The sequence below is a fragment of the Tannerella sp. genome (genome assembly GCF_030528505.1).
In the GTDB taxonomy this organism is placed as follows: domain Bacteria; phylum Bacteroidota; class Bacteroidia; order Bacteroidales; family Tannerellaceae; genus Tannerella.
The window spans coordinates 1-57,671 of record NZ_JAUMYS010000003.1; the positions used below are offsets into that span (position 1 = coordinate 1).

At 48.6% G+C, this 57,671-nt stretch carries 39 protein-coding genes and 1 riboswitch (1 of these 40 running past the window's edge); of the genes, 18 read left to right on the forward strand and 21 right to left on the reverse strand.

Annotated features, from left to right (window positions below):
- Positions 1–1,577 precede the first annotated feature (1,577 nt).
- From porU to rpmH, 8 genes are all read right to left on the reverse strand, one after another.
- Entirely contained in the window at positions 1,578–4,994 is a 3,417-nt protein-coding gene (gene porU / locus Q4A89_RS00890) for a type IX secretion system sortase PorU (RefSeq protein ID WP_303183011.1), read from the reverse strand.
- Between the two features lie 22 nt (positions 4,995–5,016).
- The gene (locus Q4A89_RS00895; protein WP_303183013.1) at positions 5,017–5,628 is read right to left on the reverse strand and encodes a fumarylacetoacetate hydrolase family protein; all 612 of its coding nucleotides are present in this window, start codon (positions 5,626–5,628) and stop codon (positions 5,017–5,019) included.
- A gap of 4 nt (positions 5,629–5,632) precedes the next feature.
- Positions 5,633–6,283, reverse strand: coding sequence for a redox-sensing transcriptional repressor Rex (locus Q4A89_RS00900; RefSeq protein ID WP_303183081.1), 651 nt, complete (start codon positions 6,281–6,283; stop codon positions 5,633–5,635).
- Complete coding sequence (locus Q4A89_RS00905) at positions 6,280–7,446, reverse strand: 1-acyl-sn-glycerol-3-phosphate acyltransferase (RefSeq protein WP_303183014.1); 1,167 nt, start codon at positions 7,444–7,446, stop codon at positions 6,280–6,282. The genes Q4A89_RS00900 and Q4A89_RS00905 overlap by 4 nt, the downstream gene beginning before the upstream one ends.
- Before the next feature lie 62 nt (positions 7,447–7,508).
- Positions 7,509–8,501: a D-alanine--D-alanine ligase gene (locus Q4A89_RS00910; protein WP_303183016.1), complete on the reverse strand. Its 993-nt coding sequence runs from the start codon at positions 8,499–8,501 to the stop codon at positions 7,509–7,511.
- Positions 8,502–8,518: 17 nt separating this feature from the next.
- Positions 8,519–9,589, reverse strand: a complete 1,071-nt coding sequence (locus Q4A89_RS00915) for an RluA family pseudouridine synthase (RefSeq protein ID WP_303183017.1) — start codon at positions 9,587–9,589, stop codon at positions 8,519–8,521.
- Position 9,590: 1 nt separating this feature from the next.
- Positions 9,591–10,247 carry a PASTA domain-containing protein gene (locus Q4A89_RS00920; protein ID WP_303183019.1) on the reverse strand — a complete coding sequence of 219 codons (657 nt, stop codon included), beginning with the start codon at positions 10,245–10,247 and terminating at the stop codon, positions 9,591–9,593.
- A 111-nt stretch (positions 10,248–10,358) separates the two neighbouring features.
- Positions 10,359–10,514 carry a 50S ribosomal protein L34 gene (gene rpmH, locus Q4A89_RS00925; protein ID WP_014226357.1) on the reverse strand — a complete coding sequence of 52 codons (156 nt, stop codon included), beginning with the start codon at positions 10,512–10,514 and terminating at the stop codon, positions 10,359–10,361.
- A gap of 311 nt (positions 10,515–10,825) precedes the next feature.
- Here rpmH and Q4A89_RS00930 point away from each other — a divergent pair, with 311 nt between their 5' ends.
- Positions 10,826–13,663, forward strand: a complete 2,838-nt coding sequence (locus Q4A89_RS00930) for a T9SS type A sorting domain-containing protein (RefSeq protein ID WP_303183022.1) — start codon at positions 10,826–10,828, stop codon at positions 13,661–13,663.
- Between the two features lie 2 nt (positions 13,664–13,665).
- Here the strand turns inward: Q4A89_RS00930 and Q4A89_RS00935 are convergent, their stop codons facing one another.
- Genes Q4A89_RS00935 through Q4A89_RS00950 form a run of 4 tightly spaced genes read right to left on the reverse strand, consistent with a single transcriptional unit; the run spans position 13,666 to position 19,093 of the window.
- Positions 13,666–14,805, reverse strand: a complete 1,140-nt coding sequence (locus tag Q4A89_RS00935) for an ABC transporter substrate-binding protein (protein WP_303183023.1) — start codon at positions 14,803–14,805, stop codon at positions 13,666–13,668.
- Between the two features lie 40 nt (positions 14,806–14,845).
- The gene (locus Q4A89_RS00940) at positions 14,846–15,910 is read right to left on the reverse strand and encodes a hypothetical protein (RefSeq protein WP_303183025.1); all 1,065 of its coding nucleotides are present in this window, start codon (positions 15,908–15,910) and stop codon (positions 14,846–14,848) included.
- A 30-nt stretch (positions 15,911–15,940) separates the two neighbouring features.
- Positions 15,941–17,041, reverse strand: coding sequence for a YncE family protein (locus tag Q4A89_RS00945; RefSeq protein ID WP_303183026.1), 1,101 nt, complete (start codon positions 17,039–17,041; stop codon positions 15,941–15,943).
- A gap of 39 nt (positions 17,042–17,080) precedes the next feature.
- Complete coding sequence (locus Q4A89_RS00950) at positions 17,081–19,093, reverse strand: TonB-dependent receptor plug domain-containing protein (RefSeq protein WP_303183027.1); 2,013 nt, start codon at positions 19,091–19,093, stop codon at positions 17,081–17,083.
- 38 nt (positions 19,094–19,131) lie between these two features.
- Positions 19,132–19,337: riboswitch (cobalamin riboswitch) on the reverse strand.
- A 360-nt stretch (positions 19,338–19,697) separates the two neighbouring features.
- Between Q4A89_RS00950 and Q4A89_RS00955 the strand changes: the two genes are divergently transcribed.
- The 13 genes from Q4A89_RS00955 (at position 19,698) to Q4A89_RS01015 (ending at position 37,680) form a co-directional block, all read left to right on the forward strand.
- Positions 19,698–20,912, forward strand: a complete 1,215-nt coding sequence (locus Q4A89_RS00955) for a glycoside hydrolase family 88 protein (RefSeq protein ID WP_303183028.1) — start codon at positions 19,698–19,700, stop codon at positions 20,910–20,912.
- Between the two features lie 105 nt (positions 20,913–21,017).
- Positions 21,018–24,095 carry a TonB-dependent receptor gene (locus tag Q4A89_RS00960; RefSeq protein WP_303183083.1) on the forward strand — a complete coding sequence of 1,026 codons (3,078 nt, stop codon included), beginning with the start codon at positions 21,018–21,020 and terminating at the stop codon, positions 24,093–24,095.
- Positions 24,096–24,106: 11 nt separating this feature from the next.
- Positions 24,107–25,813 (forward strand): RagB/SusD family nutrient uptake outer membrane protein, encoded by a 1,707-nt coding sequence (locus Q4A89_RS00965; protein WP_303183029.1) that lies wholly within the window; start codon positions 24,107–24,109, stop codon positions 25,811–25,813.
- A gap of 199 nt (positions 25,814–26,012) precedes the next feature.
- The gene (kduI, locus tag Q4A89_RS00970) at positions 26,013–26,855 is read left to right on the forward strand and encodes a 5-dehydro-4-deoxy-D-glucuronate isomerase (RefSeq protein ID WP_303183030.1); all 843 of its coding nucleotides are present in this window, start codon (positions 26,013–26,015) and stop codon (positions 26,853–26,855) included.
- Between the two features lie 13 nt (positions 26,856–26,868).
- Positions 26,869–28,011, forward strand: coding sequence for a DUF4861 family protein (locus Q4A89_RS00975; RefSeq protein WP_303183032.1), 1,143 nt, complete (start codon positions 26,869–26,871; stop codon positions 28,009–28,011).
- Between the two features lie 29 nt (positions 28,012–28,040).
- Positions 28,041–29,558: a sulfatase gene (locus tag Q4A89_RS00980; RefSeq protein ID WP_303183085.1), complete on the forward strand. Its 1,518-nt coding sequence runs from the start codon at positions 28,041–28,043 to the stop codon at positions 29,556–29,558.
- Between the two features lie 36 nt (positions 29,559–29,594).
- Positions 29,595–31,523: a heparinase II/III family protein gene (locus tag Q4A89_RS00985; protein ID WP_303183034.1), complete on the forward strand. Its 1,929-nt coding sequence runs from the start codon at positions 29,595–29,597 to the stop codon at positions 31,521–31,523.
- Positions 31,524–31,564: 41 nt separating this feature from the next.
- Positions 31,565–32,605 carry a sugar kinase gene (locus Q4A89_RS00990; protein ID WP_303183035.1) on the forward strand — a complete coding sequence of 347 codons (1,041 nt, stop codon included), beginning with the start codon at positions 31,565–31,567 and terminating at the stop codon, positions 32,603–32,605.
- Between the two features lie 26 nt (positions 32,606–32,631).
- On the forward strand, positions 32,632–33,423 hold the full coding sequence (locus Q4A89_RS00995; RefSeq protein ID WP_303183037.1) for a gluconate 5-dehydrogenase: 792 nt from the start codon (positions 32,632–32,634) through the stop codon (positions 33,421–33,423).
- A gap of 34 nt (positions 33,424–33,457) precedes the next feature.
- Entirely contained in the window at positions 33,458–34,129 is a 672-nt protein-coding gene (locus Q4A89_RS01000; protein WP_303183039.1) for a bifunctional 4-hydroxy-2-oxoglutarate aldolase/2-dehydro-3-deoxy-phosphogluconate aldolase, read from the forward strand.
- A gap of 44 nt (positions 34,130–34,173) precedes the next feature.
- Positions 34,174–35,601 (forward strand): MFS transporter, encoded by a 1,428-nt coding sequence (locus Q4A89_RS01005; RefSeq protein ID WP_303183041.1) that lies wholly within the window; start codon positions 34,174–34,176, stop codon positions 35,599–35,601.
- A 172-nt stretch (positions 35,602–35,773) separates the two neighbouring features.
- Entirely contained in the window at positions 35,774–36,415 is a 642-nt protein-coding gene (locus tag Q4A89_RS01010) for a hypothetical protein (protein WP_303183042.1), read from the forward strand.
- A 32-nt stretch (positions 36,416–36,447) separates the two neighbouring features.
- Positions 36,448–37,680, forward strand: coding sequence for a Cof-type HAD-IIB family hydrolase (locus Q4A89_RS01015; RefSeq protein WP_303183044.1), 1,233 nt, complete (start codon positions 36,448–36,450; stop codon positions 37,678–37,680).
- Here the strand turns inward: Q4A89_RS01015 and murQ are convergent.
- The 9 genes from murQ to Q4A89_RS01060 are packed head-to-tail and all read right to left on the reverse strand — an operon-like array spanning position 37,664 to position 49,893.
- Positions 37,664–38,497, reverse strand: a complete 834-nt coding sequence (gene murQ, locus Q4A89_RS01020; RefSeq protein ID WP_303183046.1) for an N-acetylmuramic acid 6-phosphate etherase — start codon at positions 38,495–38,497, stop codon at positions 37,664–37,666. The two genes, Q4A89_RS01015 and murQ, sit on opposite strands and share 17 nt — an antisense overlap.
- A complete protein-coding gene (locus Q4A89_RS01025) occupies positions 38,494–39,345 on the reverse strand; it encodes an ATPase (protein WP_303183047.1) in 852 nt (283 codons plus the stop codon). The genes murQ and Q4A89_RS01025 overlap by 4 nt, the downstream gene beginning before the upstream one ends.
- Positions 39,342–40,511 (reverse strand): acyltransferase family protein, encoded by a 1,170-nt coding sequence (locus Q4A89_RS01030; RefSeq protein ID WP_303183049.1) that lies wholly within the window; start codon positions 40,509–40,511, stop codon positions 39,342–39,344. The genes Q4A89_RS01025 and Q4A89_RS01030 overlap by 4 nt, the downstream gene beginning before the upstream one ends.
- Positions 40,512–40,521: 10 nt before the next feature.
- A complete protein-coding gene (locus tag Q4A89_RS01035) occupies positions 40,522–41,760 on the reverse strand; it encodes a DUF1343 domain-containing protein (protein WP_303183051.1) in 1,239 nt (412 codons plus the stop codon).
- Positions 41,761–41,767: 7 nt separating this feature from the next.
- Entirely contained in the window at positions 41,768–43,069 is a 1,302-nt protein-coding gene (locus Q4A89_RS01040) for an MFS transporter (RefSeq protein WP_303183052.1), read from the reverse strand.
- A gap of 16 nt (positions 43,070–43,085) precedes the next feature.
- Positions 43,086–44,402 (reverse strand): SpoIID/LytB domain-containing protein, encoded by a 1,317-nt coding sequence (locus Q4A89_RS01045; RefSeq protein WP_303183054.1) that lies wholly within the window; start codon positions 44,400–44,402, stop codon positions 43,086–43,088.
- 9 nt (positions 44,403–44,411) lie between these two features.
- Positions 44,412–45,347: a DUF4922 domain-containing protein gene (locus tag Q4A89_RS01050; RefSeq protein WP_303183056.1), complete on the reverse strand. Its 936-nt coding sequence runs from the start codon at positions 45,345–45,347 to the stop codon at positions 44,412–44,414.
- On the reverse strand, positions 45,344–46,810 hold the full coding sequence (locus Q4A89_RS01055) for a glycosyltransferase family A protein (RefSeq protein WP_303183058.1): 1,467 nt from the start codon (positions 46,808–46,810) through the stop codon (positions 45,344–45,346). The genes Q4A89_RS01050 and Q4A89_RS01055 overlap by 4 nt, the downstream gene beginning before the upstream one ends.
- A 23-nt stretch (positions 46,811–46,833) precedes the next feature.
- Positions 46,834–49,893 (reverse strand): xanthan lyase, encoded by a 3,060-nt coding sequence (locus Q4A89_RS01060; protein WP_303183060.1) that lies wholly within the window; start codon positions 49,891–49,893, stop codon positions 46,834–46,836.
- Positions 49,894–50,365: 472 nt separating this feature from the next.
- On the opposite strand from Q4A89_RS01060, the gene Q4A89_RS01065 reads away from it, so the two are divergent.
- The 4 genes from Q4A89_RS01065 to Q4A89_RS01080 all read left to right on the forward strand — a co-directional run.
- The gene (locus Q4A89_RS01065; protein WP_303183062.1) at positions 50,366–51,220 is read left to right on the forward strand and encodes a hypothetical protein; all 855 of its coding nucleotides are present in this window, start codon (positions 50,366–50,368) and stop codon (positions 51,218–51,220) included.
- A gap of 395 nt (positions 51,221–51,615) precedes the next feature.
- A complete protein-coding gene (locus Q4A89_RS01070) occupies positions 51,616–55,092 on the forward strand; it encodes a TonB-dependent receptor (RefSeq protein ID WP_303183064.1) in 3,477 nt (1,158 codons plus the stop codon).
- A 12-nt stretch (positions 55,093–55,104) separates the two neighbouring features.
- On the forward strand, positions 55,105–56,985 hold the full coding sequence (locus Q4A89_RS01075) for a RagB/SusD family nutrient uptake outer membrane protein (RefSeq protein ID WP_303183066.1): 1,881 nt from the start codon (positions 55,105–55,107) through the stop codon (positions 56,983–56,985).
- 188 nt (positions 56,986–57,173) lie between these two features.
- A protein-coding gene (locus tag Q4A89_RS01080) for a SusC/RagA family TonB-linked outer membrane protein (protein WP_303183068.1) crosses the window boundary here: on the forward strand, positions 57,174–57,671 show its start. The gene runs 2,592 nt beyond the window's last position; the window shows 498 of its 3,090 coding nt (coding positions 1–498); it begins with the start codon at positions 57,174–57,176; the stop codon falls past the right edge of the window.

The window sequence follows — 57,671 nt, forward strand, 5'->3', positions numbered from 1 at the left end:
ACCCGCGACCCCCTGCGTGACAGGCAGGTATTCTAACCAGCTGAACTACCACACCAATATGTTGCATTGAGTTCTCAATTGCGATGCAAAGGTAATACTTTTTTTTAAACACACAAATACTTTCAAAAAAAATATGGGTAATATTTTTCTAATAGAGGAGACATTTTTTTGTGCGGTACCCCAAATTGTTTCTTTATACTGATGTAATATGATGTTTATTGGTTTGTAAATTAGATTTTTTCCTTGATTGTTCATCTTCAACTTCACTTTGCCGATGGAAGATGACTTTTCCATACGAATGTCCGGTCGATTCGATTGTTCATACAGAAGGTAACATAAAAAGAACGGAATACACAGGATAAAGTAAGACACATCGATGGATGATTCTTGAATCAGAGAGGTATAGACCGATGTGCTGAGGGCGTGATACATAAAATGAAGCATAATCGTTATAAACAAAATGACTCCGCTGTAGAAAAAGACATCCGCATTTTGCTTGCAAAACAGAAACATAAAACAGGAACAAATAATTGCAGTCACTACCCATCCGAACGGCATCAAAAAAGACGATTGAATGATGAATGGATTCATCTGCAGAAAATCATCCCGGAATCCCATCACAAAAGGTAAAAATGTAGAGATAAAAACGAGGACTGATATCGCTCCGATCTTTATTGCCGATTGAAGGGACAGCTGCCCTGTTCTGATGGTATGCAGAAAAAAGATGATATAGCAGAGTGCAAATACGTTTCGGGTAGACAAAAGCAAACCGATTATTCCTCCGATAAATAATTGATTTTTCAGAGACGTATAATTCTTAATTCTGAAAAATAAGATTAGCGAACATGCTATAAGGACGGCATTCAGAAAGATATTGCTTCTTACCAGTACTTCCCAAAGATAAAAAGGAGAAGTGGTTATTAACAGTTTGAATAAGAAAGGATAAGGAGACACTATTTTCATGTATTTGGTTAATCCGTAAAAAACAACGATTCCTGCAAGCGAAAGAAATCCCAATTCTCCGACGAGATAAAAAGGAAGAGCCAAGATAAAATAAAAAGGCATTGGGCCCGGATAATTCCCCAGATGAGACTGGGCATAATATACGTACTGATCGCTGAAATAATTATTCCAAAAAGAGGTGATTACGCTCCATCGATCTACATTCAATGACTCTACAGGTATTTTGTCCCAGACAAGGATACATCCGACACAAAAGAAAACGAGCCATAAAATACCGATAAACGTATTTTTCCGACGGATAAACCGGAGGAGTTCTTTCCCTTTATAGAACAGAAGTGTATGGAATATACATAGAATGGCAACCATCCATACATAGTAGCTCGTATATCTCGAAAAATACTTAACTGCAAAAAGTATGTTGATCAAGGAAAAAATCACGAAGCTGATATGCTTTTTGGTTGAGTAATTTTTAATTGGATGTATCATGTTTTCAATCTATGCGCTAAACAAGGATTATCTTCCATTTTGTCCTCTTCTGTCAAAACTGAATTTTTGTAATACTACCCCAATGGTAACGTCCCATCATTAACATTTCGCCTGATGGATACGATTCCTTACTTTGCCAAAATAATCATTTTCTTTGCCAATGTGGCTTCGGTCGAGTTGCCCGAACGGATCACGGCGCGATAGAGATAGATTCCCGGACGGAGGCGTGTACCGTTGCTGCTCGTTAAATCCCACGTTACGGTGTAGGCTTTGGACAAGTCGGACGAACCGATCTCCTCATGTTTCCAGTATAGGCGTCCGCTCAAATCGTACACGTAGATGGTTGCGTCGATCTTCGATTCGGGGCGATTATGGTAGAGGTAGAACGTTACCTTTTCGCGTGCGGGCACGGGGCCGGCCGTCAGTCCGGAAAGGAACGGTTTCAGGCCTTTAACGACGTTGAACGTAAAAGTTTTCGTCGTCGAGTTGTTGAAGATGTCCCAGACTTTGAATTCGGCCGTATGCTTTCCTTCGGGCAGCGCGGGAATCGGAAATTTGATAATCCCTTCGCCCTCGCTGCCGGCCACATTCGTATAGTAGCTATTGAGGTTATAGCTGAGCAACGGATTGTTGTCGATTGTTAGCATGATATCGTGCCCGATACTGCTTCCGGTGATGTTGATTCCGCTCTTGTCCCATACCTTGGCCACAAACAGAGGCGTTTCGTTCGTGTCGTGTCCGTCTGTCCAGGTGCTGTCGTTCAGGTACAACATGCGGATTTCCGGCTTGACGGTATCTTTTTCGATTTGACCGGCCGTACCGCCCACCGTGTATTTGAGGAAGGCTCCGTTGGCTTCGAGGCCGTTCGTTTCGTCGTAGGCGTAAAGGCTCATTTTTCCGGGGCCATTCGTGTAGGAGATATCGGCAGGAACGATAAAGGAAAACGTGAACTTACCGTTTTCAACGATCGCGTTGCCTTTATAGATCGTATTCGGATAATCCTTATAAGTGAATTTGTTGCCTTTTCGGTTGTTATCGAGGGTCGTAATTTCTTGTTGGCTGTCGAGTACCACGGCTGTCATTTGGCCGTTGAAGTTCGTTAGGATGGCGCCGTCCGCACCAATCACTTCTCCGGTCACGGTTACCCGGTCTAACGCTTTAAAGTTGACGGATGTTTCGGAAACGGCTTTTCCATTGATTTCGGTCACATGCATTCCGTATTCCGGATAGGCGAGCGCAAGGGCCGGGTCGCCAATCAGGACGAAGCAGCGGTTGTAAAACACCGGATGTCCGTTTTTTGTTATTTTCATTATATCGCCTAATGTCATCCGGCGTCCCTTATTCTTCTTGAACAAGTTCGATACTAATAATTTATTAATTGTAAAATTAGGCTTATCGTATGCTACGCGAGAAGTGGTGATTAGTGCAATCCCACCGCTTTTTTCGGTCAGGAAGACATCTTCGCCGGCCGAGGTCGTCGTATGATCGAACGGTGTAAAATCGCACGAAGCGGTAATCCACAAGGGCAGATGCGGATAGGTGTATTGCCGGATCATGCTTTGCGTAATCACGTGCTCGTCGCTTAACGCCTCGGCATTGCCGTGCCCCGTATAGTTGATCAGCATCACCCCTTGGCGTTGCAGTTTTTGAATGTTCTTTTCCACATCGGGATATGACCCGCTGCTGCCCAGACTCGATTTTTTGAACGCATCGAAAAAGAGTTTATTCGTAATATATTCCGGATGATTGTCTTCTATCTTCTTTGCTAAATCATTGGAATCATCCATATGCTCTGTTTTATATTTATCAGTCGGATTTCCATCGTCGGCAATAAAGCAGAGCTGGTTTTTCCAACTGCCGTAAGCAGGGGTTTCGATATAACGAATCACTTTGTCTACGACGGCTTTTGCCTGATTGACGGTGCGTACCGGAAAACGCCCGATACCTAACTCGACATAACTTCCACCAATATCGCTTCCGCTGCCATCGCGTAAAAAACCGAAATAGTCGTCGGTAACATACGTTTCTTGGTGAGGCTTACCATAATCTCCTCCCAACGAATATTGTGTCTGGAATGTAAGCAGAAAGTTGCTCATATCGATCGATTTCCATGCCAAGGAGAGCTGGCGGTTATCGTGTGCTCCGTCGCCGAAAAGCAGCAGGTATTTCGGTGCATCGTCTTCCGACGTGCGTCGATCGTAAAACATTTTCATAAAACGGCGGATCGCCGTGGCATCGGGTGTGCCGCTTGAAAATTCGTTGTATACCTGCTCCGGAGTGACGACGGTTACACTGATGCTGTCGCGCTTACGGCGGTGGGCTGCGGCCAGTCGTTCGGCTTCGGCAACGAATGCCGGCGGCGCGAGAATCACCATATCCGTTTGCGGAAGGGCGTGCAGGTTTTGTGTTGTGACTTCACCGACCGTTTCGGGTTTGGGGAATGGTTTGGAGAGGTCGACAAGCACGAACTCGCGCAATGTCGTACGACTTGCCGGAATGGAAAACGACAGCTCGGATCCGTTGAGCGAGGCTTCCATTCGCGTCACCTTCACGCCGTCTGTCACGTCGAATACGGCCATATCTGACGTAGCGTTCCGAATGATGAACTGCGATGCTTCCTGCATCGACTGCACATCGCGAAAGAACGTATAAGCGCCGTAGGGCTGGAGTGTTCGCCGGGCTTGCAGGCGGATATAATCCAGAAAGCTCGGAGCGGAAGGTTTATTGTATGTTACGGTCACTTTCGGGTTTTCACTTTTGGTACCTTTCCATACGGCTATGTTCATAAAATCAAGAGCTTTCGTATATATCTTATTATTGTGAGGAATGATTCCGGTGAGCAATTGCTGCCCGTCGATGGAGAGCGTGACGGTTCCTTCTCCGGTAACCCCTGTATAGGCTACAAAACGGAGGGTGACCTTGCCGTCGTCGCCGGTGATACCCGGCATGGAGAAGGGGAAGTTTTGAGACAGTACGCTGGTGAAACTCTCGCCGAACAGTTCTCGGCCGGAGCCGGTTTGCCCTTCTTTTTGCAAGAATTCCCGATCAACTTCGTGGAGCAAGCGTTCGTCGAAAGTCGTTACGTTGCGTGAAGGACTGCCTTGAGATGGGGTTGTGCCCATGTTGTACGTTTCCGTTGCGTCGGTCACGAAATAGTATCCGTGCATCGCATACGGATTATTTTCGTGAACGAACACAGATTGGCGGCTGTCGTAGCTCCATTTCACCGGCCCGCGTCCGTAGAAGAGGATATAATCCGCTCCGCGATAAATGGCTGTTGCGGGGACATCATCTATATAGGGTTTAGAAAAATCTTCGTCAAGCATCCAGCCTCCGTAGCCATGTACCGATACTTTCGAGGGGTCGGAAAACCCCATGGCTCTCAGGTCTGAATGGGTCAGTTTATAGATGCCGTCGTCGTTGACGCGGATTTTCACCCATCTTCCTTTCGACAGGACGGAACTTGTTGCATACAGGCTTCGGTCTGCCCGTACAAGATTGCAAGCTAATAAAACGGCGCATAAAACAGCTATCGTTCGCCTCATATTTTTTTCTTCCTCTTTGTTTTTAACGTACATAAAAGTCGAGTACCTTCCGGTTCCCGAGGAAGCCTTCCAGATGGTCGCCGATCCGTACCGGTCCCACCCCGGCGGGGGTGCCCGTGTAGATCAGATCGCCCATGCGCAGGGTAAAAAAACGGCTCACATACGCTACGATCCGGTCGACCGGAAAAAGCATGCTGCATGTGTTGGCTTGCTGAACCGTCAGTCCGTTCTTGTCGAGTCGGAAAGCCAGTTGTTGAATGTCGCCCAGTGTGTTGAGAGGGACGAATTCACCGACTGCCGCCGAATGGTCGAAGGCTTTGCTAAGCTCCCACGGCAGCCCTTGGTCGCGCAATTCCCGTTGCCGGTCGCGTGCGGTAAAGTCGATACCTACCGTCACCTCGTCGTAATAGCGCGGAGCAAACCGTTCGTCGATGTTTTTACCCAGCCGGCAGATTTTTATGACGATTTCCGTCTCATAATGGATTTCGTCCGAAAAGTCGGGGATGAAGAACGGTTTCCCGTCTTTCAGCACCGAGTCGGCTTTCATAAAAATCACAGGCTCCGATAAATCTAACGAATGATGCAGCTCTTTATTGTGGGCGGCATAATTCATCCCGACGGCAAAAACTTTCATCTGTTCAAGGGTTAAGTGAGTTCAGGCGGTTGAACATCACCGCCAAATGAGCGTAAATCGAGGTGTTTTGTACGACGACGTTTTCCGGCACGCGGATTCGGAACGGCGTAAAATTCCACAAAGCGCGAATGCCTCCAGTCAGGATTCGGTCGGTCACTTGCTGTGCCACTTCGACGGGCACCGTGATGATGGCGATCGTCGCGTCGTATTCTTTCTGCTTGGTTTCAAAATCATCGATATGGAACACGGGAATACCGTCGATAGACGTACCGATTACATTAGGACGCACGTCGAAGCCCGCCACGATATCCATCCCGTATTGATTGAGTCCCGAGTCGCGCATCAGGGCAGCCCCTAACCGTCCGACTCCGAAGAGGAAGGCCTTATGTTGACGGGTAAAGCCGAGGAAGTTTTCGAGAATATCGATAAGCGCATCGATTTCGTAGCCGACACGGGTCTTTCCCGAAATGTTCACAAACGAGAGGTCTTTCGCTACCTGACTGGGATCGACGCCGATCTCCTTGCCGATCTGGGTCGATGATACGGATACTTCGCCACACCCTCTCAGCAGTTTAAGGAATGCGAGATACCACGGTAGTCTGCGTAAGGTCGGTTCCGGCACTCTTCCGGCATGTTTTTGTTCGTCGCCTGTCATCCCTGTTTGTACTCCCAATGGTTTTTAAGCGGGTTGGAGTACATTTCCAGCATCTTGGTACGCAGAAACGTTTCGTCCTTATCCGGAATATCGATTTTGTTCAGTTGCTGTTGAAGGTAGGCCTCGAAGCGCACTGGATCGCGCCTGTCGTAATGGTCGCGAAAGCGCATCGTTCGGTAGAGCATATCGTAAGCCACGTAGTTGCAGGGGTAAAAGCGGTAGTGGGCATAGATGTCGCGGTCGATGGCATGTGCGACCGCTGCAATCAGTTCATTGCGCCCCATGTTGCGGTCGAAATTTTTCAGTGTGCCGTTCAGCGGAGTACCGATGGTGAAATGTACGCGTCCTTTGTCTCCCAGAATGCCGGTTTCCATGTTCAGTAAGTCATCGCGTTTGCTTTTTACATAATCCGGATGATCCCGCTTTAATTGAAACTCCTGCGCTTTAAGGTAATCGCATGGGTCGTACTCGTACGAAATGGCGATGGGTACGATGTTCAGCGTCATGAGATTCGTCAGTAAATCATTGCTTTCGCCAGCCATGCAAAGCATCTTCAGGACACTACTCTGGGTGCGGTCGTCCGAGTCTTTGGCCCGTCCTTCACGTTGGGCGATCCAGATGGATTCTTTTGTGACTTCAAGGGTATGGCGGATATAGGCGGATAATTTCCGGCTGTCTTCGAGTACCTGACGCACCGGAACATTCCGTTTGACGATAAAGCTGTTGTTCAGACGTACGACGGTGTCGATCCACGGATGAATAAGCAAGTTGTCACCGATGGCGATTTGCGTCATGTCGTATCCGATTTCGTAGAGCAATCCGTTGAGGAAGGCCGCGTCGAGTACGATGTCGCGGTGATTGGAGATAAAGGTACACGGGATTTGTTGAGCCAGCCGGCTCCGTCCGGAGATGGTCAATGAAAAAGTGCTGAGTCGGGCTACATCCATCACGGCCTTATAGCCAATCGTAGACTTGAATTGCGCTTTCGTTTTGCACGATCGCATGGTGGCCACGAATGCCTCCCAGTCCAACTCCGGTTTGATGAAACGTAACGCACGCTGTAATCCTTCGGACGATGCCAGTTCTTCGATGGCTTGCTCTACCTCGTTGTCATTCAGCGGGCGTATGTCGTCAAAATTATACGAGTGTTCTTTTTTGTCCATGTTTTTTTTCCGAGATTCACCTAAGTAAACTTACAACTAAAATGCTACAACTATTGTTCAGATCACCTTTTTGTCATTTGCTTTAATTCGTTCTCGATGATTTCGGTCATCACGTCGGTCATGTTTAGTCCGGCAGCGCGTACTTGCTGCGGAATAAAGCTGGTAGACGTCATTCCGGGAGTCGTATTGATTTCGAGCACAACGGGTTTTCCGTCCGAGGGAATGATAAAATCCGCACGGATAATGCCTTTTGCTCCGACAAGGTCGTAGATTCGCAGGGTTTCCTTCTGGATCGAGTCTGTGATTTCGTCGGGGATGCGTGCGGGCGTGATCTCCTGCACTTCACCGTTGTATTTGGCTCCGTAATCGAAAAATTCGTTGTCTGTAACGACTTCGGTCAGCGGGAAAACGACTTCTTTTTCGGCTGTTTTATAGCATCCGCACGTCACCTCGATGCCCGGTACGAATCGTTCGATAATGACTTCGTCTCCTTCGCCGAAGGCCTCGCGAATAGCATCCTGCATCCGTCCGGGTTCTTTGACTTTCGTTGTGCCGAGGCTGCTTCCCCCGTCGTTCGGTTTTACAAAGACCGGCAGTCCGAGCTGTTCTACTATGGTTTCTGTCGGCAAGGTTTGTCCGCGGCGGATTCGAAGAGCTTGGGGCACCCTCACGCCTTGTCCTTTCAGAAATTGCGTACACGTATATTTGTTGAATGTCAATGCGCTGGCTAATGCTCCACACGAAGAGTAGGGGATTTGCAGCATGTCGAAATAGCCTTGCAGCCGTCCGTCTTCGCCGGGTGTGCCGTGTACCGTGATATAGGCAAAGTCGAAGTTCACGGTTTTACCGTTATGATTAAAACTAAAGTCGTTGCGGTCGATCGGCTGCATAGAGCCGTCGGGGAGTCTGACGCTCCATTCGTTGCGTGTCAAGAGTACGTGATATACGTCGTACGTTGTTTGATCGATGAATTGGTCCAGCCCTTGGGCGCTTCTGAGCGAAACGTCGTATTCACGGGAATAGCCTCCGGCCACGATGGCAATAATCTTCTTCATGTTCTACGATTCTTTCTTTATCCGTAAGTTGCGCTGTAAACTCTCCATTTCTCCGTCAATTGCCGCATATCGTCCGGAAGCTCAGCTTCGAAAAACATCTCTTTCCCTGTCGAAGGATGTATGAATCCGAGTGTTTGGGCATGCAGCGCCTGACGCGGGCAAACGGTGAAACAGTTTTGAATAAACTGCTTGTATCGCGAGAAGTGTTGTCCTTTCAATATCTGATCTCCGCCATAACGCGCGTCGTTGAAGACGGGATAACCGAGATGCTTCATGTGCACACGAATCTGGTGGGTGCGTCCTGTCTCGAGTCGACATTCGACTAAGCTGACGTAGCCCAGTCGTTCAAGCACGCGATAGTGCGTGACAGCGGGCTTGCCTTGCTCGCCATCGGGGAAGACGCACATCTTCAGCCGGTCGCGCACATCACGACCGATGTTCCCTTCGATGCGTCCTTCGTCCTCTTTCAGAATGCCCCATGTGAGAGCGACATATTTACGTTGGGTGGTCTTGTTGAAAAACTGTCGTCCGAGGTCGGTTTTGGCTTCCGGCTTTTTGGCGATGACCAACAGTCCGGAAGTATCTTTGTCGATCCGATGTACAAGTCCCAGTCGCGGATCGGAGGGGTCGTAGTGCGGATGATCTTTGAGATGAAAAGCCAGCGCATTTACAAGGGTGCCTGTATAGTTCCCGTGTCCGGGATGTACTACCAGCCCGGCGGGTTTATTAACGATGAGCAAGTCTTCGTCTTCGTAGACGATATCGAGCGGAATATTTTCCGGCACGATTTCCGTCTCATGGCGTGGATACGACATGACGATAGAGATGACATCCGAAGGTTTGACACGGTAGTTGCTTTTGACGGCTTGTCCGTCGATAAGGATACATCCGGCCTCGGCAGCTTGCTGGATGCGGTTACGGCTCGTATGCGGCAGACGGTCAGTCAGAAACTTGTCGATGCGGATCGGCGTCTGCTTTTTATCGGCCACAAAACGAAAATGTTCGTATGCCTGTGGTCCTTCGAACTCATCTTCGGGTTCAAAAAACGCATCTGCTTGTTCTTCGTCCGGTATTCCCCAATTGTCCATCTTAAAACCATTTTTCGTTTTCCGACGATGTTGTTGCCTCTTCCGTACGGGGACGCGGAGGCGTATCAATTGAATCGCCCGATGCGGCATCGGGAGCGGAGCCTCCATCACTGACTTTCAGTACGAGTTGAGCGGCCACGGGTATTCGTTCGCCGGGTTTCAGCGGATTACCTCGCAGTTCGACGCCGAGTGCCAAGTCGCGGTAACGTCCGGGCACGTACAAGATATCGATGGACGTAAATCCTTTCGATTGTAACAAGGCATAAGCTTGACGGAAAGAGAGATCGGTTATATCGGGTACGGGAGCTGTTTGAACTGTCCGGGCATTCAACGTCACGAAGATGATGCGTCCTTCTTTCACTTTCGAACCCGCACCGGGCACCATTTCGTAAATGGCTCCGGGTGGAACGTCCTTCGTATAGACAGAGTCAATTACGGTATAGCGCAAATCGTTGTTGTCGAAAAACGTGGCTGCCTCTTCAAGTTGCAATCCTTTTACATCCGGTACAACGATGGCTTGATTGTGAAGTGTATATCCCTTCAAGCTTTGCAGCGTGATGGCCGATAGAAGGCAAAGCACTCCCACAATTAAAAGCACATGCAAAACGATCGGCATGCGCATGAACTGTTCGCGTATGTTCTTGAAGCTTATCTGCATCTTGGCAGGCAAAAGTAGGCAAAAACGAGGATATGCACAAAAAAAGAAAGTAAAAGTTTCGTCTCGGAAACTTTTACCTTCTCTGGTCAATGCGTTTAAACGAATCGTTTATCAAAACTTCGGATATTCGTCCGAAACGGTCAGTCTTTTCCGTCCTTTAGCCCTACGCGAAGCCAATACACGGCGTCCGTTGGCTGTCGACATTCTCAGACGAAATCCATGCTTATTCTTTCTCTTACGGTTCGAAGGTTGAAATGTTCTTTTCATCTTATTATCTTGTTTTTAGTTATTATTGTCGTGAATCGGGCTGCAAAGATAAACGATTTTTTTTATCGAAGCAAATAGCCCAACGCTTTTTTTAAACAAGAGAATAGCGACGCACAGAGGTCATCTGGCTTTTAATGCCGCAGTTAGCCCATCTTTTATCTAGTTGTCTGCTGTTCTTTGTCCGATAGTCAAAGTCTGTCCGGATGTCTTGCAAAAATTTGAACATTCCGGAAAATCGCCTACCTTTGTGCGCTTGGAACAAAGAATATAACCATTTACTTTTCAGTTGAAAATAGATGATAAGAAGCATCATGATAAGAAGACCAAACAGACTGAGACAAGTCATGGCTACGATAGGCATAGGAATGTGTATCGCAACAAACGCAATCGCACAGATAAGCGAAGGAGGAACACCGCCGAGTTTTCGCTATCAGGCAACGTTGCGCAGTAAGGCCGCCGTGATGGAGATTCCCGTCACATTTAATGTGGAGGATATGAAGCAGGTCGATCGTTGGCAGGAGCGCGAAGGATTAGCGCCTTTATGTGTTTCAACACTGATTGAGGTCGCTCTGAATCCCGGAAACTCCGGGAAGTGGAGCCTTTTGCCCGATGGTCAGGAAATCTGGCAGTTGGAATTAAGGGCTAACGACGCAATTGCACTGATGCTCTATTATTCCGACTTTTACATTCCGGAAGGAGGGAAGCTCTTTCTCTATAACGCGGAAAAAAGCCAGGTGCTTGGCGCTTACACGTATGCGACGCATCCGTCGGGTGGGCGCTTTGCGACCGAATTTGTGGCGGGTGACGCCGTGACGCTGGAGTATGTCAAAGGGCCCGATGGTCAGATGCCTCGTATCGAGATTGAAGCGATCGGTTACGGTTATAATCATTTGTCCGTAACGGAGCAAGGAGGCGTGCAGCTACGGCGCGGACCGAAATCTTCCGGTCCCTGCGAAGTCAATATCAATTGCGAAGAGGGAGATGCATGGCAAAACCAAAAGAAAGGCGTCTGCCACACGGTGCAACGCATCGGTACGAAAAGCTATATCTGTACCGGCTCGTTGGTCAATAATACGGCACAAGACTTGAAGCCTTATGTCTTGACGGCCATGCACTGCTCTACCGAAAAAAACACGGTGGCCTCCGATGAAGATTTGGAACAGTGGGTCTTTTATTTTCATATGGAGCAGAGCGGTTGCAGCACGAGTTCGCCTGCTGTCGGGGCGAAAACGTTGACCGGCTGCAAACGTATGGCATACACGCTTACCAACGGACAGTCCGATGGCTTGCTGTTACTCCTCAATACCCCGGTGCCGAAGGATTATAACGTATATTACAACGGTTGGGATCGGCGCAGTCAGGCTCCACAGTCCGGCGTCTGCATCCATCATCCGAAAGGAGATTATAAAAAGATTTCGACGTATAACAAACCGGCTACGCACAATACATTCCTCTCGAACAACGGTCTCAAAGGCGATACGCATGCACACTGGAACGTGACCTTTATTAAGACGCCCAACGGGCATGGCGTGACGGAAGACGGGTCGTCCGGATCGCCGCTGTTTAACACGAATAAACTGATTGTCGGGACACTGACGGGCGGAAGTTCAACGTGTGCCAAGCCGGATGGCTTGAACCTGTACGGCAAGATGAGCTATCATTGGAATAAGTACATGGATCAGCCGCATGCTCATATGGATCAGTTCTTAGACCCGAGAAAAACCGGTGTCGAAGTGCTGGAGGGACGTTATCACACGTTGCTGATGCCGCCTTCGAATCTTCGCTCGACGTATCAGACCGGAACGGTCGCACTGGCATGGGACGCTCCCGCGTCGGGTATCCCTCAAGGGTACCGTGTCTATCGGAACAACACAAAGATCGAGGAGACAAAGGCTCGCTCATACATCGATCGATCGCCGCCGGCCGGAACCGTGACGTATGCCGTGACGGCAGTTTATGCCAATGGCAATGAGTCTTCATCGATCACCTCTTCTCTGGCTCTGACCGAATATAAGGCGCCGGAGCATGTGAAGGTTACACGTACGGCGTCCGGAAAAGCGGCTGTCGTGTGGGATATGCCCGTATACGAACAAACGATTTATTGGGGTGGAGAAAACTCGAAATATGAGGTGAATATGAATAAGGAAGGCGAGACGAAGCCTTTCTATTTCGGACAGGCATGGACGAAGGACGAAATCATGCCGCTGCATCTGAAAACGATTACGGCTGTGAAGTTTATTCCGATTCAGAATAACACGTATGAAATCTATATTGTGCAGGGAGACCGCAGCTATCGACAGAAAATCGTTGACGTAACGTATCGCAGGACGAACACCATCAAGCTGACGACTCCTTTCGTTATTAACGGCGTACAACCGTTGACTGTCGCAATTTACGTATCGGAGCTGTCAGCCAGCAGTACGAATTATCCTGCCGTATGCGATCAAGGCCCGGCTATCGACGGGAAAGGAGATATCTACTCATACGACGGTAAGACTTGGAAAACGCTGCATAGCGGCCCTGATGCACATAATTTTAATTTCAACTTTTTTATCGCTGCCGTCGTCAGCTCCAAGAGTGGCAATTTGCCTTCTACATACGCATCCGAAGCTTCAACGCTACCATTGCTTTCGGCTTCGGCTTCGGAGGCGGTTCTCATCCGCAAAGCACAAGTTGCAGAGCCTCTTTCTGATACGGTTTCGATGCGTAGCTTACAGCCGTATGCTTTCCCTCAGGTCACCGGCTACCATATCTACCGTGATAAGGTGAAGATCGCCACAGTATCGGCGGCGCCTACCCGTTATATCGATCCGAAGACTCATGTCAAACCGGTGTATTATCAGGTTTCGGCATTGTACGGAAATGCGGAGAGCGTATGGAGTGAGGCTGTGGAATTTATACCGATGAGCAATGTGCCGGGTGCCGAAGAAGTGACGATTTATCCTACGGTGTTCACCGAACAGTTACACTTGAAAGGTGCCGAAAGGGTGAAGCGTATCGAATTTTATACCGTCGACGGCCGGCTTCGTTTGCAGGCAGATCGTCCCGGCGAGATACTCGATACGCATACGCTTCCTTCGGGGATGTATCTGATACGCATTTATATGATCGACGGGCACACCGAAGTGGTCCGCGGTATCAGAAAGTAAATTTATTCGCCAAGCGGAGCGAAGTAACGGAACCGGTAGCCGGGCATCCGATCCGGATGGAAGATGGCAATCAACTCGGCCAGTAGGTAGTCGGGGTGTATCGGCACTTGTTCGTAGTAAAGCGAAGAGTTTGTGTTGCATCCGTAAACATGGCGTTCGCGGAAAGCGTCGAACCGATTGTAAGGACTGTATTCGGATTGCAAATCGGCGTAGGTCATGTCCGTGGGCTTATTGTAATGGATCAGCCAGTAATCGGCATGGATTGCACGGTCGAGTACGGTTTCGAATGAAAGCGGAGAACTACCGGTGCCGGGCAGGTCGCGAAAGAGGTAATCGGCGCCGGCATCGCGAAAGATATGCGCCATGTAGCTCTCTCCGGCCGGGACATGCCACGGTGTGCCGAACTTCATGCCGGTCAACAACGTCGGACGGTGGGTAACATCTTGAGCCAGCGATTTTATGCGCAGGTAGTTTGTCTCCGTTTCACGGAACAAAGAATCGGCACGTGCCGAGTGTCCGGTCAGCAGTCCGAGGAACTTGAGCCATTCTGCCCGTCCGAGCGGGTCGGCTTCCATATAATCAGCACATTCGACAATGGGAATCCCGATCTTTTCGACCGGCCCGTAACTACCGTTCTGAAAAGGAGAAGCAAGTACCACTTCCGTACCGATTTCGACCATCTTTTCGATATTGGGTGATGTCGCTTCGCCGAGGTCGGTGATTGTCCCGCTTTGCAGACCGTCTCGAACGGCCGGCACATCGATATAGCGTGACTCGCACACGCCGGCAATACGGTCTGAAGCCCCCAGCTCATCGATGATAGCGCAATGTACGGAGGTGTAAATAACCATATTCTTTACCGGCACACGGATGATTGTTCCTTGAGGAAGTCCGTCGGGTTGCTGAGCGTCGCGGGGTATAAGCAGGTAGCGTTGCAGCAGACGGCCTTCGTTCCACGGGTCACGTACTTCGACTTTCGTATACCCGTCGTAGGCCGTTACGGTATACCCCGCGGCATATCTTATTGAATCGGCTGAAGGTGCTATTTCTTTTCCGGTTGCCGAAGAAGAGCTCTGCCCCACGTTACAGCCGGACGTGAGGCAGAGGAATAACCATAATAGGCAGAAGCAAATGCGTATCATTGGTTCTATAAAGTGTTCAACGTTGAACTATACAAGATTTTTACCAATTCGGAATAGTTCTTCTATACATAAGTTTTTTTCCTACGTATATCTGAAAAGTTACAGCCGATTCATGAGATCTGGGATGAAAAACACAAAATGTATTATCTAGATGTATAACATCCACGTTCCCAGTAATTTCCCAAAAGTATTTGGCGCTTGGATCTGGATTTATTATTTGGGCTATGAATGTCTGACTATTGTAACGAACAAAATACACATCGAGTATTTTAGGATCGGGCAACTTTGGATATGGTGTCCCATTCTCATAAATTCTCAATGATCCATTTGAGAATATCCCTGGAGAGAGAGGTATAGCTTGGAACTTCCACCTTGTACGGTTCCCTTTCTCTCTGTTATTTTCCCAATAATGAATGTGTTCGCTCGTTATGTTACTGTTGTTCGCAGCGCGAATAATTCTAACTGTTGATGTAGTGGTATTTTCTATACATCCATCACTACAAGAAATATCAACTTCACAAAAACCACCTCTCCGATAGATCAAATTAGTTATAGTAATCACTTTATCTTTTCCATAGACAATACGAGATACCGCATGATTATCGTTAAATGCGATTGTAGTCAGTAGTTTACCTAACTTTCCTGCTCTTAGATTAGGGATACTGTCATATGATGTAACCCCTATGACGGGGTTTGTCATCTCATATGATGTGGTAACCTCTATAACAGAGTTTGTCACTTTTTTAAAGTATTTATCATATGATGTGCTCAACTCAAGATACCCTGTTTTAGAGAGTTCTTCTTGTATGGAGCTATTCATCTTATCAATTTCTGCTCTATATCTATTTTCACTTTCCTCGGAAACACTCCTTACTTCTCTGAGTATATGCTCTGGAATATCGCTTAAGTGCCTAGAAGTAGGTGGCATATTCAAGTAAAAGTTCAGATTTAATGTATCTATTTCGAGAAAATGAGACAAAATATCTCTATCTTTTTCATAATTCTTCACCTTGATAGTATTGTCCTCTGATTCTGAGCAAGAAAAAAGAATACCTAATACTATAAGCATTAGAGGCCATACAATGTTTAATTTAAATCTTTCCATAATTCTATCTTTTTATTCATGTTAGTAGTATTAATTAAAGAATACGGCATGGTTCGGATTGATACCGCCCGATTCAAACTGCTCAATAAATTTGCCGTTACGGTCGAAGCGATAGATCGTGCCGTTTTCGGTAAAGCTCGATGTACCGATATAGATATCGCCGTTATTCGGGTTCACTTCCATCATGTAAACACTCGTTTTCCCTAGTTTCTCCGGCATATTGGTCAGGAAATTCGTTTTGTTCAGCGTACCCGTCTTTACATTATAAGTGGAGAATGTATTGGTTGTTTTATAAGGTTGGGTACTCCAATCCGTATCGCCGTAGACCATATAAATAATTCCATTGTGTTCGCAAAGATGCGTGGCGTTTGCAATCGTTGTAACCATTCCTTTGGCTACATCGACTTTCTGTACGGGATAGCTATAATCAGGACCATAGCCCTGAACAAAAATTTGTCCTTCGGATTCAAGTACTCTTTGAGGATTCTTGGCTACGATAATAGTTTTCGATACGGCGAACGCTTTTTTGTCGATAACGGTCATCGTAGAATCTTTACCGTGACCGGAGTTAACGGCGTAAATCCAGTCGTTATCCTCAGCAATTCCTTCGGGGTTTTTTCCGACTTCAACATACCCTTCTATATCGAGTGTTGTCGCATCGATTTTAGCGACCTTTCCACTGTAAAGCGTCACGTAAATTTTTCCGTTGTCCGCTACTAACTGGCGCGGAGCACCGTCGCTTTTGGAAAAGGCTACACGCTTTTCCTCAACACCTGCGGAATTGAGCTTCAGTAATACCTGAGAACGATAGACGGATACATACATGTGATTCTTATAAACAATCAAATCCTGTCCCGTATCGCCGAGTCCTTTTTTGTTCTGTTTCATAAAAATATCGGACACGAAATCGGCATCTTTATTCGGCGCGTAAAAAGCCAGACCGGCATTGTTTAGTTTGTCTATTCCTTCATTCAGGATAAATACACGTGTTTTGGGGAGAGTCAAAGTCGATCCGGTGTCGATTAAGGGATCGTCTTCGTCGTTATCACACGAGGTAAACGAAAGGCCGATGGCCAACATACAGCATACGCTGAATAATAAACTTCTGATTTTTAAATTTCTTTTTTCCATTCTTTTTTCTTTATTTAGGGGGTTCATAAAAATGTTCGGTTACAGTTTGATTGAAACCGTTGCCCTGAATGATCGTCCGGGCATCGGATAATATTTAATGATGTCGTACTGTTCGTCGGTCAAGTTTACGCATTCGGCCTGCACCCGAACTTCACACGAGCGCATCTGGAAAAGGCGGGAGACGGCGAGCGTGTGTTCCGCATATCCGTCGATACGGTTTACGGGGATATTTTGTTTCAGGTAATACCGTTTGCCGACGGCTACGAGCGTGTAGGCAACATTTGCCCACGGTGTTTCGACGGTCACGGCTCCACTGCCCGAATGACGTGGCGTATAAGGTATCTGCTGGTTATAATTCTTTGCCTCCGGGTCCGTTCGGTCGATGGCGCGCTGATACGTGTAGCTCGCGTTCGCGGCAAGCCGGATCTTGTCGGTGACGGGAGCACCGGCCGACGCGTTGACGTCTAATCCCGTGATTTTAACGTTGCCGAAGTTCGCCATCTTCCATACGTAGGTGGAAGGGAAAGCGACGATTTTATCACGTACTTCGTTGTAATAGCCGTCGACGGTCAGGCTGAGATGGTCGAGAAAAGGCAGGGACGGCGTTGCGCTCCATGTAAGTCCGACGTTGTATTCGTCGGCGAGTTCGGGGCGAAGGCCCGTATTTCCGAGTCGCAGGTAGTACAAGTCGTTGAATGTAGGCACACGGAAGGTCTTTTTATACAAGGCACGAATGTAGAAATGATGCGTGGCGAACGGTTGGTAGCTGAGCGACAGCGAAGGAGTCAACTTTTTGCGGTCGTCCGGACGGTTTCCACGCTTCACCTCTTCGGTGACGAACGTATAAAGCAGTTTCCCGTTCACGGTCAGCGCTCCCGTACGGAAGTACGCACGCAGAGCCGTCAGTGAAGTGTAGCGCACAGGCGAAGGACTTTCGTTGATGTTATTGTTCAGCGTATTGATCGCTCCATCCTGTGCCAAAGAGAATCGGAGATGGTCCGTGGCATTGAACTGTGCCGTAGCCGAGGCGTAATATTCGTTCTGCGTATTCAAATCGATCTGTTTTCCGTTTTCATATTTAACATCCGTATCTTCGTATTTGTTCCAGGAGTAGGTGTATTTAAGTTGTGCCTGCATTGACCATTGGTCGGAGAAAAGGTTTTTGTACGAGGCCTGTGTAAAAAAGTTTTCGTCCCACAGCCGTTCGCGGTTATCATTGTTATAGAGGATCACTCCTCCGGGCAGACCGCGTTCGGAATTAAAGTAATAAGCCTTCACATTCAGATTGGAGGTGTTGCTGATGGTATGGAAAACGTTCGCTTCGCTGTGCCATGCGACGATATCGGAATTATATCGTTTCTCACGCGTTCTTAAGGCTCCGTTCTTAAGGATGAACGGATAGGTACCGTCTGCTCTCAGGAAATGACCGTCTAAGGAAACGATGGTCTGCTTGCTCGCTTGGAAAGCGGCCCGTAGAAACGGATGAATTTGACCGAATGAGCCGGTGCGCACGTTGGCTTGCAGACTGTATTTCCGTTTGCCGATAAACCGGGGTGTCTCGGTACGGATGCTTAAGACGGCAGCCGAGGCTGCCATGCGTGCCGAACGGAGCAGCTCTTCCTCCTGTCCGACCGAGAGCGAAAGCATCGAAACGTTATCGAGCGAAAAACGCCCGATATCGATTTGCCCGGCCTGACAGTTGCTGACGGCTACCTCGTCGTAGCTGATGGCAGTATGATGTGCGCCAAGACTACGAACCGATACCGTTTTCATTCCGCCGATGCCGCCGTAGTCGCGTACGGTAGTACCGGCAAAACGCCGCACCGCATCGGCCATATTCTGTAAACCGAGTGTTCGGATCTTTTCTCCGCTGATGGCCTGTACCGGAACGGTAGCCGTTAATTGTCGGGGCATACGATGAGCCGTCACCATCACCTCGTCGATTTTTCGTTCCAGCATCGTGTCACGCTCCTGAGCGCCTGCCGTGACGAAAAACCATACGAACATGAAGGCGATAGCCTGTATCTTTCTACTTTTCCCGTCGATATACATACGCAAACTGTCTTATGTCAGGCGTTTTGACCCGAAACGCCTGAAAGTCTGATTCCGGCAGGTTTTCCGGCTCGTTCCTCCTTGGGTCGGCTGCCTTCCCGGTTCATAGCGAACCAGTGGCGGATAGATGTGCCGAGGCGTTAAGAACTTACGGCTACGGGTACAGCTCCGGTTTTTCACCGGATTCCCTTTTACTAACCGGATGCGAAAGCATCGCGTTTACACCGGAATCAGATGCAAAGGTATCATAAAATCGAGAATTATATACAAAACGAATAAAAATAAAGTAGGAAGAAGAAAGCTATGGGAGTGAAATCCGATACGCATCGAAAAAAATCCGATAGGCATCGGATCCGAAACCGATGCCTATCGGAATGTCGTCGGTACGGTATCCTGAAAATCGAACGTAGCCGAATGATCGTTCGAAGATGGAATAAGAAAAATAATCTTTTGAAGTCTGAAGCGTACTTCTCTGCTTGAAAGCATTTCTGTACGAAAAGAGGGGTCTAATGTACGATTTTATCCCCTCCGCATGCTTTTCGACTTCTACATTTGCCCCGCAAATCATGCTAAAGTTTTAAGAACACATTAATAAAGATACCTCATGAAAAGAAACAGTTTTTTGATTTCGGCGCTTTGTCTTCTCGGTCTTTTCGGTTGCAGCCCGAAAGAAACGTCGCGGAATACGGATACATGCCCGGAAGAAGATCCGCTCTCGTCAGTCGTACAAACGGCCGTACAACAAATCGGATTTCAGGTACGGTTGATCGAAGAATCCGGACGGATTCTCAATCCCAGAACCGTTCATAACGGAAAAGTGCAATATATTCCCAAAGACGATTGGACGAGCGGTTTCTTTCCCGGAACCCTGTTTTATTTATACGATCTGACCGGAAACGAAGAATGGAAGGAGGCAGGAATAAAATATACGGAAGACCTCGATTCGGTGAAATATCTCACATGGCATCATGACGTAGGTTTTATGATCAATTGCAGTTTCGGCAACGCGTTACGGGTCACCGGCAATGACGCTTATAAAGAGGTGCTGGTCAAAGCGGCCCAATCGTTGGCCACAAGGTTTCGTCCGGCGGCAGGCGTGATTCAGAGCTGGGATGAAGACCGGGGCTGGCAAGGTCGGCGCGGTTGGATGTGCCCGGTCATCATCGATAATATGATGAACCTCGAATTGCTTTTTAAGGCTACGGAACTGTCCGGCGATTCGACCTATCATAACATAGCGGTGTCGCATGCCGATGTAACGATGAACAATCATTTCAGAGCAGACGGAAGCTGTTATCATGTAGTAGACTACGACAAGAAGCAAGGAGGCGTGCGCGGCAAATATACCGCACAGGGATACGCCGACGAGTCGTCGTGGGCACGCGGTCAGGCTTGGGCCATTTACGGTTATGCCATTTGTTACCGTTATACGAAAGACCCGCGTTACCTTGATATGGCCGATAGAATCTATCGTTTTATCTTCCAACATAAGAACTTGCCCGAAGATTATATTCCTTACTGGGACTACGATGCTCCTCGTATCCCTAACGAGCCGCGTGACGCATCGGCAGCCGCCATCACGGCTTCGGCACTTTACGAACTGGCATCGTTCGGAAAAACGGAGTACAGGGAAACAGCCGACAAAATTATTCGTTCTTTGTCAAGCGATTCTTACCAAGCCATCGTGGGGACGAACGGAAACTTCCTGCTGATGCACTCGGTCGGGAGCATCCCGCACGACAATGAAATCGATGTCCCCTTGAATTACGCCGATTATTATTTTCTGGAGGCGCTGACAAGAAAAACGAAAATGAATTAAGATATATCAATACCTTATTATTACAAAACATTCAAATGAATCATGAAGAAAACAGTTAACGATTTTTGGAAAAGATGTATCCTTACATGTATCGGGCTTTTACCCATGTATGTTTTCGCACAGAGCGGACTTACCGTGCGTGGCTCGGTTTCCGATATACGGAAGGACCCTGTCATCGGTGCGACGATTATCGTCAAAGGCAATACGGCGCATGGAACGATAACCGATATGGACGGTCAATACGAATTGAAAGATGTACCGTCCGACGCTACACTGGTATTTAGCTACATCGGTACGAAGACACAGGAAATTGCGGTGAGCGGTCGAACGAGCATCGATGTTATCCTGTTGGAGGATGATAAGTTGCTCGACGAAGTGGTTGTCGTAGGTTATGGCACGCAGAAGAAAGTCAACTTGACGGGATCGGTTGCTTCGATCAATATGAACGAGCTGACCGAAAGCCGTCCGATTACAAACACCTCTCATGCGCTGGCCGGTATGGTAGCCGGGGTATCGATACGTTCCGGAAAAAATCAGCCGGGCGATGACAACGCCAGCATTTTAGTACGCGGACAAGGAACGCTCAACTCCTCGGCACCGCTGATCATTATCGACGGAGTGGAAGCGGGTATCAACACCGTCAACCCGCAGGATATCGAAACCATGTCGGTGCTGAAAGATGCCGCTTCGGCATCGATCTACGGATCACGGGCGGCCAACGGCGTCGTATTGATCACAACCAAGCAAGGAAAGGAAGGGGTTGTGAAGATCGATTACAACGGGTATGTTTCGTCCGAGTCGATCCGCAAAACCCTGACGCCCGTCTCGAATTACGCGGACTATATGGAACTGATTAACGAAGGTTGGAAGAATTCGGGTAAACCGCGTATCTTCTCCGACGAGTCGATTAAAGCATGGCGCGACAATGCGGGACGTGACCCGCTGAAATATCCGAATACAGACTGGGTAGACGAAACATTTCGTCCGTCTGTCTCTACCAATCATACTTTGTCTGTAAGCGGTGGATCTAAGAATATCCGCTATTATGGCTCCTTCGGCTATCTGGATAATCCGGGGGTGATGGAAAACACCGGTTATACCCGTTACAACGCGCGTTTGAATCTGGATGCCAATCTTAAACCTTGGCTGAAAATAGGCGCTCAACTGAGTGGGTATGTCTCGGATATGGAGCCGGCGGCAGGTTCCGTTGTTCAGGATGTCTTTACGTACACCTCCGCTACGACGCCGGGTATGGTATTCCGTGCGCCCGACGGTCGTTACGGAGCGATGAATAATCTCGAAGATGCTTCGCAGTCGGCGAATAACAATCCGCTCCGGAGACTGAACTCGATTGCAGGTCATACGCGGAAGAATAATCTGCGTTCGCGCTTCTTCGGTGAGTTCGCACCGTTCAAGGGCTTTACCATTACCGGATCATACTCGTACGAATTCGTCGATACGCAAGGCGAAAATAAACCCGTATTCCACGACGGCTGGAACTTTGCAGACAATACGGTTACGCTTCCGGGCAAAGGAAAAACAAGTATTTTCAATCGGAACGACAAAATCGAACGTTTCTTTAATGATGTGGTGGCGCGGTACGAAACGAATCTGGCAGACAACCGGCTTGGATTGAAAGTGATGCTGGGAGCAAGTCAGGAATTGTACCGGAACAGGAAGTTTTCCGTTCGCCGCTTCAATCAGATCGACCCGAGCCTTGACGTGCTCGACGGCGCCATCGGTGAATCGTCTTCGTCGGGTACGCGTACCGAATGGGCGATGCACTCGCACTTCGGCAGGGTGAATGTCGACTGGGATAACAAATACCTGCTGGAAGTGAACCTGCGCAGCGACGCTTCGTCACGTTTTGCCAAAAATAAACGTCGGGGATACTTCCCTTCCGTTTCGGGGGCATGGCGAATTGATCAGGAGGCTTTTATGGCACCTCTGACGGAAAAAGGCTTGTCGAACCTGAAGTTGCGTGCTTCATACGGTTCACTCGGAAATAATGCGGTGGGCAATTACGATGCCATAGCTGCTTATTCCAATATTATGAACAAAGGGAAGAAAAATGAATACAAGTTCGGTTATGTGCTCGACAATGCGGCGGTGATTGCGTTAGCACAAACTTCGATTGCCAACTTTGATCTCTCATGGGAATCGACCTACGTGACCGACTTCGGAATCGATTTCGGTTTGGCCGGCAATCGGTTAACGGGTACGATCGATTATTTCGATAAAAAGACGAAAAATATTCTGATCAATTTGCCGGCACCGGCAGTACACGGAACGGCTTCCATTCCGAAACAGAACAGCGCGCAGGTAACGAACAGAGGTATCGAGATCACACTCGGATGGCGTGACCGGATCGGAGACTTCTCTTATTCGGCCGAAGTGAATTTTACGCATGTTACGAATAATGTGGATAAGTTTAAAGGAAAAGAGTATTCGCTTTCGGGTACGAATATGATCAAAGAAGGCTTGCCCATCAATTCGCAGTATATGCTTCGGGTAGACCGGATTATCCAGACGGATGCAGACCTGGCCATTGTACAGAAAATGATCGATGAAGCGCCGGTAGTCAATGGAAAAAAAGTGAACCCGTTCGCTTCGTTCGGCCGGCCGGAAAAAGGCGATCTCCTGTATCGGGACATCAATCAGGATGGGGTAATCGACGAGAATGACCGTACGATCGTTAGCGACGGGCCTAACCCGAAATATTTCTTCGGGCTGAATCTCGGAGCCTCCTACAAAGGGATCGACTTTTCCATGCTGTTGCAGGGACAGGCTGGTGTGAAAGTGTACTGGCAGCATTCGCCTTACAACACACCAACGGTACGTACCGGCTATCAGCTCAACAAAGCCGTAACCGACGGACGCTGGTACGAAGGTCGTACGGACGCTACTTATCCGCGTTTGCTCGACTACTCCGACCGACGCAATATCATTGCCAGCGATTTTTATCTTGAAGATAAAGCGTTCCTGAAAATACGTAATATCCAACTCGGGTACACGCTCCCTAAATCACTGACACAGAAAGTACGCATCGAACGCATACGTCTCTATGGCAGTTTGGAGAATTTTTTTACATTTACCGATTACCGGGGATTCGATCCGGAAGTGTCCGGTCTGGACTATCCTTCGATGAAGCAAGCTGTAGCCGGTATTAATCTTTCATTTTAATCCATACCATCATGAAATATAAATATATTCTTTTATCGATAATACAGGCTGCTCTGTTTTTTTCGTGTTATGACCTCGACAGAGAACCGGCCGACGAATTGGGCGAAAATTCCTTCTGGAAAACCCAAAGCCACGCCGATCAGGCCATGATGGGCGTTTATGCCCAGATGCAGAACGACGATGTGTTCGGGATCCAGTACGGCTTCGACTGTCTTTCCGATATTGGCACCGGTTACGATAACCCAGCGTACTTCCGCATTTCGCGCGGAACCTATAACAGTTCGGAAGATTATTGCGCGAATAAATTCGCCAATCTTTACGAAGGGGTTGCACGGGCTAATATCGTGCTTCAGAACGTCGACAAAATTTCCATGGACGACGAACTTAAAGCCCGCTACAAAGGCGAAGCACGATTTATGAGAGCGTTGTATTACTTTACATTGTGCGACTTCTATGGAGGTGTCCCGCTATACGACGAAACGACAGTTGTAGCAACAGATTACGCCAAGATGCTCAAACCGAGAGATACGAAAGAGGCCGTATATGAGTTTATTTTGAAAGACCTTGACGAAGCGGCTCAGGCATTGCCCACGCAGTGGGATAAACCGAATCGAGGACGGGCAACCCGCTGGGCTGCTCTGTCGCTGAAAGGCAAAACGCTGCTCTATGCGAAAAAATATAAAGAAGCGGTCGATGTTTTCGAAGACGTAATCAAAACCTCGGGCATTACCCTCTATCCCGATTATGCAGCTTTATTCAAGCCTGGTGGCGACGAGAGCGATGAGATGATTTTTGCCGTGCAGAACATGAGTGGCGTGGGTACTGAATTTGGTATGCCGTTGGCTAAGTACATGGGTACGCGTTCAACCTACGGAAGTTGTTGGAACAACGTGATGGCTGCTACCTCTTTCGTCGATTCGTACGAATGGAAAGACGGTCGGCCGTTCGACTGGGACGAAGTAGTTCCCGGCTTTAAGGGCGATAATAAAATAAAGGATAAAACGTTCCGGGCTACGTTAACGGCCAATAAGACGAAAGTGGAGAAATATCCTGCAATGAAAGAAAAATTGCTCGAAATGTATACCAAGCGCGATCCTCGCATGGAAGCTTCGATTATCTTGCCTTATTCCCGCTACAACGGATGGGTATCTAACGCTCGTAAAGATTGTGAATATGTTGTCGCCAAAGGCGTCAATGAAAAAAACGGTTTTATCCGTATCAACGGAAGTATGTCCGACTCCTATCCGTGGCGTAAATTCGTTCCCGAATACGACATGGACGGATCGATCACCAAGCGTGAGCATACGCCGATTAATTTCCCGATCATCCGGTATGCCGACGTGTTGCTGATGTGTGCCGAATGTCAAAATGAAGCAGGTAATCAAGCGCGTGCCGTTGAGCTGATCAATCAGGTTAGAGCACGTGTGCAGATGCCCGGATTGAACAGTGGACCCGAATGGCTCAAAGCTCAGACAAAAGAAGAGGTCTTTACACGTATTATGCACGAACGTGCTGTGGAGATGGCCGGCGAAGGCATACGGTTCAGTGACTTGCGCCGATGGGATTTGCTGAAGCAACTGCTCGACGGAAAATGGGAAGAAGGCTTCACAGGCGCTAAATACTATAAACGTGTCGTACGTGACCGTGATTTTCTATGGCCGATCCCGATAGAGGAAATCGACAAGAACGACAAGTTGATACAGAACCCCGGATGGTAATTCTATCTTCCCGGACAGCCATATCAGGCCTATTCTGCCGCAAGACAGTGCTTACCCGTTACAGGAAAGCCTGTTCTGCGGCAGATAAGGCCGTAACTTTCCCGACAGCGTAGAACGTCGGTAATGAATCTCTTCCGACCGAAGAGAAGATGTGATTTATTTTTTATATTTGTATGCAAAACAAAACAAATCGAACGAGATGAAGACAAATTATGAACTGCGTTATGCAGCGCATCCCGAAGATGCGAAGGCGTATGATACGCAACGACTGAGAAGAGATTTTCTGATAGAAACGTTATTTGTGCCCAACGAGGTGAATATGGTATATTCGATGTATGACCGGATGGTCGTAGGCGGAGCGATGCCCGTGGGGGAAATCCTTCTACTCGAAGCGATCGATCCGCTGAAACAGCCGGTGTTTCTGATGAGACGTGAGTTGGGGATTTACAATGTCGGAGGCAAAGGGTCTGTGAAAGTCGGTGATGATGTTTTTGAACTCGATTATAAAGAAGCACTCTATTTAGGTTCAGGTGATCGGGAAGTGTATTTCGAGAGCTTGGACGAGAGTCGGCCGGCCAAATTTTATTTCAACTCGGCCACGGCACACCGGAACTATCCTGATAAAAAGATAACAAAAGCGAATGCGATCGTGATGGAACTCGGCTCACTCGAGTCCTCGAATCATCGTAAGATCAATAAAATGATTGTGAATGAAGTGTTGCCTACCTGTCAGTTGCAGATGGGGATGACGGAGCTTGCTGTGGGAAGTGTATGGAACACGATGCCCGCGCATGTACACAGCCGCCGTATGGAAGCGTACTTCTATTTCGAGGTGCCGGAAGATCAGGCTGTCTGCCATTTCATGGGTGAACCGAACGAAACGAGACACATTTGGATGAGAGGCGATCAGGCCGTGCTTTCACCTGAGTGGTCTATCCATTCGGGAGCCGCAACAAGCAATTATACGTTTATTTGGGGAATGGCCGGAGAAAATCTCGATTATAGCGATCAGGATTTCTCAAAAATTACCGAACTTCAATAACAGCGAATCGAAGATGAAATATTTCTTTTTCCTTGCCCTGTGTTGTCTGTTTGCCGTAACAGCTTGTACAGAGACACAGAAAACGATACGAGTAACGGTCGAGAATCCTGCGACATTCGATCGTGAACACGAAATGGTTGAAATAGCGTGGAAAACTGTTTGCGAAAAGCTCTCGTTGCAGGACGGACAAACTGTCGTGGTGTATAATGACGCTTCGGAAGAAGTACCTTGCCAGCTTGTCACCGGAGGAAACGAAGTGCCTGTGAGCTTGATCTTCCCTGTAAGCCTTTCCGGAAACGGGAAAGTCGAATACCGGATAACTGCGGGTGAACCGACCCATGTGGAGCCGATGACGTACGGCCGTTTTGTGCCCGAACGAAAAGATGACTTCACGTGGGAAAATAACCGCAGCGCTTTCCGGATGTACGGCCCTGCATTGGAAGCGACCGGCGAAATCAGTAACGGAATGGACTTCTGGGCTAAACGTACCGAAGCGCTCGTTATCGACCGGTGGTATAAGGACGATCTGGCCGGTGTTCGCTCTTATCACGAAGATCATGGTGAAGGGTTGGATTTTTACAAAGTCGGCCGTACGCTTGGGCTGGGGATGACGGCTCCTTATGTCAACGACAGTTTGTGGCTTGGAAATAATTTTACGGAATACCGAATGCTTGATCAAGGGCCTTTACGCATTGCTTTCGAACTTCGTTACAAACCGTATAACGTGCAGGGCGCAGAAGTGAAAGAAACACGTCGAATCTCTCTCGATGCATACAGTTATTTCAACCGGATCGAACAGATATTCGAGGCCGATACGGCCGAGATGACACTGGCCACCGGTATCGTACTGCATACATCTACGCCGGAAAATGTCTTTTCTCATGCGGAAGATGGGATCATGGCCTGTGAAACACCGACTGATTCAATCAACGGGACGATCTATGCCGGCGTAATCCGCCCGGAATCGTTCCGTGAAATCAAAACCGGTATGGGGCATCTATTGGGCATTGCGCCATATCGCACAAAAACGAATTATGTATATTATGCCGGCGCCGGATGGAGCAAGGCGGGGTTCGACCATTTCGCCGCATGGATCGATTTCCTCCAACAGGAAGCCTTAAAAATCAAACAACCTCTCAAAATAAATGTTGAATGAAAGCCTCTAAACTGTCTTGTCTCGGACTGATGGGTGTCCTTCCGGCTTGCATGTATGCGCAGGAATATCGTGCCGGCGACACCTTACGTCCCAACGTTATCTATGTTTTCCCCGACCAGATGCGTAACAGCGCGATGGGCTTCTGGAATGATCCGGCTTTTGCTCCGCATCTGCAGGGGCAGGCAGACCCGGTCGAAACACCGAATCTTAACCGCTTTGCCAAAGAGTCGGTCGTTTTCTCCTCGGCCATGAGCAATTGTCCCTTAAGCAGTCCACATCGTGCGTCGCTGCTCACGGGCATGTATCCTCACCGGAGCGGCGTGCCGCTCAACGTAAACAGCAGGCGCCCTTTCAGCTCATTGCGCGACGATGCCACAACGGTGAGCGACGTCTTTAGCCGGAACGGTTACGACTGTGCTTATATCGGTAAGTATCATTTGGATACTCCTACGCCGAACGATCCGGAAAATCCGGGAAACTACGTAGAGAATCGTGATCCTGTTTGGGATGCTTACACTCCTCCCGAAAAACGACATGGTTTCAACTTCTGGTATTCGTACGGCACATTCGATGTGCATAAGAATCCGCACTATTGGGACACAGACGGTAAACGACACGATATCAGGCAATGGTCGCCATCACATGAAACCGATATGGCCATCAGTTACTTGAAAAACGAATCCGGACGGCGTGACGCATCCAGGCCGTTCTTTCTGATGATTAGCATGAACCCGCCGCATCATCCGTACAGTTCGTTTGATGATTGTATGGAGGAAGATTACAACTTATATAAAGACCGACGGCTGAGTCAACTCTTGCTGCGTCTTAATGCCGACACGATGATGGAGAAAGCATCTTCAGCCGCGTATTATTTTGCCCAGATCAGCGGAGTAGACCGGGAGTTCGGCCGTTTGCTCAAAACGCTGGATGAATTGGGATTGTCGAAGAATACCATCGTCGTCTTTTCGTCCGATCACGGTGAAACGATGTGCAGCCATGGCTTGCAAGACGCCAAAAACTCTCCTTATATTGAGTCGATGAATGTTCCCTTACTGGTACGTTACCCCGATCGACTCAAACCGCGCATCGTCGACTATTTGCTCTCCAGTCCGGATATTATGCCAACACTGCTTGGATTGACTAATCTGAGCCAACACATTCCGGATGAGGTGCAAGGTACCGACTTTTCGCAAGCGTTGTTTACCGACCAATCTGACAAGCCGTTGCCGGATGGTGCTTTATATATACGGAATATGGACGGTCTGCCAGATCAAGACGGTAAGGTAAGAACGTATGTTCCGGTGGCGCGTGGTATCAAAACACATCGTTACACGCTCTCGCTTACAGTCGATAAGGAGAATAAGCAATTAAAAGAAGTCTTGCTGTTTGATGACCTCAATGATCCGTATCAGATGAATCATATCGATTGGAATACCCGGCCTGAGCTGAAGCGACAATTATTGATGCAGTTGGGACAGTTGCTCAAAAAATACGATGATCCGTGGTATAAAGAGGGTATTCTGAAAGATTTGGTGATGTATGAATAAATGTACGTCATTCTGTAATAATGAAGATGTAAAAAAATGAAGAAATTACTTTTTTCTCTTATCATATGTCTCTTGTCGGTTGGTACGCTATTTGCCTATACCGAAAAGAACTTGTTGCAACGGAAAACATCGGAAGAAAAGTTAAAAGATTGGCTCGTCTTGCGTCAACAATGGGTCCTTTACCCTGATTATACGGATCGCAAAGGTTGGGATGCTTTGTTCGGTGAGTTGAAAGATTTCTATATCCAACGTGGAGAAAGAGCGTTGGATTATCGCTGGCAGGTGATCCAGGCAACGGACTACCTGGAATACGAACGAAGCGGATCGCGTAAGATTATGGAGAATCCCTATAACGAGAATGCCCAGACTCTAACTGATCTTTTTTTGGCCGAACTTGCCGAAGGGAGAGGGCGTTTCATCGAACCGCTGGCTAACGGAGTCTTCTACTTTTGTGAGATGACTTCGTGGACACTCTCGGCTCATGTACGGCTACAACACGACAAGCGGACGCTTCCGAGCCATAAGGAACATGTGATTGCCCTTGCTTCGGGCGAAATCGGTTCCGAACTTTCATGGATTCATTACTTCTTCGGTAAGGAACTGGATAAAATCAATCCCGTCATATCGGAGCGGTTGCGTGATGAGATCGAGAAACGAATCCTGAAAACGTATCTCGACAGCGATCATTTCTGGTGGATGGCCATGAATTACAAGCCGGGAGATATGGTGAACAACTGGAATCCGTGGTGTAACTTTAGCGTGCTCCAGTGTTTCATGCTGCTTGAAAAAGATACTGACAGACTGGCCAAAGCGGTTTACAAAACGATACGATCGGTCGATCATTTCATCAATTACAGCAAAGCCGACGGCGCCTGTGAGGAAGGCCCCTCCTATTGGGGACATGCGGCAGGGAAACTGTACGATTACTTACAGCTTCTTAGCGATGCTACCGGCGGACAATTGTCTCTTTTTGCCGATCCGCTGATCCGTCATATGGGTGAATATATTTCGCGTTCATACGTAGGCAATGGATGGGTCGTCAATTTTGCCGATGCTACGGCCCGACTCGATCCCGATGCCGATCTGATCTATCGGTACGGAAAAGCGGTAAACAGCACCGAGATGATGGCTTTTGCCGCCTTTCTCAGAAAGAATGGGCAAGCGCCGCAAGCCCCGAATAATCGGCGGGATGTATACCGGACATTCGAAACACTACGCTACCGTCATGCGCTGAATGAAGTGACTCTTTCGTACTCTACCCCGGCCACCACATGGTATCCCGAAACCCAGTTCTGCTACATGAGAACGCGTGGCGGACTCTTCTTTGCCAGTAAGGGCGGGCATAACAACGAAAGCCATAATCACAACGATGTGGGTACCTTTTCGTTGTATATCGATGAGACCCCCGTACTGATCGATGCAGGCGTAGGTACGTACACCCGGCAGACATTCAGCAATGAACGATATACCATCTGGACGATGCAAAGTCTTTTCCACAATCTGCCGGAGATCAACGGAACCCAGCAGGCATTCGGGGCGAAATATAAAGCGGAGCAGATGAAGTTCACACCGGCAAACCGGACTTTATCGCTTGAGCTGAAGCAGGCGTATCCTCAGGAAACCTCCTCCATACATTCATGGAACAGGGTCTATCGGCTACGGGATAAACGACTCGAAATAGATGACCGTTTTTCGCTTACATCGCCCGAAAAAAGGAACAGACTTCATTTCCTGACATGGGGGAAAGTGGATCTTAGTATCGATGGACAGATCGATATCGAAGTACAAGGGAAAAAAGCATGTCTGTCGTATGACGCGAACACATTTACCTCCTCGGTCGAGACGGTTACGTTGACTGATCCGCGTTTGTCGAATGTGTGGGGGAAAGAGCTGTACAGGATCACGCTTGAAGCGAAAGAGGTGCCTCTAAGCGGTCATTATCGGATCGTCGTATCGAGGAAATAGTTTTTTTTCATTCGTCATAATACAAGATAGATATATTCAGTATGCAAAAGAAAGTCATCACCTTCGGAGAAATCATGCTTCGTTTAGCGACTCCGGATTATTTACGGTTCATCCAGTCTACCAGCCTTGGCGCCACATTCGGTGGAGGCGAAGCCAATGTCGCCGTGTCACTCGCTAATTACGGCATCCCGGTCGAGTTTGTTACACGGTTGCCTCAAAATGAGATAGCCGAATGGTGTATCTCCGAACTGCGAAAATACAACGTGGGGGTACGGCACATCCTTCGAGGGGGTAATCGGGTAGGTATCTATTTTCTGGAAACGGGAGCGGTAGCACGGCCTTCGAAAGTCGTGTACGACCGTGCGGGGTCTTCGATAGCCGAGATTACGCCGGGAATGATCGACTGGAAAGAAGTGCTGAAGGATGCACAGTGGTTTCATTGGACAGGTATTACGCCGGCCCTCTCGCAGGGCGCGGCCGACGCGTGCCTCGAAGCTATACGGACGGCCAACGAGATGGGCGTAACCGTTTCGTGCGACTTGAATTACCGTAAGAACTTGTGGAAATACGGGAAAAAGGCCTCGGAAGTCATGCCCGTGCTTGTGGAAGGTTGTGATGTCATTCTCGGAAACGAAGAAGATGCCGAGAAAGTTTTCGGCATCCAGCCGGACGGTTTTCAGGCCGAGCATACCGGAGGGCGACTGGAGGCCGGAGAGTTCGAGTCCGTCTGTCGACAGTTGATGCAAAGATTCTCGCGTGCCCAAAAAGTTATTATCACCTTACGCGGATCGATCAACGCAAACCACAATACATGGGGAGGATGTTTATATTCCGACAAACTGTATACATCCCGCCGATACGATATTACGCATATTGTAGATCGGGTAGGAGGGGGCGACTCGTTTATGGGCGGACTGATCTACGGCTTGATCACCTACCCTCACGACGATCAGCGGGCGCTCGATTTTGCCGTGGCGGCGTCGTGTCTGAAGCATACGGTTTACGGAGATTTTAACCTCGTGTCGGTCGCCGAGGTGGAGCAGCTGATGCAGGGTGACGGTTCGGGCAGAGTAGTAAGATAATACATCAAAATAAAAAATAAAACGATATGGAACAGTTTAAATTAGAAGGTAAGGTCGCGCTTGTAACAGGGGCGTCTTACGGTATCGGTTTCGCGATGGCGTCGGCATTAGCCGGAGCGGGAGCGACCATTGTTTTTAACGATCTGAAACAGGAGTTTGTCGACAAAGGATTAAAAGCTTATCAAGAAGCTGGGATTGAGGCCAAAGGATATGTCTGCGATGTGACCAACGAAAAGGAAGTCAATGAGATGGTAGCACAAATAGAAAAGGAAGTGGGTACGATCGATATTTTGGTTAACAATGCCGGTATTATCAAACGTATTCCGATGCATGAGATGAGCGCCGAAGAGTTTCGGCAAGTGATTGATGTCGATCTGAATGCGCCGTTTATTGTGGCTAAGGCGGTTATTCCCGCGATGATTAAAAAAGGACATGGAAAGATTATCAATATCTGTTCCATGATGAGTGAACTTGGACGTGAAACGGTATCGGCTTACGCAGCCGCCAAAGGAGGACTGAAAATGCTGACACGGAATATTGCCTCGGAATACGGACAGTACAATATCCAGTGTAATGGCATCGGGCCGGGCTATATCGCTACACCGCAAACGGCACCGCTTCGTGAAGTACAGCCCGACGGTTCGCGCCATCCGTTCGATTCTTTCATTATTGCCAAGACGCCGGCCGCACGATGGGGAACACCCGACGATTTGGCCGGGCCTGCTGTCTTTTTGGCTTCCAACGCTTCGGACTTCGTGAACGGACATATCCTCTATGTCGACGGAGGCATCCTTGCTTACATCGGCAAGCAGCCATAAACAATGCAGAACATTATTAAAACGCAAATCGATCATGGCACGATTCAGTAAAACAGAGACCATACGAACAATGACAGACACAGGACTTGTTCCTGTGTTTTGTTGTCGTGAAGTGGAAGTGGCTAAGCAAGTTGTCCGCGCATGCTATGACGGAGGCATACGGGTTTTCGAGTTTACGAACAGAGAAGAGGCGGCTCACGAAGTGTTCGGAGCATTGAGCCGCTGGGTCGTTGAGGCTTGTCCGGATATGATTCTGGGTGTCGGCTCTATCGTGGACACTCCAACTGCTTCTTTATACTTGCAGTTGGGGGCTAACTTTGTTGTCGGCCCATTAACGAACTCCGATATTGCAAAGGTTTGTAACCGCAGGCTCGTCCCTTACATCCCGGGTTGCGGATCGGTATCGGAAGTCGGGTATGCACAGGAATTGGGCTGTGATATCTGTAAGGTCTTTCCCGGCGATGTGCTGGGTGCGGGTTTCGTTAAAGCGTTCAAAGCGCCCATGCCATGGTCGCAAGTGATGGTGACGGGAGGTGTCAAACCGGAAGAAGCTAATTTGAAATCTTGGTTTGATGCGGGAGCAACATGTGTCGGGATGGGGTCCAATTTGTTTCCGCCCGAAGCCGTAGCCTCCGGTAACTGGGCAAAGATTACGGATATCTGTGCAGAGGCCTTAAGCATTATCCGTAAGGTTCGGGAGCAATAATAAAATAAGGAATAGAGTAGTAAAAGGTAGTAAAGAAGTAGAATATGAACATGAGAAACGAACAAAAGACAAATTACAGGTGGGTGATCTGCGCGTTGCTTTTCTTTGCAACGACGATCAATTACTTAGACCGGCAAGTGTTGTCGCTGACATGGGATGAATTTATCAAACCCGAATTTCATTGGAACGAAGATCATTACGGAACGATCACAGGGCTGTTCTCGCTCGTCTATGCCGTCTCGATGCTTTTTGCCGGACGGTTTATCGACTGGCTGGGAAGTAAGAAAGGCTTCTTGTGGGCTATTGGCGTCTGGTCGGCAGGAGCGTGTATTCATGCGTTGTGCGGCATCGTCACCGAGCAGTATACCGGACTGGCCTCGGCAGTCGAATTGGCACAGGCTACAGGCGACATGGCTGTCGTCATCGCTACGGTGAGCATGTACGCTTTTATCATCGCGCGTTGTGTGTTGGCTATTGGTGAAGCCGGAAACTTCCCCGCTGCCATCAAGGTGACGGCCGAATATTTTCCGAAGAAAGACCGGGCCTATGCCACGAGCATCTTTAACGCCGGTGCGTCGATCGGCGCGTTGATCGCTCCGCTGTCTATTCCTCCTCTGGCCAAAGCCTTCGGCTGGGAAATGGCTTTTATCATCATCGGAGCATTGGGGTTCGTATGGATGGGATTCTGGGTCTTTATGTATGAAAAACCGGAGAAGAATGCACGGGTCAATCAGGCCGAACTCGATTATATTCTTTCGGATAAAGACACGGACAGTCAGTCCGCCGATGCGTCGGAAGAGAAAAGTTCGTTTGCCCGCTGCTTTATGCACCGACAGACGTGGGCTTTCGCATTCGGCAAGTTTATGACCGACGGCGTATGGTGGTTCTTTCTCTTTTGGATCCCCTCGTACTTGAACACGCAGTTTGGTATCAAAACGACCGACGGGCTTGGTATGGCGCTTATCTTCACGCTCTATGCCATTACGATGCTTTCTGTTTATGGGGGTAAACTGCCAACCATCATTATCGACAAGACCGGAAAGAATCCGTATGCCGCGAGGATGCAGGCCATGCTTATCTTTGCTTTCATTCCTCTGATTGTACTGATGGCACAGCCGCTGGGCACAATCTCCCCATGGTTTCCCGTCATCCTGATCGGACTTGGAGGGGCGGCGCATCAGTCGTGGTCGGCCAATATTTTTTCGACTATTGGCGATATGTTTCCCAAGTCGGCTATCGCATCCGTGACCGGTATCGGTGGCATGGCAGGAGGTATCGGATCGCTGATCCTGCAGAAGTCGGCCGGCAAGCTTTTCGTGTATGCAGGTGAGACGAATTTGCAATGCTTCGGCTTCGAAGGTAAACCAGCCGGTTATTTCATCATCTTCTGTGTCTGCGCCGTGGCCTATCTGATTGGCTGGGTGGTGATGAAAAGCCTCGTACCGAAATATCGACCGATTGAAAAGTTGTAGGGAAATCGGGTGCGTTTTTTTACATATATGCGAGGAGAGTGGGGGATAGGCATGGTTAAAACAGACTATCCTCCTCTTCTTTTTCGTTGTTTCCGGAAAATGAGGCGGGCATGACGGTCGGAATAAAAAAATACCGTATCTTTGGAATCCGATTGATTTTGATTTCAGTGTCATGACCGAACGAAGAAGGACGAAATACGATACGACATTTTTTGAGCGGTATGCCCGCCAATCGCTGATCGATTTGGTGGACGACCGCTTCGAGGCATTAAAGAATTACGACCGTCCGGATTTGCAGGACGAAGCACGTAGCATCGGCATCGAGGTGACACGAGCCATCCGCGAAGACCGTGACGTGGCGCACGCACTGATCAACGAAATAGCCGGACGTCCGGTGATGAAGGTCTCGGAAGAAGACTGGATGGACATGACGAAATACGGGTACGGATACGGCATCGACGATACGATCATCGGACGAATGGAATACGAATATTGGGCGGCGGCTCTGCCTTTGCAGCGCATCATCAGGAGTAAGGTGCGTAAGGTCGCTGACGGGTTCTATGGTCATTTCCGCAAGTTCGGACTGTATATCTTTTCGAAAGAAAATCTGACAGACGATACAGTCTTCTCGACTATGGAATACACCATGCAGTTACAAGAAGGGAATGCGCTGAAATATGAGGTCATGTACATCTCGCAGATACGCGAACTCTTTGTTTGCGATTTGATCAAAGCTTCGTTTGACGAAATTCCCATCAGTCGTGCCCAATGCCGCAAGTTTTACAGCGAGGCGCTTCGTCCGGAAACGGCTTAACTTAATAAGAAAACGATTAACGATCAAGAGATATGAAGTACAAACTGGTAGTGCTCGATATAGACGGCACATTGCTTACGAACGAAAAAACAGTCACGCCGCGGACTCGTTCCACCTTAATCAAAGTGCAGCAGATGGGCGTCAAGCTTGTGCTGGCTTCGGGAAGACCGACGTATGGCGTGATCGGACTGGCGAAGGAATTGGAGCTCGATAAAAACGGCGGATATATCCTTTCGTATAACGGCGGACAGATCATCAATGCGCAGACGAATGAGTTGCTATTCGAGAAACGTATCGATCCGGAATTTATCCCTTACCTCGAACGGAAGGCGCGAAAGAACGGTTTTGCCATCTTCACGTATCGCAAAAATACGATTCTGACGAATGATGCTTCAAACCCGCGTGTCGTTCAGGAAGCACGACTCAACGGCATGGAGTTACGTGAGACCGATCGATTTGCGGAAGAAGTCGATTTTCATCCCTGCAAAGTCATGCTTGCCAGCGACGACGAAAAAGCGCTCGTTGGCCTCGAAGAGCATTGGAAGAAACGGCTGGCCGGTACGTTAGACGTGTTCCGTTCCGAGGCGTATTTTCTCGAAGTCGTGCCGCAGTTTATCGATAAGGCGAATACGCTCAGCGTACTGCTCGAAAAGCTGAATATCCCGTCAGCCCATATCGTGGCGATAGGCGACGGGGTGTGCGACGTAACGATGATCCAGCTGGCTGGACTCGGTATCGCCATGGGGAATGCGCAGGATTCGGTCAAGGCTTGTGCCGATGTCATCACCCTCTCGAACGAAGAAGACGGCGCCGCCGTCGCACTCGAGAAAGCGATTCTTTCCGATATACGCCCCACCGATATCCCGCTCGATCAGCTGAATGCCGCCGGTAAGCACGCCCTGATGGGAAATCTCGGCATCCAATACACGTATGCATCGGAAGGCCGTATCGAAGCGACCATGCCCGTTGATGAACGTACCCGTCAGCCATTCGGTATCTTGCATGGCGGAGCTACACTGGCCCTGGCCGAAACGGTGGCCGGTCTCGGCTCGATGGTGCTTTGCGCACCCGACGAAATGATGGTCGGCATGCAGGTAAGCGGCCATCATCTCTCGTCGGCGCACGAAGGCGATACGGTGCGCGCCGTGGCGACGATTATTCACAAAGGACGCTCGTCGCACGTGTGGAATGTCGATATCTTTACTTCGACGGACAAACTTGTGTCGTCTGTTCGCGTCGTAAACAGCATTATGAAGAAGCGGTAGCCCCCGGCTTCCGGTAAGCTTCGACGGCTTTTTTCACCGATCCGTGGAGCAGAAGCAACGCGTTGGCTTGGTCGTAGGGCAGCCCCAGTTCGTCGACCAGCATGCGTGTGCCGCGATCGACGAGCTTCTGATTGCTCAACTGCATGTTGACCATCTTGTTGCCTTTCACGCGTCCGAGTTTGATCATAACGGTCGTCGTAATCATATTCAGGATCATTTTCTGTCCTGTGCCCGATTTCATACGTGAGCTGCCGGTAACGTATTCAGGGCCTACCACCATCTCGATTGCGATGTCGGCCTCGGCAGCCATCGGTGAACCGGGGTTGCTGGTGATGCAGCCTGTCAGGATACCGTGGCGACGCGCCTGGCGCATCGCTCCGATCACGTAGGGGGTTGTGCCCGATGCGGCGATGCCGATCACCGTATCTTTCGGCGTGATGTGATGCGCCTGCAATTCTTCCCATCCCCGTGCCGTATCGTCTTCGGCATTCTCCACCGGGTTGCGCAACGCGGTCTCTCCACCCGCAATCAGTCCGATCACCAACGTGTTGGGCATCCCGAACGTGGGCGGTATCTCGGAGGCGTCGAGCACTCCCAACCGGCCGCTTGTGCCGGCGCCCATGTAAAAGATACGTCCGCCCTGTTGCATACGGGGCACGATTTCCGAAACCAGCTTTTCTACTTGCGGAATCGTCTTTTGTACCGCCAGCGCCACTTTTTGATCTTCCTGATTGATATCGTCCAGAATCTGCCGGACGGTTTTCTGCTCCAAATCGCTGTACAGCGAATCTTGTTCTGTTATCTTGATAAATGTCATACGGTTTCTGTTACTGTCGAATAATAAGTGCGTAATCCTTCCATCGGATCGCGCACGATGGTGCCGGTACGGATGCCCGTCGCTGCGGCCGCCTCCTCCAGAATATCTTTGTAATAATACGCTACCGAGCCGATAAAATGAGCCTTGTAACGTGTATAGTCGAACTGCATTACGTTGCGGGTCAGGAACGACTTGAAAGCGTTCAGCACCAGAGAATGGATGGCCGGATGTTCGATGTTTTCGGCCAAGAACGGCGATATGCCGGCCAGAAAACGATTGGGAAAAGGTTGCCGGTATACCCGCTCGATGATATCGGCCGGCGTCAGTTCATATTGTTGAAGGAACTTTTGTTTCAGCTCTTCGCCCATCTGGTTTTTCAGTAAATCGCCGATCAGCAGCTTACCCAATACCGCGCCACTGCCTTCGTCACCCAGGATAAAACCGAGCGGCGATACGTTGGCCGCAATCTTTTCTCCATCGTAAAAGCAAGAGTTTGAGCCCGTACCCATGATGCATACGATGCCCGGCGATCGTCCGCAAGAAGCTTTGGCCGCCGCGAGCATATCGGTGTCGACTTCAATCAGACCGCTCACGTCGAGACAGCCTTCCAACACATTGCGTACGACGGGAACTTTCTCCGGGATGCATCCGGCTCCGAAAAAATGCACTTCACAAAAACGGTTGGAGTTTAATTGCGGAAGCAAGGTCCGCTCAATCTCGCGCCCCATCTCTTCCGGTGTTTGAAAGAAGGGGTTCATTCCTTTCGTAAATATTTCTCCAACTACCTGACCCTGATCCAGCACATTCCAGTGCGTCTTGGTCGAGCCGCTATCTGCAATCAGTATCATATTTTGATGTATATTTTTTTCTTATATAAGATGAATCCTATTAACCAGTTGAATGTCACAAAGAGTGCGGCAAAAAGGAACGAACCGCCGTAGTCGCCGGCCCAGGGACGCAGACACACGCCGTACAGAAAACCTTTCAGCGTAATGGGATCGCCTTGGTATGTGAGGTAGATGCTGCTTAACAAAATAGAGAGAATCGCACCGGTCACATACATGAACAGCGGATTGACTCCGAAAGCCTCGAAGAAACGACACCATTTCGTATGTCCTTTCACATCGATTATCCAGATGAGCAAAGCGAGTAATCCCGCAGCCATCCCGCAGGTGATGAGCACGAACGTGGGCGACCAGATTTTTTTGTTGATCGGACAACCGTAGCTCAGCAACCATCCGGCGAAAGCCATGGTCGTTCCGATTAGGAAGAGACGCAGCATTTTATCGCGCACCTCCGTCACTCCGAGCATGGCCCGACCGCAGCAAAAGCCGATCAGTACGTGTGCAATGGCGGGGATGGTACTTAACAAACCTTCCGGCTCGATGCCGTTGTCTTTATACATATGGTTCACTCCGAGCACGGCACGGTCTACGATCGAAAGAATATTCGTTTCGTCATATGCGAGACCGTTGCCAACCAGCAACAGCACGGTATACCCGCCCAGCAAAGCAGCGATCAGATACGGGATGCGGTGATGGCGTACCGTCAGCGCAATCAGTGCCGTCGCTCCGTACGAGAGCGCCAGCCGTTGCATCACGCCCAGTATGCGCAGGTGACCGAAGTTCGAGACCGACTGCCAGAGCCTCGTTCCGAACGACAAGCCCTCGTCGGCCAGTCCGTGCCACGTACGGCATGTCAGCCCGAACCATGCAATCCCGAGCCCGATGGCGAAAATGACGGCCGTTCGCCGGATAATCTTCCGCATGGCGGAGTAGCTGAATGTAAAGTCGTATTTTTTAAGCGAGATATAAGTCGATATGCCCATGATGAACATAAAGAACGGAAACACGAGGTCGGTCGGTGTCAAACCGTGCCATGCCGCATGTCCGAGCGGAGCATATACGAACGACCACGATCCGGGATTATTGACCATGATCATGCCGGCAATCGTGATACCGCGCAGGATGTCGAGTGCGAGCAGACGTTTGTTTGTGGGTGTTTGGATATTCATTGCACGAGCGTTATTTGTACAAATAATATTTTTTCGACTGTTTTTTGAACCGTTCGACATCTTTATACCAGTATGGACGTACGTCTTCCCAGCGGTTACGCCGCATGAACCCTTCACGGATGTGGTTGCTTCCGCATACTTTATCGAACATTTGGAAACGAGTGGAGTCGGCATGGGCAAACACGGCGCGGTCGGGGTAGAGCGCCGCGACTTCCTGTATAAAGAGGAATTGTATATCGCTCAATGGCGCCCGCCGGTAGTCGGTGATATGCACCTGCACGCCTTGTATAAATTCGCCTTTGTTCGTCGCATAGAACGGTTTGAGATGGATCGGTCGGAAGGTGACGCCCGGCACGCGCAGCGCATTCATCCGCCGGGTCAGCTCTGCCGCCTTTATCCAGGGTGCGGCAAACATCTGGAACGGAATGGTATATCCCACACCGATAGAGGCATAACCCAATTCGCCGAATATCCCGCTAACGGGATAAAAGAACGCCGAATGTGCATGCGGAATGTGGGGCGACGGCGGGATCCATTGCAATCCCGTTTGCGTGTAATCCATCTTTCGCTTCCATCCTTTCATCTTCACCACGTGCAGCTTACAGGCCTCGCCGGGCTTTTTGCCGGCATTCAGCATCAGCGCTAGCTCGCCGCAAGTCAGGCCGTAGATATACGGTATTTTGTATTGGCTGACGAAAGAGAAGAAACCGTCTTCCACGATACAACCTTCCACTTTTAATCCGCCGAGAGGATTCGGACGATCGAGTACGACAAATTCGATGTTGTTTTCGGCCGCTGCTTCCATCGCCAATCCCATCGTGCTGATGTAAGTGAACGAACGACAGCCGATATCCTGAATGTCATACACCAGCACATCGACATCTTTCAGCATTTCGGGCGTCGGCTTCCGTGTCGCGCCGTAGAGCGAATAGACGGGCAGACCCGTTGCCGGGTCCGTACCGCTGTCGATCTTATCGCCGGCATGCACATCGCCCCGTACGCCGTGTTCAGGACCGTAGAGCGCCGTGAGGTTTACGTTGGGCGCTGCGTGTAAAATATCGATCGTCGACCGAAGGTGATTATCTACTCCCGTCGGGTTCGTGATCAATCCGACCCGTTTGCCTTCAAGGCATTGGAAGCGTTGCTCCTTCAGTACTTCCAGACCTGTCTTGATTGTAATCTTTTGTGCCTGCGTCGTCAGCACCGACAACGTGCACAAACACCATACAATGATATGAATACGTTTCATTCGTCGATTATGATTTGATTTTCTTCCCGAAATCGGGCGCTATTTTGTTTCTAACTAAGAGGGAGGCGATGATACCCGGCAGGGTACAGAAGCACACCCAAATGAAAAAGTTCGTATATCCGATATTTTCCTGAATCCATCCGGCTATCATACCGGGCAACATCATCCCCATCGCCATAAAGCCGGTGCCGATCGCATAATGCGCCGTTTTATGTTCGCCTTCGGCGATATAAATGAGGTATAAGGTATAAGCCGTAAATCCGAAACCGTATCCAAACTGTTCGATGGCTACCGACATAATCACAAGCCATGTATCGGGCATCGCGGCCGAGAGGTAAACGTAGAGCAGGTCGGGGAGATTGATTGCCAGTGCCATAGGCAGTATCCAGCGTTTGAAACCGTGCCGGGAAACGACGATACCGCCCAATATACCGCCCAGCAGTAAAGCGATGACGCCGATGGTTCCGTAAATCATCCCCACGGTCGCCGTCGACAACTCCAGCCCGCCGGCCTCGGGACTGTCGAGCAGGAACGGAGACGCTATTTTGACCAGCTGCGATTCTCCCAATCGATACGTGAGCAGGAAGAAGAACATCAACCCCAGATTTTTCTTTTTGAAGAACGACGTGAATGTACGGAAAAAGTCTTCCAATAACTTACCTGCAGTTACTCCTGTTCTTTTTGCGTCGCTGTCGGGCCTGGGAAGGATGAATTGATGGTATACCGTCAGTCCGATAAAGATGGCCGTCAGAAGATAGAACGTGATGCTCCATGCCATCGGTATGCGAAGAGATGTGTCGGCCAACAGCGGTCCGGTTTCGAACCATCCGGCAAACATGACGAGAATACCTTGTCCGAAGATATTGGCCAACCGGTAAAACGTGTTACGGATACCGACAAAAAAAGACTGCTCGCCCGAAGTAAGTCCCAGCATATAAAAACCGTCCGCCGCAATGTCGTGCGTCGCCGAGCTGAACGCCAGCAGCCAGAAGAACGCGAGCGTCAGTTGCAGGTAATAGTCGGTGGGGATAAAGAATGCGATGCCTGCGAACCCCGCCCCGATGAGGAGCTGCATGCTGACGATCCACCAGCGTTTCGTCTTCAGCAGGTCGACGAACGGACTCCAAAACGGCTTGATCACCCACGGCAGATACAGCCAGCTGGTGTAGAGTGCGATCTCGGTATTTGAAAGTCCTAAACGTTTATACATGATGACGGCTACCGTCATCACGGCTACATAAGGCAGTCCTTCCGCAAAGTAAAGCGTCGGCACCCATCCCCACGCGTTCGTTCTTTTCTCTGTTTTCATTTGTTGTTTGTTTTAGTTAATCGTATGCTTTTTCGATGGATGCGTCGATATAATAATGTAACAGAATCTTATCGTAAGGGTATTGCTGCTCGCCCATGACAGCTGCGCCGATCTGGCAGAGCCCTACGCCATGCCCCCATCCCGCGCCGGTCAGGGTGAAACGCCCCGGGATGCCGTCCGAGATGTCGGCTTTATCGATCACAAAGGCAGAACTGTACAGGTGCGACGTCGATAGCGTGCGTCGTATCTCCAGCTCTTTTCCGATGGTTAATGTGCGCTTGCTACCCACAATTTTCAGCTTGATCAGCCGTCCGGATGTGCCGCGTTCGACCGGTATCAGATCGATAATCCGGCCGAAGTCGATGCCTGATCGTTCGCGGATCAGCGTCGCCAATTCGTCTTGTCCGTACGTCACCGTCCAACGATAAAACTGTGTTGTCTCCTGATCGTAATGATTGAGTACCTGCGAGAGAATCTTCACGTCGGCGGTATGGCAGAATGCTTCGGGCGATGTACGTATCCATCGGTCGGCTTCGGCTTCGACGGTGAGATCGGGTAATTCCGTCACGGTTTTACTGTCACGCTGTTTTGCCAGATAAGGATGCTCGACTTCCTCCCAGCAGCTCCCGAATTCTTCGAAGACGCCTCCGCAACATTTCGAGAAACGGGCGTCACAAATCTTTCCGTCGTACATCAGCAACTCGCCACGGGTAGCGGCTACAGCTTCCCGTACGGTCTCTGTCGAAGCGCGGGTGATTCCCTGATAGCGCTGGCAGTGGTCGTCAGCACAGACATCGAAGCGAAGATGATCCTCCCGGTCGTACCATTTGATTAACTCCTCATCGGTTTGTATACATGTCGTATACGTATCTTGTCCGTCGGCAAGCGCTTTGTTTTTTTCCATTTGCGCCAACAGCCAGCTTCGTGAAATGACGGCATGCGCTTTCAACAGTTCGAGTGAAGCCGTTGCACTCATCTCGGACGAGATTACGCTGATCAGATAATCTTCTACTCCGATCACATTGATGCCGGTCAGTTTATCGTTTTCGACAATCACATGGAAGGCGCCCTGAAAACGTTGATTTTCCTTACGCTCCCAATGAAAATTAATCCCGATCGTTACATCCCGAATTTCGAAATTTCCCGACAAGGCATCTGCCGGCTCGAACAACAACTCGTCGTACAGGCGATCTTGCCAGGCGATTCGACCGTCTTTATACGTTACCGTCTGCGCACCGCTCACTTCACAGCCATTGATGCGATACGGGGCCAGTAAGACAAATTCGATCTCCGGCTCGAAAAGGATGCCGACTTTTACTTTTGGTTCTGTCATAGCTTTTTCTTATACGTTTTCTTTAATCTGTTGTTGTAACCGACGGAAATCTTCCGGTCGGATGCTGACTTCTTCCATCACCTGACAGATGGTTTGCAAGGTAATCTTATCGTAATCTTTTTCCTGTACGGTAATTAACACTCCCCCCATATCTACCGATCCCGGACTGATGAGGAGGTTTTCTTCTCCTTCGGCATAGTAGCAGGCAGGCCGATGGGCTGCTCTCGGGAAGATACACATGAACCATTTACCTTCTTCATACCATGCCAGCAAGTTCATCATCGGTTCACCGGAAGCTTCATCCGGCGTCATCGCTCCGTAAATGGTCTCAAACAGATGGATCGCGTTTGCTTTCTCCGTAGCTTCGATGAGTAATCTCGGTGCAGCTGTCTGATCGGCATACCAGAGAATGGCATCGTTGTATCGGAGAACCTCGCCGGATATTCCGCGTCGCGAGTTTTCTTCTACCGGCAACAGACCTTTGTTTCCTGCCTGAAAATGAAAATGGTCGGGCGCCGATGCTCCGCATTTGGGACCGTTATAAAACACCACATAACGGTCGAGCGCCTGTGCCAGATCAAGCATATCGTCGATGCGTCCTTCGATGCGCTGGTCGACATGCTGCATCTCGGGGATCGTCAGATGGCGCGGAAAAATTGGGAATGGGTTGACCAATATCTGGTAACGCGTTTTGAAGGCGAGCCCCCGCTGTTCGGCCGGCAGGTGGTGCGGACAGAGGAAACAGGCTCGGGCACGGATGGATTGCGTATCGACCTTGGCCGACGAAGAGGTGATGCGTGCGGGATTGAATTGCACCTTGTACAAGGAAGCTCCGTCTTCGAAGTACTTCGTCCGCACTTGATCCAATGCACGATAGTTATTGCCGGCCAGTGTCCACACGGCCAGCTGCTCTTCAAACAGCTTATCTACGGAATCCTGTATCATTGCTCCCCGTTTTTGTTCATCGCGATACGCGCCTGCAGTTCCCATGTGCGTATCCTGTCTTTATATACATTATGATGATTCATCTTTACAATATCGAGTGCCGCATCGGAATTATCCTCCCAGCGGCGGCAAAGATACACCACATCATAGATACGGCCAATCTGATAACGGCGCGAGAAAGCCAGACCAAGCGCATAATCTTCGCCGTAACTCGTATTGGGCACTTTAATCTCGCGAAGCAGCGGCGTGTAGAATGCCCGCGGAGCCCCCAGCCCGTTGATGCGAAGCGCGTTGTTGCGGCCATTGTCGGGGGTCCACTCTTTGTGATCGATGATGCCGGGCGGAATCATTTGCATATGGAAGTCCGTCATCATGTATGTGCCTACGACCATGGCGCATTGTTGTTCGTAGAAGGTATCGACCATTTTCTGCAGCGTATGTTCGTCTTTGTATACATCGTCGCTGTCGAGCTGTACGGCAAACTTACCGCAGGATTCGTGATGTACACCGGTGTTCCAGCAGCCGCCGATTCCGAGGTCGGTTCGTTCTGGAATCAGGTGGATCACGCGCTCGTCGGAGGTGTATTTGCGGATGGCATCGGTTGTTCCGTCGGTCGAATGATTATCAATGATAATCAGGTTGTATTTGAATGTTGTTTGTTGATTTAATACGGAGCGAATCGCATCTTCGATAGTGCGCACACGGTTGCGCACCGGAATGATCACTGAAGCCTCGTATTCGAAATGTCCGGCATCGAAAGCGATTGACCCGAACGAAGGAGCTAAGTATCCGCCGATCTCTTTCAGATGCTCCGTGCAAGCTTGCTCCATTTCGATCTGTACGTCACGGTTCTTCGGGTCTACGTAATCGAAAATCTTCTCGCCGCTCTTACGCGTGTCGGACAAGACTTCGGTATACAAATATTCATTGATATGTACCAGCGCATTCTTTTGAGATAACTTTAACCGCAAGTCATACAGTCCGGCAAACCGGTAGGGTGATGTCATGCGTGCGGCAGCTTCGCGCAAGGCCTCGGAACGGAACAGAAGCACAGACCCGAAATCGAAATCGTCGCGCAAGCTTCCCATCTGATAATCGATAACCGGCGCCTGCTTCTGCGTCATCCCTTCCGTCTGATACCGGTCGGCATACACCATTCCGGCCTGTGTATCTTCGAGGATTTGCACCATGCGTTCCAGAGCGAAATAGCCTAAGGCCAGTGTCGAATATTTCGTATAGAAAAGTGTATAGGCTGTTTCAGCTTTTTCGGTTATCATCCGGATCGTTTCGCTGCCGAAAAGCGATGAAACCGTTATCGTTTCACATCTGTCTATCGAAGGCCGAGGCTCTGCGGCAAGCAGATAAATGGGACCTGTCTGGGGACTGCTTTTCAGTGCTGCAATTGTTTTGCGTACTTGTGCTTCATCTTCCATCGGGATGAAGCAGGTTATCTTTGCTCTCATATCGTTTTGCTTTTTATTCGTTCTTATTTCTGATTAAAAAATGTAAGTATCGATTGCATTAGCCGGTCTCTCTCTTCGCCGGTGCGAACCGACTCAAAGGGAAAACCTATGATGCATGTTTTATATTTGCCCCGATAAGCCACACCCGCGCTGATATTGTTCTCGGCATAGCGTAAAATTGTATGTCCGCCCTCACCGGCAGGTTCGATACCATCCGGCGATTCGACTACATAGGCTTTTTTGTTCAGCACATGATGATAATTGTATCGGCCCGAAAAGACAGAGAAAGGCGACGGAGGGCTTTTAACTTCGCCCGTGATGGCGGCTTGCCCCGTGCGCCACTGGAAACGGAGCGTATTTGTGGCAAAATCGCGATCGGCCGGTGAAGCTGCCGGGTGATCCCATAAGTCGGAACCGACATAAGCGCCCGATACAAAGATGTGACCGCCCGATTGACAGTAAGCCGTTATGGCTTCCTGTAACGCGGTACTGAAGGTTTTGAACTGTAAGGGGACAACGCCGCCACGTCCCATTTTCGTTTGACGTTGTTTTCCCAGAATCAGGTCGACAATGGGATAGTTGCTCAAGGTGAGCTGTTTCGATTCGACCGCCTCGTTGCTGCAAGAAACAAACGAATAACCGGCTTTTAAAATGGAAGCGCCATGTATCGACGGGTAGTCGAACGTGTTTCCGGCGATTACTAACGTGTCGCAGTTTGAGTGGCTGTCACCGAACCCGGCGGCATCATCGTCCATCCAAGGAATCGACCGCCGGAACTCTTTCATGGGGCCTACATAGCTGATGTCATGGATATACGGTACGCCGTGGTCGATCCAATCCGTAAATCCGGCAATGCTGTCGCCGGTAAAATCAGCCGGTGCTGAGATCCGGTCGAATCCGTTTATAATCAAAACGGTTGCTTTTTCGTTTATAGCACGTGCTGCCGAGAGGATTTCGGAAGGGAAGCTTTCACCTCCTTCGTTCAAGGCTGTGACCTTATAACTGTAGATGATACCGGGCGACTGTATATTCCGGAACGAGTTCCTTTTGACGACCGTACCGTTATCGAAAGCCCCATCACCGATGCGTGTGTAAACAATGTATTGTTGAGCTTCGGCCGTAGGTTCCAACGGGTCGGATACGGCCTGCCATGAGAGTTCAACTTCGTTCTGGCCGACAAATTGCAGGCGCATATGATCAACCGGCAACGGTTGTACGATGTATTTTTGCGCGTATTGGGAACAAATGAACCGGAGCATCCCTTTGTAGATGGCACGACTGACGGTAAACCGGAAACGGGGATCGATTCCGTAGCGCATATCGGCAAAGTTCTGATGCGAGAGCAGCTCCAGCAGCATGGTCGGTACGCGGGGTGTGCGTGCTTCGGAATACGGTTTATCCCACATGCCTCGCCGGCTCCATCGCGGTTCGTGCAGTGCCCGAATATCGTTGACGATCTGGCTCTGAATCAGGTCGGTCAACTCACGTGCGGCATAGCGTGATGCGCCATTGGTATATTGTCCGTCGTACACGTCGGTGAAGAAGATGCCGAGCGTACCGATAATCGAGTCGTTAGGTGTTGTTCCGGCATCGGAATGGAAGGCGAAAGCCAGATCAATGGGGATATTCAGTCCTTTTTCATTCGGGTTGAGCGATGAACCTCCACACAAGTAATTTACCCATTTGCCGCGTGAACGATAATCGTCTGTATAGTCATTCTTTCCCTGACTGTCGGAATAGATCGTGTCGGGAATACCGGCCCATTGCATCCAGTAACGTGCCGCTTCGGTGAAACGCGGATAACCGCTGATTTCGTTGGGGCTGTCGATGGCCGGGAGCATCTCGGCCGCATCCGGTGCATCCGAGCTTTTGACATTGCTCGTTATCATTGCATCATGCGAAGTTCCCCGCGCGATGTTTCCGTATCCTCCTCCTATTTTAACGGCGTCGGCTGAAATAAGTTTACCGGACTCGGACGACCGGTTGCTTAACACCACCTTATTGGCATCGTTTTTACCTTGGTCGAAGTCGAAATGTCCAAGGTAGATCCATGTCCCTCCGCCCATTCGCTGGTTAACGGAGAACTCGGAGCGTTTCCCCCCGTGATATACGGTATAACGTGCATCCATTGTACTGTTCGCGAATGTCCGGTAAGAGACGTAAACGGCATACCGGCCCTTTTCAGGGATGTCGGGAATCCATTCGGCACGACTCTCGTCCCCTTTTCGGATGCTTTCCGTTACCCGGCAGGTCCCTTCCCGAAAAGGATTCTCAAAATCAATATAGTGATTGCGCAGATGAGCGAATCCGGGGGCTTCTCCCGTGCGCCAGCTGGTCGTTGCCGTGTGTTCGACGTAGTGCGAGTTGTTCCGGCATCCGTCGTTATCGATGATGATTTCCGCTGTTTGTACGTCACGTTCGCGCGGAATCAGCACATTTGCACCGGCGCTTTCGAGCATCGGAACCAAATAAGGTAAGACAAAGCTTTGCGTATATAAGTCTTCTACGGTCTGGAACGTACGTGCACGTTGCCATTCCCAGCGGTTGAGCTTCGACTCGTAATAGAATCCATGACTTTGCCAAAGAGCGATGTGCCGGTTTTGCAATCCGTATTTCGGCGAGTAATGAACAGAGAGCCGGGTCACTAACGGCTTGCTGACCACCTGACGGAATGTCTTTTGTTTGTTGTCTCTCTTTGTCCTGAACGCAAGAGGTATAAGTTCTTCGATGGGGTGATGCTCTGTTTTTATCTGAACGCCATGTTTTTTATATTCCTCAGGCAGGAGGCTTTTAATGTTACGGTATATTTCAGCCACATTATCTTCCCGAAAAGGGAGATAAGAACAATTCGTATTGGCAAAAAGAACAATCTGATTTTTTCGTATATCGACCGAGTCGATCGTAATCTTGCCGATCGAAACTTCCTTTTTCGAAAAAGCGGTTAAATAGCTACCTATTTGTTCCTGTACGTTCTTCGGAAAGGTTTGTGCCTGTATAGCCTGCGAAAAGAGACAACAACAGATCACCCACCATGAAAACTTTATCTTATGCCCGAATCTTTCGGCTGCTTTTTTATGTCTCATCTATAAGAATAAATTTGCTTCTTGATATATCCACTGTTCGGAAAGAGGGCGATTATTCCTCTTGCTATATAATTTAATGTATATGCTTTTCCTCACGCGGTGGATATGTTTCTTTCGTTATACTACGGACAAAGATACATCTTTGTTTTAATATCGGAAACAAAGATTCCGATAATTTTCGAATTATACTCATTAATTTACAGATTGAGGTTGCAAATCTACTCTGATTAAACATGTTTTTTTCGGGGCTTTTTCTTCAATACAACTTGTTTGGTGTGTATTGCATTTGGTATGAAAGGTTTATATGTCAATGTAAAAATAATGGCTATTTGTCTATGATTAACCGAGTTGCTTATCTGTCCGGATAAAACAACTAAAGAGCTGCGATTAATGTGTTTGAGAAAAAATAGACTTCGAGATAGTTGTGAAAAAAACTGCTATCTTTGTATTTCAAACAGCATCTTTAATCGGAATGAAATTAATAGCGGAAAGCGGATCGACAAAGACAGAGTGGGCGTTGGTGGAAGGAGAGCATTTGGTACAACGTGTTTTTACCGAAGGACTAAACCCTTTTTTTCAAACGAGAAGAGAAATTAGTCGGAGTGTTAGGTTAGGACTGCCGGACTCTTTTTTTAAGCGCAAGCTGGAGCAGGTCTTTTTTTATGGAGCGGGGTGTACCTCGGCCGAAAAGAAAAGTATTGTAGAGGCTTCCTTGGTTGCTCAATTCAAGACGCCGGCTTACGTGGAAAGCGATCTGCTGGCTGCCGCTCGGGGGCTGTTTCAGCACGAATCCGGGATTGCCTGCATTCTGGGCACGGGCTCGAATTCGTGTTTTTATGATGGATATACAATCGTTAAGAATGTACGCGCCGGCGGATATATTTTAGGAGATGAAGGGAGTGGGGCTGCGCTAGGAAAGCAATTTCTCTCGGATGTCTTGAAAAAACTTGCTCCTCAAGTGCTGATCGATGACTTCTTCGAAAAGTACGACTTGACGCCTCACGATGTAATGGATGCTGTTTATAATCGGCCGTTTCCTAACCGTTTCTTAGCTGAACAGTCATGCTTTTTAGCTGATTACCTTCGATTTGATTATGTAAAAGGGTTGCTGTTAACGAATCTCCGGAGTTTTTTCCTGCGTAATGTGATGCAATATGACTATCTGAATTACCCGATTCGCTTTGTCGGATCAGTGGCATATAATTACGCGGATTTACTGCATCAAGTTGGAAAGGAATTCGGAGTAGAGTTAAGTGTGGTCGAAGAGACTCCTATGGGTGGGTTAATCAAATACCATGCCTTCCCTCCGGATGATGCCGGAAGCTGATTCACTGCTTATTTTTGTTTCTTTGCACGGTTTTTTATTTTTATTTTTCAAACATTGATTTGTTAAATATTAAGTCTAATTCATAAAAAAACGGAATAAAAGTTCTTAATGTAAAAATTATAGTATACCTTTGCTTGTACAAAATACGGTAAAAGTACACTTTTAATTGTATAAAGAGGAAGCAGGAATAGAAACAACGAGAACATATATTTAATGTAATACTTGACAATTAACATAACAGGAAAGAATAAATAACCCCTTTAAAAAAGAGAGCCTATGGAAATGATTTATCTGAAAAGCACCCATATCGTTACGAACTGGAAATTCATTCGTACATCATGTTTTTCGGATATTGCATACTCCATTGACAAACAATCATTAAAAGCATAATTAATATGGTAAACGTAAAGAAACGAAGCATGTATTACGACAGGATTGTTGCAATTTGCGCAATCACCGCGTTATTAGGAGGAACGCCTCATTTTGCGAAAGCCGACAGGCCTGTCGGTCTACATGTAACTGATACACAGAATCCGTCCGTAAGCATCAGCGGAACAGTCGTTGATGAAAAGGGTGAAGTCGTTATCGGAGCCAGTGTATTGGAAAAAGGAACAGGAAATGGTACGATAACGGATATCGACGGAAGATTTGCCCTGAACGTAAAATCGGGTGCTAAATTGGTGATTTCGTACGTAGGGTATCGTACGCAGGAAGTGACAGCCAGTGCATCGATGCGTATCGTACTTCAGGAAGACACGGAATTGTTGGACGAAGTCGTTGTGGTGGGGTACGGAACGCAAAAGAAAGTGAACCTTACCGGAGCCGTTGCCTCTGTCGATGTCGGCAAAGCATTGGGAGCCCGTCCAATCGCAGATGTGGGACGCGGTCTGCAAGGAACAACGCCTGGATTATCGGTCGTGGTACCGAATGGTGAAGTCGGGATTGATCCCAGAATCAAGATTCGTGGACAGATCGGATCGTTCGAAGGCTCTTCGGCTCCGCTGATTTTGGTCGATAACGTCGAGGTACCGAGCATCTCGTTTATCAACCCGGACGATATCGAATCGATTTCCGTATTGAAAGACGCAGCTTCGGCATCCATTTACGGAGCCAAAGGCGCTTTCGGGGTAGTGCTGATCACGACCAAACGAGGCGCTAAGCAGGAGAGCTTGAATATTGCATACTCCGGCAATTTTGCATGGCAGAACCCGGCCTTAAAAATGGAAATGGCCGGTCTCGAGGGGATGGAGTACAATATGATCGCGGCCTTGAATGGCGGAAAAACCGTTTCGGGCTGGCCGTACTATGTTACCCCCGAAGGGTTGCAACGAATGAAGGAATGGCAGAAAGAATATGGCGGAAAATTAGGGGTTGATGATCCGACAGTATACGGACGCGACTGGTACGTAGACGCACAAGGGCGTAAAATCGGATTGAGAACGTATGACCCGTATGATTATATGATCAGAGAGTGGGCGCCTTCAGCGAACCACAATCTTTCTTTGAATGGAAAAAGCGGAAAGATCGGCTATAATGTCGGATTGGGCTATTTGAATCAGAATGGTATGACCAAGCCGGCGAAGCATGACGATTTTAAACGTTACAATGCTTCTACCAATTTGGATATCGAGGTAAGCAAAGTCATTTCGGTTAATGCCGGTATGATCTTCTCGAAGCAAGAGAAGCGTTTTCCTTATGTTACCGGAACAAAATCGGCAGACCCGTGGTATTATATGTATCGTTGGGGACCGACCGTACCTTTCGGACGAGATGATCGCGGATATCTGATGCGTGGTCCCGAACAGCAAATCCATGATGCCAACACCGGGTTGCAAATGAATAATTATTTCAGCGTGAACTTGGGGACGCATATTAATCTTATGAAGAACTGGACTGCTGATCTGCAATATACCTATGCCAACCGCGAATATGCATTTGAGCAGAACGGAACAAGATTTTCGGCCGCAGATACCTGGGGTGCTCCCATTAAACGATTGGATAAAGATGGTAATCAGGTGTATGTGAACGGAAAAGGAGAAGTGATTGACGCAGGAGCAGCTGGAGCCATGCCGGCGTATGATTTGAATTATGTAACGTATACGGGGGCAGGTTCTACTCCTGATCTCGTTTATCGGGAGGCAAAGAATTGGCATCAGAATACGTTCAATGCGTATACGACTTATAACTTGAATCTGAACGATACTCACCATTTTAAATTCATGGCTGGTGTCAATCAGGTATCTTCCCGTTTTGTATCGAACTGGTCGCAGAAAAAAGAGTTGAGTAATATCCATAATCCTCAATTCGATTTGGCTACCGGTGAAGAAAAAGCAGGTGGCGACAGAGGTTGGGAATCTCAGTTGGGTTATTATGGCCGTATCAATTACGATTTCTTAGGTCGTTACTTGTTCGAGGCCAATCTGCGTTACGACGGAACATCCAAATTTCCGACGGATTTGAAATGGAGATGGTTCCCTTCTTTCTCGGCCGGATGGCGTGTCAGTGAAGAGGCATGGATGGAATGGAGCAAACCATTCCTGGCCTCGTTAAAGCTCAGAGGATCTTGGGGGCAAATCGGAGACCAGACGGTCGAGAATACGTTGTATCTCTCTTTGATGGAATCCGGCCAGGGAAGCTGGCTCGATGCTTCGGGAAAGAAGTTGACGTATGTAGGAATTCCTTCTTCCGTATTGGCTTCCATTACCTGGCAGGATATCGAATCGTTAAACCTCGGATTTGACGTGTCTTTGATAGAAGGAAAATTAGACGTTATGTTCGACTGGTATCGGAGAGATACGAAGAATACGATTGTACCTATGGAAGGTGTCCCGGCTACTTTCGGTTCTAAAGCTCCGCTCGGAAATTTTGGTAACTTGCGTACGTACGGCTGGGAGCTGTCGGTTAATTACCGTCATCAATTTAAAAACGGCTTGGGGGTAAATGCAATGCTAACCCTCTCCGATGCGTTGACTGAAATTACGCAGTATGGTAGTTCCAGAAGTATTGAAGCCAATTATAACGGAAAGACGTACGGGGAAATCTGGGGCTATCGAACCGACCGCTTGTATCAGAAAGATGATTTTGTATATGATAGTGAAGGAAAACTCGTTAAAACATATGCTTTAAACGGGAAAGAAGTTGCCAAAGGAACAGCGGGAGCAAAAGTTGTGAATAAACTAAAAGACCCGAACGGGGTATATCAGGATTATTTGCAAAGCGGGAACTTTATCTTTGGTCCCGGCGATGTAAAGTTTAAGGATGTCAATGGTGACGGCAAAATCGATCAAGGGGCTTCGGATATCCATGATCATGGCGACAAGGAGAAGATCGGGAATACGACCCCGAGATTTGAATACGGAATCAGACTGGGCGCAGATTATAAAGGATTTGATTTCTCGATCTTTATGCAAGGTGTTGGAAAACGTGAATTGTGGGGAAGCTCTTCCATTTCTATTCCCGGCTTCAATACGTCTGATGGAGCGATGGCCAAATCGTTCGCGAAAGATTATTGGACGGAAGAAAATACCGGAGCATTCTATCCTCGTCCGTGGAATATGGCCAACTCAAAAGATGCATACAATATGCGTCCTCAGGATAAATACCTGCTTAATATGGCCTATCTGCGCGTTAAGAACATTACGTTTGGGTATACGCTTCCCGAAGCACTTGCAGGAAAAGCATACATGAAGAATGCTCGTATATACGCGTCACTGGAAAACTTCTTTACCTTCGATCATCTCAGAGGCTTGCCTCTCGATCCGGAGGTAATTCCCGGAGCTACTCCATTCTATGATAAAGGAAATGCCGAACGGGTCGGATTAAGTATTCCTACATTTAAGTCCATGTCATTCGGTGTTCAGTTAACATTTTAATTAGTTTAGCATATGAAAAAGATTATATATAGTATCTTATCTGGCTTTGTCACGTTGCTCTTCTCTGCTTGCAGCGACAGTTTTTTGGACAGGCCTCCGTTGACAAAATTCGAAGATCAGAACTATTGGCGTAATGAGAATGATTTGCGCATGTATGCCAATGAATTCTACCCGCAGTTCTTCAATGGATATAACAGTGGATGGGCCGCCAGTTGGACGCCACTGAGAGGATATGATTTCTGTGACGACTTTTCGACTGAAGGACAACAATTATCGTTCCCCAACTCGGTTCCGAATACGGTTACGAAAGTGAAAACAGACGATGCGTGGGACGGACAGGCATTGGGCGATAAATGGAACTATTCCTGGGTTAAAAAGGCGAACATCATGATCATGCGTATGGAAGAGCGTATGAAAGATAAATTGACGCAAGAGGAATTCGACCATTGGATGGGAGTAGCTCGCTTCTTCCGCGCTTACCAGCATTACAGACTGGTCCTTACGTACGGGGATATTCCGTACTTTGATAAAGATTATGACGCCGAAGATTTTGCGAATCTTTATAAAGACAGAGACCCCAGAGGTGTCGTAATGGATAAGGTGTATGATGATTTGAAAGCGGCTTTGGCCGGTGTTCGGGCTAACGATAAGGGAGCGATGAACGTAAACAAGATGATTGTGGCTGCGATTGCTTCTCGTATCATGCTGTATGAAGGCACGTGGCAGAAATACCATCGTCTCGATATGGAGCGCGCACAGAAGTACCTGACTTTCTGTAAAGAGGCCTCTGAAGTCGTGATGAATAGCGGAAAATATAAGTTTGGAAGTGATTTCAGGTCGTTGTTCGGATCGGATAATCTGGCCGGTAACCCCGAAGTCATCCTGTATCGCCATTACGATAAGGCCGTAGGAGTTTCGCATTGCATCGGTTCCTATTCGAACGGTACCGAATCTCAGTCGGGGGTCAATCTGGCGCTGATAAAGTCTTTTATTTGCAACGACGGAAAAGTTTATTCAAACTCGTCAGTAGACGGAGCCGCGAAGTTTGATTTGGCTACGCTTTGCAAAACGCGTGACCCGCGTTTCGAAGCGACCTTCTACGACACGGTCAATGTCAACTCATCCACGTTGATCTACGGAAACAAATTTATCAGCCGTGAAGGGGCATCTTACTGGAGAACGGGCAACCATGCAAGTTTACCGGGACAATATAAAAGTATCGATAATGTAAATGACGCGCCGGTACTTCGTTATGCCGAAGTTGTATTGAATTGGATCGAAGCGAAACAAGAGCTTGCCGAATCATTCGGAGGCGAAGCTGTATCGCAGGGAGACTTGGATAAATCGATTAATGCAATCCGTAAGCGTCCGTTGGACAGTTATGCCGTAAAAAAAGGAGTGAAACAAACAGAACCTCTGTTATTGGCCTCCTTACCTGAAGATCCCGAAAAAGAGGCCGATGTGTCTGCGCTTTTATGGGAAATCAGAAGAGAGCGCCGTATGGAATTTATCTTTGAACATACCCGTCTACACGACATCAAACGTTGGGCAAAGATTCAGTACATGGATAATTCCAAAAACGTTGATACTCAATGCGGTCCTTGGGTCGATTTCCCGAAAGAATTGCCTGACTTTGTAGCGGCTGACCCGAAAACGGGAAAATATACGAAAGCCAATCTGTTGAAAGTACGTAAGGCAGACGGAACGATCGTCACGTTCGACGGTACAAACGCTGCTGACATGGTGGGCTTCTATGTATTGCCGAAATTTGCTCCCAGAAATGTTTTTGGAGATGAGGCGTATTGCTATCCTGTTGGAAAACTCGATATCAAGGCGTATGAAGATAAAGGCTTCAAGCTGACTCAGACGAAAGCATGGACTGCTTTTAATTAAAAAGATATTTGTTCATAAAAATGAAAAGTTAAATCATAATCCATCTTGAGGTGTTCGGAATAACCGATGTGCTACACATCGCTTACCGAACACCTCAATCCTGAAAAAAAGATCTCCATGAAAACCAAAGATGAAAAACAAATAAAGGCCCTTTTTGTAGGCTATAAACTTGAAAAACAAATTGTATCATGATAAAAAAGTGTACCATGGGAAGAAAAATGAAACTATTACTCTCCATATTCTTATTGAGTGTGGGGGTTGCAATGGCACAAACCCGTATAACGGGTAACGTAACAGACGAGAAAGGAGAACCGGTTATCGGTGCTTCGATCCTGGTCAAAGGGACGGAGCAAGGAACGGTTACAGATCTAGATGGAAATTTCAACTTGTCGGTTCCTGCAAATGCACGGTTAGTCGTATCATATGTGGGAATGAAGACGCAGGAAGTTGTGGCTACTCCCAATTTAAAAATTGTTTTAAAGGAAGATGCTACCATGCTTGGCGAAGTAGAAATTACGGCTGAGTTCGGTATGAAGCGTGTGGCACGAGCGGTGGGATCTTCGGTGCAAAATGTAAAAGCCTCCGATATTATTGAATCGGGACGCGACAACTTTATTTCAGCGTTGCAGGGCCGTGTGGCCGGTATGACCGTCAGCTCTTCCGGTGGAGCGCCCGGTGCTTCCAAC

Coding starts and splice junctions, on each gene's coding strand:
- Q4A89_RS00980 (WP_303183085.1), top strand. CDS start 28,041: ATGGGTGTCCTTCCGGCTTGCATGTATGCGCAGGAATATCGTGCCGGC.
- Q4A89_RS01070 (WP_303183064.1), top strand. CDS start 51,616: ATGGTAAACGTAAAGAAACGAAGCATGTATTACGACAGGATTGTTGCA.
- Q4A89_RS00945 (WP_303183026.1), bottom strand. CDS start 17,041: ATGGAAAAAAGAAATTTAAAAATCAGAAGTTTATTATTCAGCGTATGC.
- kduI (WP_303183030.1), top strand. CDS start 26,013: ATGAAGACAAATTATGAACTGCGTTATGCAGCGCATCCCGAAGATGCG.
- Q4A89_RS00935 (WP_303183023.1), bottom strand. CDS start 14,805: ATGATACGCATTTGCTTCTGCCTATTATGGTTATTCCTCTGCCTCACG.
- Q4A89_RS01030 (WP_303183049.1), bottom strand. CDS start 40,511: ATGAATATCCAAACACCCACAAACAAACGTCTGCTCGCACTCGACATC.
- Q4A89_RS01065 (WP_303183062.1), top strand. CDS start 50,366: ATGAAATTAATAGCGGAAAGCGGATCGACAAAGACAGAGTGGGCGTTG.
- Q4A89_RS01045 (WP_303183054.1), bottom strand. CDS start 44,402: ATGACAGAACCAAAAGTAAAAGTCGGCATCCTTTTCGAGCCGGAGATC.
- Q4A89_RS01075 (WP_303183066.1), top strand. CDS start 55,105: ATGAAAAAGATTATATATAGTATCTTATCTGGCTTTGTCACGTTGCTC.
- Q4A89_RS01060 (WP_303183060.1), bottom strand. CDS start 49,893: ATGAGACATAAAAAAGCAGCCGAAAGATTCGGGCATAAGATAAAGTTT.
- Q4A89_RS01035 (WP_303183051.1), bottom strand. CDS start 41,760: ATGAAACGTATTCATATCATTGTATGGTGTTTGTGCACGTTGTCGGTG.
- Q4A89_RS00900 (WP_303183081.1), bottom strand. CDS start 6,283: ATGACAGGCGACGAACAAAAACATGCCGGAAGAGTGCCGGAACCGACC.
- Q4A89_RS01025 (WP_303183047.1), bottom strand. CDS start 39,345: ATGATACTGATTGCAGATAGCGGCTCGACCAAGACGCACTGGAATGTG.
- Q4A89_RS01050 (WP_303183056.1), bottom strand. CDS start 45,347: ATGATACAGGATTCCGTAGATAAGCTGTTTGAAGAGCAGCTGGCCGTG.
- Q4A89_RS00930 (WP_303183022.1), top strand. CDS start 10,826: ATGATAAGAAGACCAAACAGACTGAGACAAGTCATGGCTACGATAGGC.
- murQ (WP_303183046.1), bottom strand. CDS start 38,497: ATGACATTTATCAAGATAACAGAACAAGATTCGCTGTACAGCGATTTG.
- Q4A89_RS00960 (WP_303183083.1), top strand. CDS start 21,018: ATGTATGTTTTCGCACAGAGCGGACTTACCGTGCGTGGCTCGGTTTCC.
- Q4A89_RS00995 (WP_303183037.1), top strand. CDS start 32,632: ATGGAACAGTTTAAATTAGAAGGTAAGGTCGCGCTTGTAACAGGGGCG.
- Q4A89_RS00950 (WP_303183027.1), bottom strand. CDS start 19,093: ATGTATATCGACGGGAAAAGTAGAAAGATACAGGCTATCGCCTTCATG.
- Q4A89_RS00990 (WP_303183035.1), top strand. CDS start 31,565: ATGCAAAAGAAAGTCATCACCTTCGGAGAAATCATGCTTCGTTTAGCG.
- Q4A89_RS00920 (WP_303183019.1), bottom strand. CDS start 10,247: ATGCAGATAAGCTTCAAGAACATACGCGAACAGTTCATGCGCATGCCG.
- porU (WP_303183011.1), bottom strand. CDS start 4,994: ATGAGGCGAACGATAGCTGTTTTATGCGCCGTTTTATTAGCTTGCAAT.
- Q4A89_RS00915 (WP_303183017.1), bottom strand. CDS start 9,589: ATGGACAATTGGGGAATACCGGACGAAGAACAAGCAGATGCGTTTTTT.
- Q4A89_RS00955 (WP_303183028.1), top strand. CDS start 19,698: ATGAAAAGAAACAGTTTTTTGATTTCGGCGCTTTGTCTTCTCGGTCTT.
- Q4A89_RS00895 (WP_303183013.1), bottom strand. CDS start 5,628: ATGAAAGTTTTTGCCGTCGGGATGAATTATGCCGCCCACAATAAAGAG.
- Q4A89_RS00905 (WP_303183014.1), bottom strand. CDS start 7,446: ATGGACAAAAAAGAACACTCGTATAATTTTGACGACATACGCCCGCTG.
- rpmH (WP_014226357.1), bottom strand. CDS start 10,514: ATGAAAAGAACATTTCAACCTTCGAACCGTAAGAGAAAGAATAAGCAT.
- Q4A89_RS01015 (WP_303183044.1), top strand. CDS start 36,448: ATGAAGTACAAACTGGTAGTGCTCGATATAGACGGCACATTGCTTACG.
- Q4A89_RS00985 (WP_303183034.1), top strand. CDS start 29,595: ATGAAGAAATTACTTTTTTCTCTTATCATATGTCTCTTGTCGGTTGGT.
- Q4A89_RS00975 (WP_303183032.1), top strand. CDS start 26,869: ATGAAATATTTCTTTTTCCTTGCCCTGTGTTGTCTGTTTGCCGTAACA.
- Q4A89_RS00965 (WP_303183029.1), top strand. CDS start 24,107: ATGAAATATAAATATATTCTTTTATCGATAATACAGGCTGCTCTGTTT.
- Q4A89_RS01055 (WP_303183058.1), bottom strand. CDS start 46,810: ATGAGAGCAAAGATAACCTGCTTCATCCCGATGGAAGATGAAGCACAA.
- Q4A89_RS01010 (WP_303183042.1), top strand. CDS start 35,774: ATGACCGAACGAAGAAGGACGAAATACGATACGACATTTTTTGAGCGG.
- Q4A89_RS01000 (WP_303183039.1), top strand. CDS start 33,458: ATGGCACGATTCAGTAAAACAGAGACCATACGAACAATGACAGACACA.
- Q4A89_RS00940 (WP_303183025.1), bottom strand. CDS start 15,910: ATGGAAAGATTTAAATTAAACATTGTATGGCCTCTAATGCTTATAGTA.
- Q4A89_RS01005 (WP_303183041.1), top strand. CDS start 34,174: ATGAACATGAGAAACGAACAAAAGACAAATTACAGGTGGGTGATCTGC.
- Q4A89_RS01040 (WP_303183052.1), bottom strand. CDS start 43,069: ATGAAAACAGAGAAAAGAACGAACGCGTGGGGATGGGTGCCGACGCTT.
- Q4A89_RS00910 (WP_303183016.1), bottom strand. CDS start 8,501: ATGAAGAAGATTATTGCCATCGTGGCCGGAGGCTATTCCCGTGAATAC.